Below are 51,970 nucleotides of genomic sequence, written 5' to 3'. Positions count from 1 at the left end.
CCTCAACCGAGCAGTACGCTACCAACCACTCAACACCAAACTGTCCGACAAGTCCTGAAACACATCTGTCCGTGAGGTCCTGAAACAGCACATCGTGTTCTAACCCGAATCGCCACTCACGACCCGCTGGCGCCTCAGTTCAGGTTCGAGGGGCGCGTGAACTCGCCGAGTTCCCCCGGCGGCATCGGGACCGCGCCCAGTGTGCTGAGGAAGCCGGCCTCCCGCGTCAGCAGACGGCACGCGATCCGCAGCCGCCGCAGCGGGTTCGTCTCCTCCAGCAGGCGCTGGCGGTCCTCCAGCGGGAGCAGGCAGTCCGCGGTGAGCCGGTACGCGAGCGCCGCGATGTCGCCGTCCTCGGGCGGGGTGGTCCAGTCCTCGTCGTTCCAGGCGGACTCGCAGTAGCGCCGGTGCGCGGCCTTCGCCACGTCGGCGAGCCTGGTCACGGTGTCGCCGTGCACCGTGGTGACCTTGTCGTCCGGCACCCATTCGACCGAGCCGATCAGGTACGGCGCGGAAACGCGGTCGACCTCCAGCAGCCGGAATCGGCGCCGCGCGGTGGTGACGACGTCGAATCTGCCGTCCGGCAGCCGTTTCGCCTCGCGCAGCACCGTGCTGCAGCCGAATTCGTGGACGTGTTCGGGCCCGCTGACCTCCCTGACCATCGCCGAACGCAGCGCGACGACCCCGAACTCGCGGTCCGGGACGACTTCGGCGACGAGGTCGGCCATCAGTTGCCGGTACCGCGGTTCGAAGATGTGCAACGGAAGGTGTGTTCCGGGCAGAAGCACGGTCTGTAGCGGGAACAGCGGCAAGATCGCCTTCCCGGTGGACTCCTCGCTCGGCTCGGTCACCCGTTCAAGGTACGGGGACCGCGAGGACTTCGCAGGACGGTCACTTCGCGCTGGGCGGACGGAACACCGCGAACGGGTCGGTGATCTGCATCCCCTTGCCCGCGAAGGAGAACAGTGCCGCCGGACGTCCGCCGCTGCGCCCGGGCGGAGCGGTGTGGCCGGTGGGGAGGAGCAGTCCGCGCCGGGACAGCACACGCTGCAGGTTCGTCGCGGACACGCGGTAACCCAGCGCAGCGGAATACAGCCCTCGCAACGCCGAAACGGTGAACTCTTCCGGGGCCAGCGCGAACCCGAGGTTCGTGTAGCAGAGCTTCGAGCGGAGCCGGTCCCGCGCGCGCAGGACGATGGACTCGTGGTCGAACGCCGTCCGGGGGAGCTCGGAAACGTCGTGCCACTCGGTGTCTTCGGGGATCTCGGGGTCCACATCGGACGGTACGAGGCCGAGGAACGCCGTCGCGACGACGCGAGGGCCCGGCACCCGGTCCGGCGCGCTGAAGACCGCAAGTTGCTCCACATGCTTCAACTGGCGTACGTCGACCTTCTCCGCGAGCTGCCGCCGGATGGACGCCTCGACGTCTTCATCCGGGCGAAGCCTGCCGCCGGGAAGGGACCAGCGACCCAGATGCGGATCGAGCGCGCGGCGCCACAGCAAGACCCTGAGTGTGTCCGAGCGCACTTGAAGGACCGCTCCCAAAACCTCGTGGGCGAGGGGGGTCTGGGTGTTAAGATGACTTCGCACGGTTTTCGATTATAAGGCGAAAACCGGAGACAGGTCCAGGAGGGCCAGAACAATGACGAGCACCCTGCAGAACGACTTGACTCCCTACGGTGGCGTGGTCGCCGACGCGGCTTGGGCGGAGGAGGTGCGGAGCCTCGCTCGCAAACGCGACGCCGTCCTGCTCGCGCACAACTACCAGGTCCCCGAGATCCAGGACATCGCCGATTTCACCGGTGACTCCCTCGCGCTCAGCCGTATCGCGGCGAGCAGTGACGCGTCCACGATCGTCTTCTGTGGCGTGCACTTCATGGCCGAGACGGCGAAGATCCTGGCGCCGGAGAAGACCGTCCTGATCCCGGACGCGCGGGCCGGCTGCTCGCTCGCGGACTCGATCACCGGCGAGCAGTTGCGTGCCTGGAAGGCCGAGCACCCCGGCGCGGTCGTCGTGTCGTACGTGAACACCACGGCCGAGGTGAAGGCGGAGACCGACATCTGCTGCACGTCGTCGAACGCCGTCGACGTGGTCGCCTCCATCCCGGCTGACCAGGAGGTTCTCTTCCTGCCCGACCAGTTCCTCGGCGCGCACGTCAAACGCGTGACCGGCCGGGAGAACATGCACATCTGGGCCGGGGAGTGCCACGTGCACGCCGGGATCAACGGCGCCGAGCTGGCCGAGCGGGCTTCGGAGAACCCGGACGCCGACCTGTTCATCCACCCGGAATGCGGCTGCGCGACGTCGGCGCTGTACCTGGCGGGCGAGGGCGCGGTCGCCCCCGAGCGGGTCAAGATCCTCTCGACCGGCGACATGGTCCACGCCGCCCGCGACACCAAGGCGAAGTCGGTGCTCGTGGCCACCGAGATCGGGATGATCCACCAGCTGCGCAAGGCCGCGCCGGAGATCGACTTCCGCGCGGTGAACGACCGGGCGTCCTGCCGGTACATGAAGATGATCACGCCGGCCGCCCTCCTGCGGTCGCTGCGCGAGGGGGCCGACGAGGTCCACGTCGACGCCGAGACCGCCGCCCGTGCCCGCGCTTCCGTGCAGCGCATGATCGAGATCGGGCAGCCTGGCGGCGGAGAATGACCGGCCCGGTTACCGCTCTCCAGGCGAAAACCCACCCGGTCTGGGAGGCCGCCGCCGATCTCGTGGTGATCGGCAGCGGGGTGGCCGGGCTCACCGCCGCGCTACGGGCGCAGGAGCTCGGCCTGCACGTCCTGGTGGTCACGAAGGCGGCCGTTTCCGACGGGAACACCCGGTGGGCCCAGGGCGGGATCGCGGTCGTGCTGGAGACCGAGCACGAGCGAGGCGACTCGGTCGGCAAGCACGCCGCGGACACGCTCATCGCCGGTGCCGGGCTCTGTGAAGAGGACGCCGTCCGGTCGATCATCGACGGCGGCCCGGCCGCGGTGGCCCGGCTGCGCGCCGAGGGCGCCCGCTTCGACCCGGCGATCGACGGGCGTCCCGAACTCGCCCGGACGAGGGAAGGCGGGCACAGTGCGTTCCGCGTCATTCACGCCGGTGGTGACGCCACCGGGGCGGAGGTCGAGCGGACGCTGGTCGCGACGGCCGGTGACCGCCGGATCCCGGTGCTGGAGCACCACATCGCCGTCGACGCGATCCGCACGCCCGCGGGCGAGGTCGCCGGGGTGACCGTTCTGGACCACAACGGGGTGGCCGGCGCCGTCCGGGCGCCGGCGGTGCTGCTGGCCAGCGGCGGACTGGGGCAGCTGTACCAGGCGACGTCGAATCCGGAGCTCGCCACGGGGGACGGGCTGGCGCTGGCGTTGCGCGCGGGCGCGCAGGTCGCGGACGTCGAGTTCGTCCAGTTCCACCCGACGGTCCTGTTCACGCCCGGGGCGCGCGGCCGCCTTCCGCTGGTCACCGAGGCGGTGCGCGGCGAGGGCGCGACGTTGCACGACGCGACGGGTGCTTCGGTGATGCGGGGAGTCCACCCGCTCGGCGATCTCGCGCCCCGGGACGTCGTTTCGGCGGCGATCACGCGCCGGATGACGCAGGCGCCCGGCGGTATCGACGACCACGTCTTCCTCGACGCCACCGGGATTTCCGGCTTCGCCAAACGGTTCCCGACCGTGCACGCGGCGTGCGCGGCGATCGGGCTGGACCCGGCGAAGGAGCCGATCCCGGTCACGCCGGCGGCGCATTTCGCCTGCGGTGGCGTGGTGACCACTGTGGACGGACGGTCCGGTGTTCGCGGTCTCTACGCCGCGGGCGAGGTCGCGAGGACGGGCCTGCACGGCGCGAACCGCTTGGCGTCCAACAGTTTGCTCGAAGGTCTGGTCGTCGGTCAGCGGGTGGCGGAAGCGGTCGCCATCGATCTCGCCGCCGGCTTGCTGGCCGACCCGCGCCGCGGTGTGCTCCTGCCTCCGGCGAAGGTCGCGGTGGCCGATCGCGACGCGCTGCAGCGGGCGATGAGCCGGTACGCCGCCATCGGCCGCGACGCGGAAGGTCTTTCGGTCGTGGGTTCGGTGCTGGATCTTTCCGTGACCGAGAGTCCTTTGTGGACTCCTCGGGTCGTGGAGGACGCGGCGCTCACCTTGGTGGCCGAGGCCTTGGTCGCGGCGGCGGCGCGCCGGACGGAGTCCCGCGGCTGCCACGTGCGGACCGATTTCCCCGAACGCGACGACGATGTCTGGCAACGCGGTCAGCTCATCCGGCTCAGCCCGTCGGGGCAGCCGGTACTGGCCGATCCGATCGCTTTGGAGGGTGTGGCATGAGCGAATTCTCCCCGTGGGTCGTCAAGGCGCTGGCCGATCACGGTCTCGACGTCGCCGACGCGCACCGGGTCGTCACGACGGCGCTGGCCGAGGATCTGCGCTATGGGCCCGACGCGACGACGAACGCCACCGTGCCGGAATCCGCCCGCGCGCTGGCCGAGCTCACCCCGAGGACGGCCGGTGTGGTCGCCGGGATCCCGCTTGCGCTGGCGGTGTTCGATCTCGTGCTGGGTAAGGAGCTGGAGATCCTGGCCGCCCGCGACGACGGCGACCGGCTGACCGCCGGTGAGCCCGCGCTCGTCCTGCGCGGTCCGGTGCGCGGCCTGCTCACCGCCGAACGCACCGCGCTGAACCTGCTGTGTCACCTGTCCGGCATCGCCAGCGCGACCGCCGCCTGGGTGGCCGCGCTGGAGGGGACCGGTTGCCGGGTCAGGGATTCCCGCAAGACCCTGCCCGGGCTGCGGTTGCTGGAGAAGTACGCGGTGCGTGCCGGCGGCGGGGTGAACCACCGGCTCGGGCTCGGCGACGCGGTGCTGATCAAGGACAACCACGTGGTCGCCGCCGGTTCGGTGACCGCGGCGCTCGCGGCCGCGCGCGAGCACGCGCCCGAACTGCACTGCGAGGTCGAGGTCGACGACCTGGCCCAGCTGGAGGAGGCGCTCGCCGCGGGCGCCGACGAGGTGCTGCTCGACAACTTCACGCCCGACGAATGCGCGAAAGCGGTCGACCGGCGTGACGAGGTTTCCCCGAAGACCCGCCTGGAATCCTCGGGCGGTCTGCGGCTGGACGTCGCGCGGGCGTACGCGGAGTCCGGTGTGGACTTCCTAGCAGTCGGGGCGCTTACACATTCCTCGCCCGCGCTCGATCTCGGGATGGACCTTCGCTGACCTCCAGCACTAGAATTCCCTTGTGTGACAAGGGAATTCTGGAGGAATGGTGGGCTTTGCCGGTAAAAGTGCCGTCGCGGGGTGCGTGGCTTTCATGGCACTGCTCGGCACCCCCGTCCCGTCGACGGCGGTCGCCGAGCAGTGCGCGAACCCGACGGGCACCTACACCGCCGCCGTTCCTTGGGGACAACGGCTGATCGATCCCGTGCGGCTCTGGCCGCTGTCCCGCGGCACCGGCCAGCTGGTCGCGGTGATCGGCACCGGCGTCGACGGCGGCAACGGCCAGTTCGCGCCCGGCCAGCTCGTCGGCGGCCAGGGCACCACGGCCGACGACTGCGACGGCCGGGGCACGATCGCCGCCGGGATCGTCGGCGCGCAACCGGATCCGTCCACGACGTTCACCGGTATCGCGCCGGGCGCCAAGATCCTGCCGATCCGCTACACCCAGGTGAACGGCGGCGGCGATCCCGGGCAGCTCGCGTCCGCCATCGAAACCGCGCTGAACCGCGGCGCCGGGATCCTCCTGATCGCCGTCCCGGCCGCCTCCGACAGCCCCGCGCTGACCGGTGCCGTTTCGCGCGCCAAGGAGAAGGGCGCGCTGATCATCTCGCCCGCCGCGGGGACCCAGCAGGGCCAGACGTCGTACCCGACCGCGACACCAGGGGTGCTCGCCGTGGGGTCGACCAACCAGGCCGGCGAGGCGGTGCAGACGGAATCCGGTTCCTACGTGGGGATTTCCGCGCCCGGCGCCGAACTGGTCAGCACCTCCGCCGGCGCGGGCGGGACGGTGGCGCACCGGTGGCCGGTGAGCGACCCGAGCCTGGCCGCCGCGCACGTCGCGGGTGTCGCCGCGCTCGTGCGCGCGTATCACCCCGAGCTGTCGCCGGAGCAGATCGTCGCGCGGCTGACGCTGACCGCGCACCGCGGCCCGAGCGGTGGGCACGATCCCCGGCGGGGCTGGGGCGCGATCGACGCCTACGCCGCCGTTTCCGCCTCGATCCCGGCCGGTACGCCCGGCCCGGGAGGACCGCCGAGCGTCGGTCCGGACACCTTCGTCGCCCCCGCCGCGGCTCCGGCCCCCACCCGGGCCGACAAGGTTTCCGGTGTGCTCGCCATCGCCGGGGTGGCGCTCGCCATCGCGGCGGGTGTGGTGGTGGCCGCCGTCCGGCGGGGCAAGCGCCGGGGCTGGAAACCTTCGCGATTCCGCGCCTCGTGAGCGGCAGCGGTGTACTGGGGGACACCGCCGCCGCTCACGAGGTCTTTCGCGACCCCTTGGAGTTTTAGGGGACGGATACGCAGGCCGTCGAGCCCACGATGGCCACGCCGTCGCCGGCGCGGGAGACGTGCACGTTGAAGTCGGCGCCGTCGCGGCTGAACTGCGCGATCAGCTCACGCGGGTTGCTGCGGTCGCGCCACCGCCAGCCCTGGCCTTCCAGTAGCGGCAGGACGACGTCGACGAGTTTGCGGATCGCGTCGGTCGCGTCGTCCACGCGGAGGCCGTACTGCCAGCAGAGCGACCGGCCCGGCTGCGCCGGATCGCAGTCCAGTTCGCCTTCCACGGTGCGTTCCGCGGTGGTGCCGAAGGTGCCCGCGACGCCGTCGATGACCGCTGTGAGGTCCTCGGCCAGCGGGTCGAGCTCGGTGTTCCTGGTGATCATGACCAGCCCCTCACAAGCCTCGTCCGACGCCTTCGATGACCATCTCGCGCAGCGAGCCGCCGGTGAAGCCCTCGTGCGTGACCGCGCCGCCCGTGATCACACCGTAGATGTTGTTCCAGGAATCGGAACCCGGCTTGAGCACACCGCTGTGGGAATCGAAACCCCACTGCAGATCGCCGTTCGCGTCGCGGCCGGTTTCCAGTTCGACGACGCCGGGGAAGCGGTCGGGGTCCGCTCCGTGCCCGGCGCCGAGCCATTCGACGAGGCCCGCGTTTCCCTGCGCGACCACGATCGGGTCGAAGGGGGCCGTCATGGAGTAGCGCTGCACACCGGCCTGGCTGGCCGGGAGGTCGCTCGGGCTCCAGATCCCGTGTCCCATACCCGCGGATTCGACGTGCAGCACCTGATCGGCCCTGAGTCCGAGCTGCTCGGCGAGCCCCACGGTCGCGCCGCCGTAGCTGTGCCCGACGGCGGTGACCACGACGCCCGGCCCGGCGTGGCTGTCGATCTGGCCGCGCAGTTCGTCGCCGAACGCCTTGAGGTCGGGCGCCATCGTTTGCGCGTAGTGCGCGGCCGGGCCCTCGGTGATGACGTTCTGGGGGAAGACCCCGTCGGCCCAGACCACCATCGCGGTCCGGCCGGTGGCGTCCGCGGCGACCAGGCTCTTGCCGAGGTCGGCGTAGCTCTGGAAGTTGTCGAACGAGGTGTTGACGCCGGGGACGAACAACCCGACGTTGCGTGTGCCCGGCTCGATGCGGCCGACCAGCTCGGCGATGCGCCCGTTACCGGACGGGTCGAACCGCAGGATCTGCCGGTCGTTGGCGAGGATGTCCTCGTACAGCGCGATCCGGGTGCGCGCGCTCGCGATGTCGTCGGCTTTCCCGCCGTGTGCCAGGAGATTCGCGAGCCGTTCGCGTTCCGACGTCAGCGCGTCGGAGACCTTCGTGCGGTTTTCGGCGATCGCGGTCGCCCAGGATCCGGTGTCGGCCGCGCCGCCGACGCCTGCCGGATTCCCGGCCTTGGGCAACAGGTTCTCCGGCAGCAGCGACCGGTACGAGGCGGCGACCTGGACGTCGGCGCGCCGGTAGCCACCGCCCGCGGCCGTCAGGCCCTGGTGGATCACCGTCGCCTTGGTGATCTGGCCATCGAGTTTGCTCGCGACGTCTTTGATCGTCTTGGTGTACGTGGCCGAAGCCGCGCCGGAAGCCGAAACCTGGCCGAACGCGGCGGCGGGGACGTTCTCACCCGACAGCGCGGTCTGCGCGGTCTTGAGCACGCCGGCGCGCTGTTCGAGTTCGGCCGCCGCCGCTTCGAGCCTGGCGGGGGCGACTCGGTAACCGCCCGCACTGGATGCCATCACCGAGCCGCCTCTCCTGGTCGGAAAAATCAGTACTGTTCGGGTTCTTCGCCGAGCACGGCGGGAGCGACCGGGGACGACTGGCCCCAGACGTTCTCGGTCTCCACGAGCCACGGCGGGATCCGCCGTCCGGAGCCGAGGTCGCCGCCCGCGCCCATGCCCATCGGCATCATGGGCATCATCGGCATCGCGCCCTTGGCCGCCGCCGCGCCCGCGGCACCGGCCGCTCCGCCGGCCAGGCCGCTCATCGCGCTGCCCGAGCCGCCGTCGCCCGCCAGACCGGAGAACGCGGCCGGTGCTTCACCGGGGCCGGAGAACCCTCCACCGCCGGCGCCGATCGCGCCACCGTCCAGCGACGGCGCGCCGCCACCACCGATCGGGAGGCCGCCGCCTGCGCCACCCGCGGTCGCGCCCGCACCGGCACCGCCGCCCGCGGGCTCGCCGTTCTTGTCCTTGCCGTCGTTCTTGCCGTTCGCCCACGCGGGCACCCGCGGCATGATCGAGCCGAACCGGCCGAAGGCGGCGGCCGAGGCCGCGGCGAGACCGGCGGTGAACATGTCGCCGAACAACGGGTTCGACTTGGGGACCTGGCCCGGCTGCCCGGTGGTGGGCGGCGTGGAGCCGTCCGAAGGCAGCGGATGCGTGTTGTCGCCCGGCAGGACACCCACGCCGGGCGTTCCGCCGATGTCGTTGCCGATCGAGCCGCCGGGAGCGGTGCCGCCACCGGTGACCGGCGGCGGGGTGACGGCGTTCGGCGAGGCCGGAATGGACTCTTCCGCCGTGGAGTACTCGCCCGCGAGCTGGGTCATCACCACGATCGCCTTGCTGTGCGCCGCGCTGGCCGCGCCCGCGGCCTGCTGCTGCGCTTCGACGTTCGCGATGGCCTGCTGCCGTTGCTGCGCGGCGTTGATGATCGTCGCCTGCGACGAATCCGCGGGCAGGAGCGGCGGATTGACGGCCAGCGCGAGATCGGCGGGGGAGACGTCCGGCACCGCGACCGGCGGCGGCATCTCCTTCTTGGCCTTCACCAGCGCGTCCGCCGCGTCCTCGAGGAGGTGGTTCATGGCGTTCGCGGTCTGGGCGACCTTGCGGATTCCGCCGACGAGGTCGGTGATCATCGTGTGGTACTTGTCGGCCGCTCCGCCGGTCCAGCTGCCGGAGAAGTCCTTCAGCTCGCCGGTCAGGTTCTCGGCCTGTTCGTACAGCCCGGCGCCGGTGGACTGCCATTTGTGGGCCGCGTGGCGCGCCGTGTTGGGGTCGCCCGCCTGCAGCATCGCGTAGAGCTGCTGGTGCGAGTACGCGGCGAAGTTCGTGTGCGCGGTGTCGGTCATCCCTTGTTCCCCCCGCCGTTCGAGCCGCTGTTACCGCCCAGCACGCCCCCGAGGACGTTGAGCAGCGGATCGAGCAAGCCGGTCTGCTGGCTCGAGTGGTTCATGTCGCCCGCCACCGAGTCGTCGGCCGCCGCGTAGCCGTCGGCGACGGTCGTCGTGACGTCCTGTGCGAACGCGATCGCGCCCTTGACCTGATCCAGCAGGCCCTGCATCTCGGCGACGGCCGCCTGATGCGCCTTGCCGAGTGAACCCGCCTCCCCGAACTCGCCGAACAGCAGCGGCTGTTCGCTCAGGGTCAGCAGGAAGTCGTTCGGCTTGGACATCGCGTGGATCTGGGTCTCCAGTTCCCGCACGAAGTCCTTCAGTGATTCCAGATGGACGTAGTACGACTGGTCTTGCATTGATCCCGGCTCTCTCGTGAACGGCCACGCCGACAAGGGGGACGACTACGCGCAAAGCCGGCCGGCCGGTGCCGAGGGGGGTGAAAGCACCGGCCGGCCGACGGATGGGGATCAGCCCGCGAACAGACCCTGGTTACGGTTCTCCAGGCTGTGCTGGAGATCGTGGGCGTCGCCGACCTTGCCACCGAACTGCGCGATGATCGCCACGATGTCCGCGGTGGCCTGGCGCAGGCGGGTTTCAGACGCACGGGCGGCCTCACCGGCGGAGCTGCCGGAGGCGTACCAGGTCTGGGTGATCGGCTGCAGGTTGGTGTGCAGCTGTTCGAGCTGTGAGGTGAGCGCCTTGGCCTTGGCGGCCAGCGAGGCCGAGCTGTGCTGCAGCGCGGCGAAGTTGATTTCGACGACGTCAGCCATGATTGGTGGTCCTCTCGCGGATCAGGGGTTCAGCCGGTGGATCACGGTCTGGTCGACGGTTCCGCTGACCCCGGTGAGGCTTTCCCGGACCTGCTCGTCACCCGAGTTGTAGTTCCGGTTGCTCTCGTGAACGAGGCGCGACATCGTGTTGAGCTCGTTCACGGCGATGGTCATCTTCTCCTGCAGGCGGCGCTGCAGGTCCCAGAACGCGACCGCCTGGTCACCCTTGTAGTTGTGCAGGGTCTGGGTCAGCTCGCTCTCCAGGCTGGCCATCGTGGTCTTGGCGTTCGACGCGGTCTCCTCGAACCCCTGGACGGCGCGCGCCATCGCAGCTGCGTCTGCCTGATATCCCGTACCGGTCATTGATGGGCCACCTCCTCTCATCTCGCTGGAAATCCCGGTGAGCACCAGGGGACGCCCTGTCTGCTCTTGTGAAGGACACGCTAGAAAAGAGGTGAGTGTGGTCAAACGGCACAACTGCCGGTCGCGGTGACGGCACTATTACCCACAGGTCGGCGGTAGGGCTTTCCCCACCTTCGATCAGGGGGAGTACTCCAGTGTCCGGATCGGAGCTTCCCGGCACCCTCGAACCCATGGTGGACAAGGGATCCAGGACAGTACCGCATCGCCCGTTGATGATCTTGGCGGCGGCGATGGCGGTGCTCGGCGTGATCGCGCTCGGCGGCCTGGTATTCGACGATCGCAGCCTCGTCAACGCGCCCATTTGGCTCAAGCCGCTCAAGTTCACGATTTCCGTGGGGCTCTACGCGGTGACGCTGGCCTGGCTGATCGGACAGCTGACCCGGGGCAAGCGGCTCGGCTGGTGGCTCGGGACGGTGTTCGCGGTCGGCCTCGGCATGGACATGGCGCTGCTGTTCTGGCAGATCATCGTCCGCGGACGGACACTCCACTTCAACCAGGCGACGCCGGCCGATCAGTGGATCAACAACATGGTCGCGAACGGCGCCTTCACCGGGTGGGGAGCGACGGCGGCCATCGCGGTTCTCCTGCTGTTCCAACGTCTTCCCGACCGGGCGATGAATTCCGCGTTGCGCGCCGGTGCCGCGCTGTCGGTCGCCGGCATCGGGATCGCGCTGCTGATGTTCGGGCCGAACGAACAGCAGAGTGCCCAGTTCCGTTCCGGCGAACGCCCGTCGATCGTCGGCGCCCACGCGGTGGGTGTGCCCGACGGCGGACCGGGACTGCCGGTGCTGGGGTGGAGCACCGTGGGCGGGGACATGCGGATCCCGCACTTCTTCGGGATCCACGCGATCCAGGTGCTGCCGCTGGTCGCCTTCGGGCTGCTCAAGCTCGCCCGGCGGTATCCGGTGCTCGAATCGGAACTCGTACGGCGGAATTTGGTGCGGACCGCTTCGGTCGGCTTCGCGGGAGTGCTCGTGCTGCTCACCTGGCAGGCGCAGCGGGGACAGTCCATCGTGCACCCGGATTTCTGGACGCTGGTCGCCGGTGCGGGGATCATCGCCGTCGTGGCCGCCGGTTCGGCGCTTTCGCTCCGGGCTTCGCGGCCGATGCACCAATTGACGTGAGCCTCCGCGAAATCACTTCGGGACTTCCCGCGGGATGGGCTAGTTTCCGGGTGATGAAGGGGGTATGCGTGCACAAGACACGTACATTTCGGCGGTTTTCGGGCGTGGCGATCACCGCTGCCGTGGTGCTGATCGGCGGGACGGCTTGTTCGTCGGCTTCACCGGGCGCGGATGCGCCGGCGGCACCGGAGTCCTTCGGCCCGGCTGGGTATCGCGGGCTGGCGTTGGGGATGGCCAAGGACGCCGCGCTGGCGGGCGGGAAACTCGCCACGGCGCCGACGTCCACTTTGGATGGTTGTGCGGATTTCCCTTACACGGGCGGCCCGGCACCCGACCCGGCGCGCATGAAGGCGGAAGCCGATGCGGAAGTCAAGGCCAAGGAACTGAACAAGAAGGCCGACGAACTCGAGGCCGATCCGGAGCCGAAGCCGGGCGCCTCCGCGGAGGAGAGCGCCAAGGCGGCGGAAAAGTCCGCCAAGGACACCCGGCTGTTCGCCGACGCGGCTCAGGCGTCCGCTGATCTGGCGGGCAAGCGGGAGGAACGGGACAAGGCCTTCGCGGCCGCCGGTGGTGCCTCGTTCGGCAAGAACGGGCTACGGGAACTCGCCGCCCCTTCGGACGCGAAGACGGCGGAAGGGATCGGAGCCGGTTCGTCGCTGGGAGAACTCAAGGCGGCCTACGACGCCAAAGGTTTGAAGGTCGGCGACAACGGCCGCTTCCAGGTTCCTGTCGACGGGAAGCCGGACTGGGTCTACGAGTTCACCGTCAACGGGGAGAAGGTCGGCTCGGTGTCGATGATCGACTCGAAGTCGAAGTGCGCCTGAGGGTTCGAGGGGTCATGGTCGTTCATCCGGCGGCTTGACGGGTAGCGGAAAGGGCCGTTCGTTTCCGAACGGCCCTTTCTGTTCGCCTCAGACTCCCGCGGTGGTGCGGATCCAGCTGCGGCTCGCCGCGACGCTGGCGTAGTTCTGGGTGCCCTGCGGGTTCGTGCCGGAGTTGCTGCCCGTCGAGCAGACGCCGACCTGGACACCGTTCGAGAGCTGCGGGCCGCCCGAGTCGCCGTGCCAGGCGGAACCGTTGATGCCGACGCTGGCGATGGCCTGGCCGCCGTACGCGTCACTGCTGGTGCCGGTGATGCGGACGTTGGCCGTCTTCAGGACGCTCGAAGGCGGGTTGTTGCCCTGGGTGCGGCCCCAGCCGTAGATCTGGTTCGTGGTGCCGTTGGCCGGGTTCGCGGTGCCGAGCTTCATGTACGTCGTGCTGACCGCGGTCGTGAGGTGCAGCAGGGCGATGTCGCCACTCGGGGCGGCCTTCTGCTGGTCGACGTCGGCCTCGGTGCCCTGGTTCAGGTTGACGTTGCCGACCTTGACGTGCATTCCGGGCTTGTTGAGGCAGTGCTTCGCGGTGAGGACCCACTGCGGCGCGATGATCGTGCCGGAGCAGTTGAAACCGCCGAACGCGGTGGCGTCGTCCCAGTAGATCTGGGCGCCCCACGGTGCGGAGCTCACGGTGCCACCGCCGATGATGTCCTGGCCCGCGTTCGCGGCGGGGGTGGCGGCGAGGGTCAGCGCCGCGGCGGCGCCCGCCACCGTTGCGACGATCTTGGACATACGCATGAATACGCCCTTCGGCCTGCGTCGGGGAGCCCGTTCCGAGTCGAAACGGTTTCACCAAGTTAGGCGGCGGTAAGGGTTTTTGTAACCTACCGAAGTCGGTAAACATCACGAGGAGGTATTGGGAGTCCGTTGTATCCGTTTTGCTGGAAAAGCGTTCATTCGATCTGGCGGCGCCTTGCCTGCCGCGGTCGACGAGGGGATCGACTTCGCCGGGGATGGCGGGGGTGAGTGTCGGATCCGGTTTCCGGCGGGGCTCGAGGACGCGTGGATGGCCGGCGTCGCGGCAGCGGTGGCGCGACGCGTTGGACGGGCTTGGGGTGCTGTGCCTTGCGGATCGCCGCGCTGACCGTCACTGCTGAAAAGTGAGCGGCACCTTGACCAGTTCGCCGCCGGTGGAGAAATCGGTGCCGACGACCGAGCATCCCCCGCTCAACGTCTTGCAATCATAGGTGCGGTCGTCGAAGGACATATGCCGATAGACCGTCGCGGTGGTGGAAACGTCGCCGTTGGCGTCCGCTGTCGGATATCCGATGATGTAACAACTGCCGTCCGCGGTGGGGCATTCGAGGAGCAGGATCTGGCGGTTGGCGTCGAGGCCACTGGCGGTGACGGTCACGGTCTGCTCGGCGGCGAGATCGGTCGACGGTGAAACCGACATCGTCCAGGCCTGCGTCTGGGCCGCCGCCGGGCCGCCAAGGCCGACGACGGCGATCGCGGCGGCAATCGTACTCGTAACCACATATTTCGAAAACTTCATCATTTCCCCCTCTTGTCTGATTCGCGTTCTCAGCCTGCCGTCGTCAGGAGAGGCGCGTCAACCTTCGGCGCCATCATGTGCCTCGTTATCACGCGGGTCACAATCGAGTGCGTGGGATTTCTGAGGCGGATGACAAGCGTGCGGGTATGGATTGCCTTGTGCTGACGGCGCCGAGTACGGTTCGGTTCGCTACCTCGATTCCGTTGGCTGTGAAGGATTTGAGCCCTATGACTCTGGCGAATCGACGCGCCTTCCGGCTGCTGACGGCCGGCGTGGTGCTCTCGCTGGGAGCCTTTTCGCTGAGCTCGGCTTCCGCCGCCCAAGGCGAGGTCAACGCTCCGCGTGCGGACGCGCCCGCCATGGCCGCGGGTTTGAAGGCGTCGTATTTCGTGCGGAATACCGTTTCGCGTATTGCGAAGCTGGGCTCTCAACTGGCCACCGGTGAAGGACGTTTCGACGGAACTGTCGACTCGGTGAAAGAAACCCTGACGGGGTCGATCACCCTTCCGCCTACTGTGAACGCTTATTTCGTGGCTTTTCGCTTCATGCCGGTGACGAGCACTGTCAGCCTGGTCTCCGAGGGTGAACAACACGGGGTGTTGGTGAAGAACCCCGGCGACGCGGGTGTGGTGGCTCCCAGGCTTTTCCCGGACGGCAAGAAGTATCTGTCGGTGATCATCGACCTGACGCTCAGTCTCGGCCTTCGCCTGAGCGACACCAAGGTCGATGGCAAGGTGCTCGATCTGGGGCCCAACTGCAAAACGGCGGGCCCGCTGACGATCAAGGTCAAAGGACTGACCGGGCTGCAGGACACGGCGCCGCCGACAGTGCTCACGAGCAGCTTCGAGATCCCGCCGTTCTCGGGATGCGGGGTGCGGGAGGATCTGGACAAGCTGCTGACCGGCATGATCTCCGGGCCTGGCAACGAGATGAGCACCACCATCGCTGTGCGGTGTATCAGTACTTGCCCTGAGGGGTAGCCGATTCCGCGATCGTTGCTGTGCAACGGTGAACGGAACGCCGGTCGTTTGGGCGCCTGAGTGAGGGAAACTGGGCGGCCGGGATCAAGGAGCCGTCCGACGTCCCCTGGGGCGCGCGTCATTCTGGGGCCATCTCAGAGCGCGTGCGAGTGCCGCCGCCCGTCACGCGTCCGGGTAGTCGCAGGCAGGTCCGTGCCTTTCAGAAGGGTGGGGTGTCGTCGTCCTTTGGTTCGGGGCGTGGGTCGTGGAGTGGTTCGGGGGTGGTGGTGTAGGTGCGTCCGGTGGGGGTGGTGATGGTGGTGCCGCCGTTGCCGGTGGGTTCCGCTGTCCAGCCGGGTTCTTCTTTGAGCATGTTGTGGGTTTTGCAGGCGGCGTGGCAGTTGTGGTGGTCGGTGTCGCCGTGGCGGGCCCAGGTGGTGATGTGGTCGATTTCGGAGAATTCGGCGGGGCGGTGGCAGCCGGGGTGGGTGCATTCCCGATCACGGGCTTTGATCAACCTGGCGAGGGAGGCTGGGGGCCGGTAGGTGCCGGGGCCGGCTTCGAGGAGTTGCCCGGTGGTGGGGTCGGTGATCAGCCGGGACCAGGTCGAGCCGGGGTCGGCGGCGATCTCCCGGGCGAGCCAGCCGGGGATGGGTCCGTAACCGGCCAGGGTCGCGGGGTCTTCCCGGGCCCCGGTCAGGGTCAACAGGTCGACATAGACGTGGACATGCGCGCGGGGTGTGCCGTGACCGTCCTCGGCCAGGAGCCGTTCGGCGAAGATATCGGCCCGGTGCTGATCCAGCGTCCGGGATGTGTCGCTCCTGCGACGCACCGTGGCCGCGCGGCTCAGCGACGCGTAGATCGAACTGGCGACCTCGGCGGGAAGCCAGCCCGACAGTTTCGACATGGTCTCGTCCTCGTGGTCCAGCGAGACATGCCGTAACGCGCGTTTGGCCGTGGCCCGTTCCTCATAGCCGGCACGGTCGAACTTCTGCACCGCGCGATCCACCGATTTCCGGATCGCCCCGGGATCACGGCCGGCGAGACGCTTGGCCATCCACGCGTCCACCAGCGCGGCGACCTCATCGGACACCTCACGCGTCAACTGGGCCACCTTCGACGCCTTGAACAGATCGATATCACCTCTTTCCAGCGCCGCCAACGTGTTCGGCAACCGCGAGACCAGCGCACACGAGGTCTCCACCAACAGGAACGCATGATTACGGGAGACCGAGAAGGCCAACGCGACCTCCTCGGTCACCGATCTTCGCGAACCACCCACCACGGCGAACCCCGCTATCGAACGCACCTGCCGCCCCTGCGCACGACGAAGCACCAACTCCTCGTCACACGCGGCATCCAGAAAACGAGCAGCTTTCGGATTAAAAGCAAGAGACTGGGTCATGACCAAGATCATACTCGAACACGAGTTCGATCACCACTAAAAGGCAACTGCTCTGTACATTTCAATATTCCTTGGCAGCAAACGGTTTCCGATGATGGCGCGGATCCGGAGTTTGGTTTAGCTGGCGACCACGTGAAAGTCGCGGCCAAGGAAGGCGAGCAGGTGTCGATGGGCGGCCGCGTCGGCCGGGGCGGGGCGTTCGGGGCCGAACATCCCGGGCCGGCGGAAAGCCTGAAAGTCCATGCCCCGCATGGTGTCCAGGAGTTCGCCGCACTGCCGCTGGTCGATGTGATCTTCCTGGCCGGTGACGACGGCGAGGTCTGCGCCGTGGACGAGGAGTTCGGTGCGATGGATGAGCGCCGCCAAGTGTCCGGGTACGCGGCCGAAGCCCAATTGGACGGTGGTATCCAATGCGTCCGGCCGGCGCCAGGCGGCACGGTCGAGGTCGGCGGCGGTCTGGAAGGCCGCGCGATGGTCGGTGCCGAGCCAGTCGTCGTGGTGGTCCTTGTCGACGGGGGTTCCGGACAGCTCCCCGGCGAAGATCCGCATTCCGCCCACGAGGTGGTTGAGCTCGAAGCGGATGTCCCAGTCTGGGCACAGTGAAAGCTCCTGCAGCCGGTTCGCGTGGATGCCTTCGACGATGACGGCGGTCATGTCGATGGCGCTGTCGATGTGGTTGATCAAGGTAGGACTCCAGGACTTCCAGTCTTCTAAAGCAGCTTCGTGCTGCGTTAGCGACGATAGAGTGCCGTCGCGACTAAACGCAACCGTGGGCTGCGTTAGGCTGAGAAGATGGCGGAACCGACACGAAGGCCCGGAGGTCGCAGCGCGCGGGTGCGCGCGGCGGTGCACCAGGCGGTCATGGACCTGGTGGTCGAACGCGGCTACGGCATGTTCACCGTCGGGGACGTGGCCGCGCGAGCCGGGGTGGCGGACACGAGCATCTACCGCCGCTGGGGCACCCTCGAAGACCTGACCGCCGACGTGGCCTTGACCTGGCTCACCACGAACTCACCGATCCCGGACACCGGCAGTTTGGACGGCGACTTGCGCGCCTACGCGTCCGGCGTGGCGCGCGACATCGGCGGACCTGCGGGGCTGGCGATCCTTCGCCTGGTCATCGCTCTGCCCAACGAAGGCGAGGCCCGCGACCGGTTCCTCGCCGAACGCGGCAGGCAACTCCAGACGATGCTCGACCGCGCCGAGGCCAGGGGCGAACACCCGCCCGACGCCCTCGACGTGCTCGATCACATCCTGGCGCCCCTCTATATCCGCACTCTTTTCGGCACAGGCCCGCTCACCCCGGACTACGTCGACGCACTGGTCGACCGGCTATGAGCCGTCGTTCAGTCCTCCACCGGCTTCGTCCACGCCACCTGCACGAGCCCCGTCCCATGCCGCCGCGAGACCAGCACACCCCGCCCCGCGGGCTGCGGCCCCGGCTTCACATCGCCGAGCAACGCGCCCTCGTCCCGCGAGCCGGACATCACGAGACCAGGGGAGCCCAGCTCGCGGATCCGTTGCAGCACCGGCTCGAACAGGGAACGTCCGGCACCACCGCTGCCGCGCGCGATGACGAGGTGGAGCCCGATGTCCCGTGCCTGCGGCAGGAATTCCAGCAGCGGCTGCAACGGGTTCCGGCCCACGGTCGCGACCATCTCGTAGTCGTCGACGAGCACGAACAGCTCCGGCCCCCGCCACCACGACCGGTTCCGTAGCTGCTCCGGCGTGACGTCCGCGCCGGGCAGCCGGTTCCGCATGGCCTGCTGGCATTGGTCGATCAGCCCGGTCAGCACGGTTTCGGAGCCCGCGTAGCCGAGCAGATGCGAATCCAGCACCGCACCCAGCATGCCTCGCCGGTAATCGGCGACGACGATCGCGGCCTCTTCCGACGAGTACTTCGACACGATGCCCTGCGCGATCGCGCGCAGGAGCGAGCTCTTGCCGGATTCCACATCGCCGAAGGCCAGGAAATGCGGTTCGGTGGCGAAGTCGAGATGCACCGGCCGCAGGTTCGATTCCGCGATGCCGAGCGTGACCTGCTTGCGGGGCCCGGCTTCCAGCGAGTCCAGCGGGACCTCGGGAGGCAGCAGCCGGACCTGCGGCGCCGCCGCACGATTCCAGGCCGCTGAGATCCGGCGGTTCAGATCCAGGCCGCCGGCGCCGACGGTGTCCGGCCGCTGGTCCGAATCGATCCGCGGGAGTGCCGCGAGGAAGTGCAGTTTGTCCGCGGTCAGCCCTCGGCCCGGCCGGTCCGCGGGGACGTTCTGTGCGATCTTGCGGTCGATCAGCGAGTCCGCCGGTTCACCGAGCCGCAGTTCGAATTTGGTGCCGATGGCGTCACGCAACGGCGCCCGCATGCCCATCCACTGGTTGATCGAGACGACGACGTGGATGCCGAAGCCGAGCCCGCGCGAGGCCAGGCTGGTGATCTGCTCCTCCAGCTGCTCGTATTCCTGGCGGATCGTGGTCCAGTTGTCCACGAACAGGAAGACGTCGCCGAATTCGCGGCCCTCCGTGCTTTCCGTGAACTCCGAACGCCGCTGGCGGAACGTCGTGATCGACTCGATCCCGTTGGCGGAGAAGAACTCCTCACGTTGTTCGAGCAGCGTCGTCAGCTCAGCCACCACCCGGCGGCAACGCTGGGCGTCGCGCCGGGTCGCGTAGCCGGACACGTGGGGCAGCCCGGCGATCGGCGCCAGCGCGCCACCACCCATGTCCAGCACGAACAGCTGGACCTCTTCCGGCGTGTGGGTCAGCGCGAGCATCGCGGCGATGTCGCGCATCAGGGTGCTCTTGCCGCTCTGCGGCGCGCCGACGATCAGCGCGTGCCCGGCGGCACCGGAGAAATCGGCCCACAGCATGTCACGCCGCTGCTCGAAGGGCTTGTCCACCAAGGCGACCGGGATCATCAGCTTGCCGTTGCCGCCCCAGCCCAGCGGGCACAAGCCGCGTGCGGGATCTTCGCCGAGCGGCGGCAGCAGCTGGTCCAAAGTGGGCGGTTCGGCCAGCGGCGGAAGCCAGATCTGGTGCGCCTCCGGGCCTTTGCCCTCGATCCGCGAGATCATCGCGCCGATGATCGTCTCGCCGGTGCCCTTCTCGACCGGCTCCTCGGCTTCGACGGTCACCGGGATCTCGACCGGCGCCAGTGTGAACGGCATCAGGCCGAGACTTTGGCCGTCCTTGCGCACGATCTTGCTGCGCGGCGGCAGTTCCCCCGAGACATACGCGGCCTTGAGCCGGATGAGGGTGTCGTTGTCGGACTTCAGATACGCCGAACCCGGCACGGGCGGCAGCTGGTAGGCGTCCGCGACACCGAGCACCGCGCGGCTCTCCGAAGCGGAGAACGTCCGCAGGCCGATCCGGTACGACAGGTGCGAATCCAGCCCGCGAAGCCGACCTTCCTCCAGCCGCTGCGAAGCCAGCAGCAGATGGATCCCGAGACTCCGCCCCAGCCGCCCGATCGCGACGAACAGGTCGATGAACTCCGGCCGTGAGGACAGCAGCTCGCTGAATTCGTCGATGATCACCAGCAGCGACGGCAACGGCCGCAGGTTCGCGCCCGATTCCCTGGCCTTTTCGTAGTCCCGCACCGACGCGTAGTTCCCGGCCGCGTGCAGGAGTTCCTGACGCCGCAACAGTTCGCCGTTCAGCGCGTCCGCCATGCGGTCGACCAGCGCGAGATCGTCGGACAGGTTGGTGATCACGGCGCAGGTGTGCGGCAGCCCGGTCATCCCCGCGAATGTCGCGCCACCCTTGAAGTCGATCAGCGCGAGGTTCAGCTTCTCCGACGAATGCGTGACGGCGAGCGCGGTGACCAGCGTCCGCAGCAGCTCGCTCTTGCCGGACCCGGTCGCGCCGATGACGAGCCCGTGCGGGCCCATCCCGCCTTCCGCCGATTCCTTGAGGTCGAGGTCGACGGGCCTGCCCTCGGGATTGATGCCCAGCGGGATCCGCAGCCGGTCCCGCGCCGATCGCGGTGCCCAGGTGACCGCGGTGTCGGTGTCGCGCGGATCGCCGATACCGAGCAACCCCGCCAGCCCGAACGTCGCGGACATCGGCGCCTCGCTGACCACCGCCGCCCCCTGGAACAGCGGCGTCAGCATCCGGGACAGCGCCTCGGCGGCGCCGCGGTCCAAGGTGTCCGGCTTGCCGAGGAAACCGAGCCGCTGCTCCGTCCCGTCGCCGACGACCATCCCGAGCTGCTCGGGACCCATGTGCAGGCTCAGCAGCCGGTCCGACGAGACCGACCGCGGCTGCTCGGTGCCGATCTCCACCACGGTGACGCCGAGCCTGCCCTCCTCTGCGACGAGCCGCGTGTCGCCCAGCGTGTGCCCGCCGTCGACGATCACGACGATCTGGGGAAGGTCCAGCCGCGCGTCCGGCCGCCGGGTGAACGCGGGCCGGTCACCGAGGTCGGGGCCGAGGAGGTCGGCGAGCTTCCCGGAGTCGGCGTCGACGAGCCGTCGCGGACCGGCGGCGTCGGCGGCGGTCGACGCCACGTGCGGCAGCCACTTCGCCCATTCCCAGTCGTGCAGCCGGTCGTTCTTGACGCACAACGCGATCCGCAGGTCGCCGGGCGAGTGGAAGGTCGCGAGCTGGGTCAGCAGCGCCCGCGCCGTCCCGAGCGTGTCCGGGCGGCGGCCGGACAGGCTGACCTGCGCGAACGACCGCAGCGAGATCGCGACCGGGAGCCCGTCCACCGTCGAGTAGGTCCGGATGAAGTGCTTGAGGTTCGTCGAGCACACCGGATCGAGGTCTTCCAGCGGCACGGTCTGCGGCGCCTTCAACGGTGTCGCCAGCCGCTGCGGCCCGGTCCCGACGCGCACCTGCCCGAACTGCGGGTCGGACCGCCGGCGATCCCACAGCTTCCCCGTCTCGATGTACGCCCACAGATCCGCCGGGTCGGGCTGCAACGCCGCCATCGCCGCGCGCTGGCTGTCCGCGATCTCGCGGACCTGGCCGCGCAAGCCGGTCAGATAGCGCTGGTAGTCCCGGCGTTCCTCGTTGATCTGCGCCTTCTTCGCCGCGCCGCCGCGTCCCAGCGACATCACGACCATGCCCACCATCGCGGTGAGGAACAACGCGCCGAAGATGTACGTCATCACCCCGCCGTCGCGTCCGATGTAGACGAACGACATGGCGCCCATGCCCAGCATCATCGGCATGAACATCAGCAGCTGCATGGCTCCGCCGGAGGAGCCCTTCGGCAGCATCGGCGGGGACTGCAGGACGATTTCACCGGGCTGCTCGCCCAGGGCCGGCAGGCGGTCGCGAGTGGCGCTCATCAGGGTCTTTCTGGCCGCTTGTGGGTAATCCTGCCGATCATTCTGGCCACTCGTGCCGCCCTTGCGGTGGGTACTTTTGCCGTCCGCTCACGTCTGGTGGCGAACTTACGCTGCTGGTCACGCAGACGTGGGGGAACGAGAGAAGGAGAGCCATGGTCGGCACGGGCGAGTACCGGGCGGAGCCCGAGGCCATGCGCTCGGCGGTCGGGAACCTGGGCGGCATCATCATGCAGGGCATCAATGTCGTCGCCGACCTCGAACGCACCGTCCTCCAGCCGATGTCGTTCGCCACGTTCGGCAGCGCGGTGGCGGCGGCCAACACGGCCATGCAGAGCCAGCAGGTGGTCGCGGTCCGCACTCTCCTGCAACTGCTGCAGCAGATCAACGGCTTCATCAAGAGCAGCGCCGACGCCTACCAGGCCGCGGACGAGGCGGTCGCGGGCGGATACGGCGGCCGCTCCGGCGGCGGCGCGGGCTCGCCGTCGTCGTCGATCTGGGGGAACTCGCACGCTTCCGAGCTCGCGACACTGGCCATCAACGACAGCGCCGGTGGCCAGGGCGAGCCGTCTTCGGTCGGCAACGTGCTGCGCTACCTGGCGGACGCGCGGCTGGGGCAGCTCGGCGATCACCCGATCACCGACACGCGGTTCCACGGTGTCTCGGACTTCAACGACTGGCTGGCGGGCGACGCCGACAACCAGGCGCGGGCCGGGGTCATCGAGGTCTACGCCGGCACGGCCCGCAACTTCGGCGACGTGCCGGGCGGCGTGCACAGCGGCGACGTCGTCGTGGTCGAACCGCTCCTGTTCTCCGACAGCAAGCCGATCATCGCCATCGCCGGAGAGGGCGGGCTGCTCTACAACCACGGAATCGTCGACGCGGACATCAACGGCCTGGCGAAGGTCAGTGTCTACCGCCCGGCTTCCGTCTGACTTCCGGCCTGAGGAGCGACCATGCTGACTTACCCCAATTCCAGCGCGATGGACGCCACGGCGTCCTCGGGCGGGCCGATCACCATCCTGCCGCAGATCCTCACCGGCCAGCCGGAGCAGATCGCGAAGCACGTGCTCGAGGTGCTCAAGAAGGCCAACGAATTCCTCACCATGTACAACGAGGTGACGAAGGCCGCCGAGCAGCTGGGCAAGATCTGGTCCGGCGGCGCGTCGGACTCCGCGCTGAAGAAGATCACCGACTCCCTGAACTCGCTGACCAAGATCATCCAGGTCGTGCAGAAGGGCGCCGAGCTGCTCGGCATCGCGGGAACGCTGATCAAGACCGCGCAGACCGCGTACAAAGCGGTGGTCTCGGCGGTGAACCCGACGGTCGCGGGCCTGATGTCGAATCCGTGGACCTACGGTGCCGCCGTCGCGCTTTCCACCGCCACCAGTGCTTCGCTGCGCGCCTTCATCACCGCGATCGGCGCGCTGCTGAAGGCACTCGGCGTGGTCGACCTCGCCAACCAGATCACCCAGATCGCCAGCATCATCGGCGAGGTCCAGAAACTGTTCGGGCACAACGACGCCGGTGACAACGGCGCGGCGGGCAACTCCGCGGTCTCGGGCACCCCGATCACCAACCCGCAGGCGCCGGGTTCGGTCGCCAGCGGTTCGGGACAGGCCGCGATCGGCGGCTCGGGTGGCGGCTCCGGTGGCGGCGCGGGCGGTGGTTCGACGCCGGGCGAGACGCCGCCGTTCACCCAGTACCGGCCGCCGGCACTGGGCGGCAACGGATCCCAGGGCAACTGGCCGGGCGGCGCCGACGCCTGGATCCCGGTGGACAGACCCTCGGGCGGCGGCTCGGGTTCTGGCTCCAATGGCGGAGCGCTGCCGAGCGCGGGCAACGGGAACACGGTCACCATCACCACCGACCTGAGCACCGGCAAGTCCACCGTGCAGGCGCCCGGCGGGCAGGACATCGATATCGACATCGACATGGACTACGGCGGCAAGCACTTCGAGCAGCACATCGATATCGATGCGGGAGCTGACTCACCGGCGAAGGGCAGGTAGCCGTGTGGGGGAGCGGTGTGGTCGACGCGTCGGGGGTCGTCAGCTCGATCCTGTCGAATTACCGGCGGCTCGTGGTCGAGTACCAGCGGCGGGTCACCGGTGATCCTTCGGCGCTGACCTCGGCCGGTCAGCGGTGCGGCGATCGGGCGACGACGGTTTCGGGCCGGGCGGACGAGATCGGCAAGGCGGCGAAGGCGCTCAACGCGTCTTGGGAGGGCGACGCCTACACGGCGTTCTCCACCTCCGCCACGAAACTGAGCCAGGAACTCGGCGAGCTCGGCGCGAAACTGAGCGACCAGTCGAACCGGCTGCGGGCGGGGGCACAGGCGCTGCAGGGCGCGAAGTCCTGTGTGGACTCGATCCTCGCCCAGTTCGACCAGTACGCCGCGCAGCTCACCAGCCAGGCACGGACGGCGAACGCGAACGCGGTCAACGCGTTCATCTCCGCCGCCCGGCGGCTCGGTGAACAGGCCGCGCAGGCGGCACAGGAGATCGCTGACGAGCTGAGCGAAGAACTCGCGCGGCTCTTTCCGCCGGAGGGCACCGGCCGGATCGAGCACGAACTCGGCAAATGGGGCCGCGGCCCGTTGTACTGGCTCAACGGCGAAGCGCTCGACGGCCGCAAGCGTCCGCGTTCGCATCCCTCCTGGTTCGGCAATTCCGGCTGGAAGAAGCTCACCTGGGACGGTCTCGAAGGCACGCGCGCCCCGCGTGCGGGCGACACCCCGTTCGGCAGGCCGAAGCCGGAAGGTCTGCGCGACAAGGCCTGGAACAGCACCGAGATCACGTATGCCAAGTGGAAGCAGGAGCAGGACGGCTTCACCCCGGGGTGGGACGCCAAGGTCTCCTCGCAGGGCTGGGATCTCAAGGCGTCCGGCCACGCCGAATTGGCCGCCTTCAAGGAAGAACTCGAAGGCAAGAAGGAATGGGGCGTCGCGTCGGGCAGCGCCAAGGGGACCGCGTTCGTCGGCGGTGAGGTGAACGGATCGCTGCAGGCGGGCGCGCACGGTGTCGGCGTGCACGCCAACGCCTTCGTCGGCGGCAAGATCGAAGGCGAACTCGCGGCGGACGTGGCGGGCGTCGGCGTCGGCGCGAGCGGGACCCTCCAATATGGACTCGGCGCGCAGCTCGACGGCCAGGCCGTCTACGACGCCGGGCATATCAAGGTCAACTTCAAGGCGGGTGTCGCGCTCGGTCTCGGTGCCGGTCTCGGCGCGAAGATCGACATCGACCTGCCGAAGATCGCGGACACCGTCGGCGAATACGGCGGCGCGGCCGTCGACGCGGTGAGCGGCGCGGCGGGCCAGGCGGCCGACGCCGTCGGCGAGGCGTGGGACGACGCGATCACCTACGTGGGCACGTGGTGAGCGGGATGACCACGCCGGAACGAGTCTCCCTCCCGCTGGGATTCGACATCCCCGACGGCTGGGTGCCGGTCGAGCCGTCGTCCGTCGGCGCCGAGGGCGCGGTGTTCGTCGCGGTGCACCGCGGGACCGAGGCGGAGTTCACCCCGAACATCACCCTGAGCGTCGGGCAACGGCCGGACCAGGCACAGATCACCGACATCGCCGACGAGGCCGTCGAACGCCTCGGCCGGTCCATGGCCGCGCTCGAAGTGGTGCGGCGCAAGGTGATCGGCACCGGAATCGCGCCGGGGATGACGCAGGTGCTGCGTATCCGCACCGGTGAAGGGCAGGATCTCGTACAGACACAGGTATTGCTGACCGTGCCGGGGTCGATCCCGGCCGAGCGGCTGATCCTGGAGATCGCCTGCACCGCGACACCCGAGGCGGCCCGCGGCCTCGGCGACGACTTCCGGCGGTTCGTGGGCAGCGTCCACGTCCGGCGGGATACCACCGCAGATGAAGGAGAAGACTCGTGACCACCGACCCCTACGCCATGCCGGACATGGACGAGCTGCTGGACCAGGTCCGCAAGCAGACCGAAGAGGTGCAGCGCATCCAGCGTTCGGTCGAGGCGATGGAGGTCAAGGCGCACTCGCGGCAGAACGAGGTCACCGTCGTGCTGCGCGGAGACGGCCGGTTCACCTCGATCGACATCGACCCGCGCGCGATGCGCCAGTACGACGCGCGCAACCTCTCGGAGATCGTGCTGGAGGCGGTCAACAACGGGCTGCAGAAACTGGCCGAGGCCAGCAGCGCCAAATTCGCCCCGGTCATCGAGTCCGCCAAGTCGATCGAAGCATGACGGCCGCGATCGCGGGCTCCACCCGGCGCGTCACGGTGGTGACACCGCGGGCGCGCGTCGATGTGGCGTTGCCGCAGCAGAGCACGTTCGCCGAACTCGTCCCGCAGCTCGTGCGGCTCGCGGGGGCGTCGGGGCAGGCGTCGGCCGAGCATCCCGGCTGGGTGCTGTCCCGGCTCGGCGGCGCTCCGCTCGCGCTCGGGCTCACGGTCGCCGCCGCGCAAGTGCGCGACGGCGAAGTCCTCCATCTGACCCCGCGGGAACGCCCGCGGGGTCCGCTGCTGTTCGACGACGTCGTCGACTCGATCGCCAGCGTCGCCGAGGCGGGCACCGGCCGGTGGGGGCCGTCGGTGGCGCGCAAGGCGGGCATCGTCGCGTCCGTGGTGCTGCTGCTCGCCGGTGGGCTGCTGGTGCAGGCGGCGGCGTCCGGGAGCGTGCTCGCGCCGATCGGGACCGGGCTGCTCGCGCTGGTACTGGTGCTGGGTGGCGGCGCGCTGAGCCGCGCGTACGGCGACGCGGAGGCCGGTGCCGCAGGCGCCCTCGCCGGGGTCGGCGCGGCACTGCTTGCCGGGATGTCGATCCTGTCGCCGCATCCGCTGTTCTCTCTTTCGGCGGGCCCGTTGGCCGCCGGGCTCGCTGTGGTGACCGTGTACGGCGTGATCGCGGCCGTTTCGGTGGCGGACCGGCTGCCGTGGTTCGTCGCGGTGACGGTTTCGGCAGGGCTCGGCGCGATCACCACCGCCGTCGTCCTGCTGGCCGACGTCCGCCCGGTTTCGGCGGCCGCCGTGGTCGCCGTCGTGGCGACGGCACTGGCCGCGGTCGCGCCGATGATGGCGCTGCGGCTCGGCAGGCTCCCGCTGCCCCGGGTGCCCGACGACATGGACGCGTTCCGCGCCGACGAGAACCCTTCGCTCGGTGAGGACATGGTCGGCGGCACGACGTACGCTCAGGCGTTGCTGACCGGGCTGCTCGTCGCGCTCGGGCTCGTCGTGGTCTCGGCGTCGGTGGTCCTGTCGTCTTCCGGAGGGGCTTGGGAAGCGGGTCTGTGCGCGCTGCTGGGGCTGGCGCTGATGCTGCGCTCGCGCGCGTTCGCCGGCCGTTCGCAGCGGCTCGTGCTCATCGGTTTCGGTGCGGCGGCCCTGGCGGCGGCCGGTTCCTGGCTCGCCGCGGGCGGTCCGCGCTCGTTCGTCTTCGCCGCCGGTTGTGCCGTCGTGGTCGCCGCGGGCGTCTGTCTCACCTACGCGACGCGGGTCGCGAAGGGACGCCGTTCTCCTTACTGGGCAAGGACTCTCGATATCGTCGAGTTCCTGGTGCTGCTCTCGCTGATCCCGTTCGTCGGCATGATCGCCGGGGTTTACGAGGCCGTGCGAGGCTGACCCTCTCTTTACGCGTTTAGTCCTCTGAATGCTGCGTGATGGGGTCTCTCGCGGTACCGCTGGGACCTCTCTCTGTGCACGCCTCCACGCATTTAGAGGACGAACCGCGTCACGCGCCTTTCGGTTCACACGGCGCCGATCGAGCCGGTCCGAGGCGGCGGCGATGTCGCGAAAGCCACTTTCGCGACGTCTGGTGTCCCGAAAGTGGCTTTCGCGACGTCCAGGCGCAGTCCGAGACCGTGCATTCAGAGGACTAAACGCGTTACGTCCGTGGAGGATTCCTTCCCTACCCTCAGAGAAGAAAGGAATCCTCCACGGACCGTCCCCTCAGTTCTCCAGCGCCAGCGGCAGGGTCCGCCGGACCGCCGCCGCGTGCCGTCCGTGCAGCGGGGTCACCGCGATCCCGCTCGGCCGCGGCGTTTCCGCTCCCGGCCGTCCGCCGACCCGGATGGTCACCTCGGACTTCTCGCGCCCGCCGGGAGAGCGGTACAGCGTGTACGAAGTCGCGGTGAACGCCGAGCCGGGGACGTGAAGATCCAGTGTCCGCGCGAGATCCCGCTCCGACCGGGGCCGGTAGCAGACCTGCGACGCGCCGCCCCAGTCCCAAGAACGCCAGCCGTTCACCGGCGCGTCCTGACCGCTGCCGAGCGCGACACGCAGGTTCTCCGCCACCTCACCGGCTTCGAGCACGGTGCTTTCGAAGCCGGCTTCGGCCAGCGCGCCCATGAGTGACAGCGCCGCGCAGGCGGTGCTCCGCAGCGCGCCCAGCTCCCCGCCGCCCCTGGCGAGCGCCGCGATCGGCGCGTCCTCGGGCCGGTATCGGACGGTGAGCCAGCGGACCCGCAACACCGACTGTCCATTGGGGACCGTCCAGGTCAGCAGTTGCGCGCTGGACAAAGGGATCCCGGTACTCCTGTACGCGTCGCGCAGGATGCCGACGAGGGTGTCCGGCCCGGGCGCCATGGCACCGGGGGTGAGCCGGACGATGGCGCTCCAGCCGTCGCTCACCTCGGCGACGCCGAACCGGTTGCCCGCGCGATCGACGTGCTGACGTACCCGGACGGGGCCGGCGAGCCGGTGCAGCGGATCGGGGACTTCGTGTTTTTCCCGGCGCTTCAGCCGGTAGCCGGCCCAAGTGAGCACCCAGCCCGCGGCGTGGCGTCCGGCGAAGCGGACCGAGGTCGTCAGCACGAGGACGCCGGCGACGGCGGCGATACTGATCCGCGCGGCCTGGGGGACCCCGTCGACGGTGAAGGCCAGCAGGATCGCGATCCCGGCGATCTCCCAGAGCGCCGCCTGCAGCGGGCGGACCGGCAGCAGCCAGGGCAGTGGCGACGCGCCCGCGGCACCGCGCGCGGGTGCCTGTTCCTGGACCGGGCGGGCCGGGGCATCAACCGACAAGGAATTCCCCTCCTCCGTGCACGCGCCCGACGGTAGCCCCGCCCCTCGCGGGGGAGGGGCGTAAAAAATACCCTCACCGCGAACGGGGCCGGAACCTAACGTGAGCACCCTCGAAACGGGTGGGCACGAACGGCGGGGGACGGGAGCGTGTGGACGCAGCGGGACCAGATCCAGGCCTACCAATTCCTGCGCAGGAGACTGGTTTCGGCACTGGTCTCGGCTGACGCCAACCATCCGGTCGCCCCGAGCCGCAGGCTCGTCATCGGCACCTTGTGCGGCCTCGGCGTGGCGTTGCTCGTCACCGCCGTGTTCGGCGTGATCGGCCTGCTTAACCCTTCCGGCGGCAAGGACTGGCTGGCGGGCGGCAAGGTGATCGTCGAAGAGGGCACCGGCGCGCGCTACATCCTCGGCCAGGACGGCGCTCTGCATCCGGTGCTGAACTACGCCTCCGCGCGGTTGATGGCGGGCGGCAACGGCGAGGCGACCGTGACCGTCCCTTCGGACAAGCTCGCGAAGGCGCCGAGGGGTTCGCAGATCGGCATTCCCGGCGCCCCCGATTCGCTGCCCGCGGCGGCAGCGCTGGTGAACACCGCGTGGACGAGCTGCTCGCGGACGACCCAGGACGCGCCCGCGTCGGCCGAACCGGAGACGACGGTGCTCCTCGGCGCGCCCGCCGCCGGGATCGACCTGCCGAGGGATCAGGCCGTCGTGGTCCGCGTTCCCGAGGGGGACCGCTACCTCGTGACGGCCGGGCGCCGCTACAAGCTCACTTCGGAAGCCGCCACGGCGTTGCAGTTCGACACCTACCCGGCGATCGCGGTGTCCTCCCGCTGGATCGGCACCGTCGCCGCCGGACGCGATCTGGCCTACCGCGCGGTCGACGACGCCGGGCGGCCCGGCCCGAAGGTCGGCGGCGCCGCGACGAAGGTCGGTTCGGTGCTCGGCGTCGTCGACGCGATGGCGTCGCCCAACGACGCGACGTCGTATTACCTCGTCCGTGCCGAAGGCCTCGAACCGATCGGCCAGACCGAGGCGAGCCTGCTGATCAACACCCCGCAGAACGCCGACGCCTACACCGGTGTCCCGGCGCCCGTCGCGGTGCGCGCGGCCGACGTCGCCGCGGTGCCGAAGGTCGGCGCGGCGCGGGCGGGCGGCGCCGATCCCGCGGAGTATCCGGACCGGATCCCGCGAAAAGCGCCCGTTACCGGACAGTCCGTGACGTTATGCGCACAGGGTTCTCGAATCGTTACCTCCGCACAGGTCCCGTTGCCGCAAGGTGCGAAGGCGATCCCGGTGACGGCGCGGACGGACGCGTTGGTCGCCGACGCCGTCTTCGTGCCCCCGTCGGGAGGTGCGGTGGTGGCGGAATCCGGTTCCGGCACGGTCTACGTCGTCACCGACACGGGCCAGAAGTACCCGGTGGCGAGCACTGAGGCACTCGCTTCCCTGGGCTACGGCCAAGCCGAACGGCAACCGGTTCCGAATGGATTGCTGGCACTGGTTCCGCGCGGACCGGCGCTGGATCCGGCGCAAGCGGGCCGTGCGGTGTCCGCGGCGGGTGGGACGGGGTGATCGGGAACGTGCAGATGACTGAAGACAGACCGGAGACCGACCGGGTCGACGTCGCGGTGATCGAAGACCATCCGTTGTACCGGCACGCCGTGGTCCGGGTGCTCACCGAGGCCGAAGGGATCGAGCTGGGCGCGGTGGTCGATTCGGTCGCCCGGTTCCATGTGCACCCGCAGCCGCCAGGCAGTGTGGTGCTGCTCGACCTCGGCCTGCCGGGGATCGCCGGGGCGGCGGCCGTGCTCCAGGTGTGCGAACTGGGACATCACGTGCTCGTGGTGTCCGCGCAGGCCGAACCCGAGCAGGTGCTCGGCGCGATCGCGGCCGGTGCCAAGGGTTTCCTGTCGAAGGACGTCGACGTCGACGAACTGCTGACCGCGATCAGGACGGTCGCGCAAGGCCGGGCCTACGTTTCCGCGGTGGTGGCCGGAATGATCATCAAGGACAACGCCGACCGCCCCGTGGCCGCGCCGGACGTCGCGCTCTCCGCGCGGGAGAAGCAGGTCCTGCGGCTGGTCGCGGCGGGCGAACGCGACGTCGACATCGCCCGCATCCTGGGCATCGGAGTTCGGACGGTTCGCGGTTATCTGGACCGGATCCGTGACAAACTCGGGGAAAGAAGGCGGGCCGGTCTGGTCCGCAAGGCCATCCAGCTCGGGCTCGCGGCGCCGCCGGAGGTGCCCGGCCCGTCTCGGCCGGTCGTACCCCGCGCCGACGCGGGCGGATTCGAAGGACGCCGGTGAACGCAGACGAGCAGCAGCCGAAACGCAGCACGCCGATCAACGTCGGGGTGATCGAAGACCATCCGCTGTACCGGGACGCCGTCGCGCGTGTCCTCACCGAAGCGCCCGACATCGAGCTGGGCGCCGTCGCCGACTCCGTCGCGCGGTTCGCCGTCCAGGAACAGCCCCCGGGCAGCGTCGTCGTCCTCGATCTCAAGCTGCGCGGTGTCCAGGACGCCGCAGCGGTGCTCGAGGTGGGGCAGATGGGGCACAAGGTGCTCGTGGTGTCGGCGCACGCCGAGCAGCCCGAGGTCCTGGGCGCCATGCAGGCCGGGGCGAAGGGCTTCCTGTCCAAGGACGTCGACGGCGACGAACTCCTGCGCGCCATCCGCACCATCGCCGACGACAACGCGTACGTGTCGCCGACGCTGGCGGGGATGATCATCCAGGACAGCGAGGACCGCCACGCCGGCCCCAAGATCGTCCTGTCCGAACGGGAAAAGCAGGTCCTGCGGCTGGTCGCGGCCGGTGAACGGGACGTCGACGTGGCGGAGATCCTGAACATCAGCGTGCGGACGGTGCGGTCCTATCTCGACCGGATCCGGGACAAGACCGGGGAACGACGCCGGGCCGGATTCGTGCGGGTGGCGATCCGGGAAGGCCTTTTGCGCTAGAACCGCGGACCCGAGAAGTTCACCCGCAGCGTGTAGACCGAACTGGACGCGGTGATGAACAGGTCGTTCCGCCGTGGCCCGCCGAAGGTCAGGTTCGAGCAGACCTCCGGCACGCGCAGCTTCCCGATCCGCGTGCCGTCGGGCGCGAAGCAGTGCAGGCCGTCGTGCGCGGCCGCCCAGACCCGCCCGGCGGCGTCCACGCGTACCCCGTCGAAACCGCCGGCGTCACTCGTCGCGAAGATCTCCCCGCCTGACAACACGGACCCGTCCACCGAGAAGACCCTGATGTGGCTGGGGTTCTGGCGCGTGTCCGCGATGTAGAGCAGGGACTCGTCCAAAGAGAACGCGAGCCCGTTCGGGCGCGTGAAATCGTCCGCGACGATCCGCACCGAACCGTCCACCGGATCGACCCGGTAGACGTGGCACGCGCCGATCTCGCTTTCCGCCTGGTGACCTTCGTAGTCGCTGTCGATCCCGTAACTGGGGTCGGTGAACCAGAGCGCGCCGTCCGAGGACTCGACGACGTCGTTGGGGCTGTTGAACCTCTTGCCCTGATAGGTCTCCGCGAGAACGGTGGTGGAGCCGTCGTGCTCGGTGCGCGTCACCCGGCGGCCGCCCTGTTCGCAGCTGACGAGCCTGCCGCGGCGGTCGACGGTGTGCCCGTTGTGGAACCCGGCGGGCTCGCGGAACACGCCGACCGCGCCCGTGGTCTCGTCCCAGCGCAGGATCCGGTCGTTCGGGATGTCGCTGAACACCAGGTATCGCCCGGCGGGGAAGTAGGCGGGCCCTTCGGTCCACCGGCAGCCGGTGTGCAGGCGCCGCATCCACTCGTCCCCGTTGACCCGGGCGAATCGTTCGTCGAGCACCTCGAAGTGTGCCTTGACCATGTCCATGAGAACCCCAGTACTCAGAATGAGATATTGCGATCATCATGAACCGCCGAACTTGATATGGTCAACCCATGGATGACGTGGATCGCATACTGCTCACCGCGTTGCAGCAGGACGCGACTCAGGCTTACGCCGCGCTCGGCAAGGCGGTCGGGCTGTCCGCGGGCGCCGCGCACGAGCGGGTCCGCAAACTGCGCGAACAGGGCGTCATCCGGCGCACGACCGTCGACGTCGATCCGGCGGCCGTCGGCCGGGGGGTGATGGCGTTCGTGCTGGTCGAGGCGGGCTCGTGGATGGGCGATCCGCCGACCAAGGCCGCGCTGGAGGCGCTGCCAGAGGTCGTCGAGGCGCACATCATCGCGGGCCCGGCCTCGCTGCTGGTGAAGGTGCGCACGCCGACCACCGAGGAGCTGCAGGCGTCCTTGCGCAGGCTGTACGCGATCGAAGGCGTCACCGGGACGCAGACGATCGTGGTGCTCGAATCCTTCTTCGAGCGGTCTGTGGACGCTACAGGCGCTACAGCCGACGGTTCGCCAGAACGCCCGTCGCCGCCCGCGACTTCCCGCTGACCGCGGGATCGATGTCGACGATCACCAGTTCGGGCCCGGCGCCCAGCTGGGTGTGGACGCGGCCGAAACCGTCGGACACCGTGGAGTAGCCGATCCCGGTCGGCGCCTTCGGGTTCACCGGCGTCGAGGTCGTGGCCGGATCGGCCTGTCCGCAGCCGAGCACCCAGCAGCCGGAGTCGAGCGCGCGGGCGCGCACCAGCACCTCCCATTGCTCGCGTTTGCCGTCGCCCGCGCCCCAGGACGTCGGCACGAGGACGATGTCGGCGCCGTCGTCGGCCAGCTTCCGGAACAGTTCGGGAAAGCGGATGTCGTAGCAGGTCGCGACGCCGAAGGTGACCCCGTCGACCTCGAAGGTGGCAGGCGCGGTGCCCGGGGCGACCGTGTCGGACTCGGCGAACCCGAACGCGTCGTACAGATGGATCTTGTCGTAGCCGAAGTGGTGGCCGGCGCCGGTGACGAGCAGCGTGTTGCTCACGCGCCCGTCGGGCGACGGCGTGAACATGCCCGCGACGACCACGACGCCGTGCTCGTCGGCGAGCGCCGCCACAGTGGACGCCCACGGGCCGTCCAAGGGTTGCGCGACGGGCGCGAGCGGGATGCCGAAGCGCGCCATCGCCGCCTCGGGGAACACCACGATCCGCGCGCCGTCGGCCGCCGCGGCCGTCACGCCTTCGCGAATCAGCTTCAGGTTCGTTTCGGGATCCTCGGCGGCCGTGAGCTGGCACAACCCGATTCGCGGCACGGAGGCCTCCCTCATCGTGGGATCGCTGGTCACCACCCCAGTGTGCCTGCTCGGGGCGATCGGGCCACCTCGTACCCTTGACCCATGCTGAACCGTACCGACCTGCGTGGACAGGTCCCGTCCGTTGCCGAACTCAGGAGCACGCTCCCGCGTGCCGAGTACGACGTGGACGCGGCGCTGCATCACGTCCGGCCGGTGGTCGAGGCGGTCCGCGATCGCGGCGTCGAGGCGGTCCTCGAGTACACCGAGAAGTTCGACAAGGTCCGCCCCGGAGGTGTCCGCGTGGCCGCCTCGGAGCTCACCGGCGCGCTCGCGAACCTGGACCCGGCCGTCCGCGAGGCGCTGGAGGAGTCCATCGTCCGCGCCCGCAAGGTCCACGGCGACCAGCGCCGTCAGGACGTCACGACCGAGGTCGTCGACGGCGGCACGGTCACCGAGCGCTGGATCCCGGTCGAGCGTGTCGGGCTGTACGCGCCGGGCGGGCTCGCGGTGTACCCCTCGACCGTGGTGATGAACGTCGTCCCGGCGCAGATCGCCGGCGTCGGCACGCTCGTGCTGTGCTCGCCGCCGCAGGCCGCGTTCGGCGGGCTCCCGCACCCGACGATCCTGGCCGCCGCCGAACTGCTCGGTGTCGACGAGGTCTGGGCCGTCGGCGGCGCGCAGGCCGTCGCGCTGCTCGCGTACGGCGGCACGGACACCGATGGCACGACGCTGGAACCTGTCGACATAGTGACCGGGCCGGGCAACATCTACCTCACCGCGGCGAAGCGCATGCTGCGCGGCATCATCGGCATCGACTCCGAGGCGGGCCCGACCGAGATCGCGATCCTCGCCGACGAGACCGCCGACCCGGTGCACGTCGCCGCCGACCTGATCAGCCAGGCCGAGCACGACCCGCTCGCCGCGAGCGTGCTGGTGACCACGTCCGAGCAGCTCGCGGACGCCGTCGACAAGGAACTCGCCGGCCGCGTGGCCGCGACCAAGCACTCCGAGCGCGTGACGGAAGCCTTGGGCGGCAAGCAGTCCGGCATCATTCTCGTGTCCACTGTGGACGACGGGATCCGCGTCGTCGACGCGTACGCCGCGGAACACCTGGAGATCCAGACCGCGGACGCGCGTGCGGTGGCGGCCCGCGTGCGCAACGCCGGCGCTATCTTCGTCGGGGCGTACGCGCCCGTCTCGCTCGGCGACTACTGCGCCGGGTCCAACCACGTCCTGCCCACCGGCGGATTCGCGCGGCACTCGTCCGGGCTTTCGGTGCAGAGCTTCCTCAAGGGCGTGCACGTCGTCGACTACAGCCAGGACGCGTTGCGCGAGATCGCCGGCCGCGTCGTCGCGCTGGCGAACGCCGAGGACCTGCCCGCGCACGGCGAGGCCATCACGGCGCGGTTCGAAGGGGAGCGGGCATGAGCATCGGCGAGGAGATCACGCTCGGCGCGCTCCCGTTGCGGGAGGACCTGCGGGGCAAGACCCCGTACGGCGCACCGCAGCTCGACGTGCCGATCCGGCTCAACACCAACGAAAACCCGTACCCGCCGCCGGACGCGCTGGTGGCCGACGTCGCCGAGGCCGTCCGCGCCGAGGCCGCTTCGCTGCACCGCTACCCGGATCGCGACGCCGTCGCGTTGCGCCAGGACCTCGCCGACTACCTCGCGGTGTCCACCGGCGTGCTGGTATCGGAGTCGAACGTGTGGGCCGCCAACGGGTCCAACGAGATCCTGCAGCAGATCCTGCAGGCCTTCGGCGGCCCCGGCCGGTCGGCGCTGGGCTTCGAGCCGTCGTACTCGATGCACCCGATCATCTCGGCGGGCACCCGCACCGACTGGCTTCCCGTGCCGCGCCGCGACGATTTCACGCTCGACACCGAGAAGGCGGCCGCGCTGGTGCGCGAACGCCGTCCGGACATCGTGTTCGTGACCAGCCCGAACAATCCGACCGGCGGGTCGATCCCGTTCGGCGAACTGCGCGGGCTGCTCGAAGCGGCGCCGGGCATCGTGGTGGTCGACGAGGCGTACGCGGAGTTCTCGTCGCAGCCGAGCGCCATCGAGCTTCTCGAGGAGTACCCGGCGAAGCTGATCGTGTCGCGCACGATGAGCAAGGCGTTCGCCTTCGCGGGCGGACGGCTCGGCTATCTGGCGGCCGCGCCCGCGATCGTCGACGCGCTGCAGCTGGTGCGCCTGCCGTACCACCTCTCGAAGCTCACGCAGGCCGCCGCGCGGGCCGCGCTGCGGCACGCGGACGCCACCCTCGCCTCGGTCGCCAAACTCGCGGCCGAACGCGATCGCGTGGTGGAAGCGTTGCTGGGCTTGGGATTCACGCCGGTCCCGAGCGACGCGAACTTCGTCCTCTTCGGACGGTTCGCGGACGCGCCCGCGACCTGGAAGTCCTATTTGGACAACGGCGTGCTGATCAGGGACGTCGGCATCGAAGGGCACCTGCGGGTGACCATCGGGACGCCGGAAGAGAACGACGCCTTTCTCGAGGCCAGCAAGGAGGTGCCGCGATGAGTCGCGTCGGCAAGGTGGATCGCACCACCAAGGAATCGTCCATTTCGGTCCAGCTCGATCTGGACGGCACGGGTCAGGTCGAGATCGACACCGGTGTACCGTTCTACGACCACATGCTCACCGCGTTCGGCGTGCACGGCTCGCTCGACCTCAAGGTGCAGGCGACCGGTGACGTGCACATCGACGCGCACCACACCGTCGAGGACACCGCGATCGTGCTCGGCCAGGCGCTGCGGCAGGCGCTCGGCGACAAGAGCGGTATCCGCCGGTTCGGCGACGCGTGGATCCCGATGGACGAGACCCTCGCGCACGCCGCGATCGACGTCTCCGGGCGCCCGTACTGCGTGCACCTGGGCGAGCCGGAGCAGTTCAACAGCTTCACCATCGGCGGGAACTACCCGTTCGTGCTGACGCGGCACGTGTTCGACTCGCTGTCGTTCCACGCGCAGATCGCGCTGCACGTGCGGGTCCTGCACGGCCGCGACCCGCACCACATCGCGGAGGCCGAGTACAAGGCCGTCGCGCGGGCGCTGCGTGCCGCCACCGAGCCGGACCCGCGAGCGGGCGGCATCCCGTCCACCAAGGGCGTTCTCTAACCCCCGCGTTTCGTCCTCTGGATGCGTTCCTTGCGTGTGCAACTACCGCATCCAGAGGACTAAACGCGTCCAGCCGGCGTGTAAGTATTGAGCTGGACACCGGACGGGGTCGCGGTGGTGCCGGTGAACTCCAAGGACTGGGCAGGCGTTCCTTCGGCGAAGAAACGCTTGCCCGTGCCCAAAAGGAGCGGATAGACGGCCAGCACGACCTCGTCCGCGAGCCCGTTTTCGAGCAGCGTCGACGTCAGCGTGGAGCTGCCCGAGAGGATGAGGTCGGGGCCGTCCTGTGCCTTGACGCGGCGAACGGCTTCGGCGATATCCGGGCCGAGGCCCTCGAACGGGCCCCATTTCAGGCTCTCCGGCCGATGGGTGACGACGAACTTCGTCGCCGCCTTGAGCCGGTCCGCGAGCGGATCGCTCGGCGCGTCCGGCCAGTATTCCGACCAGAGGTCGTAAGTGTGGCGGCCGAGCAGCAGGTCGAAGCTTTCGGTGTGCGCGGCCAGGATGGCCTCGCGGCCTTCGGCTGTCCGGTAGGGCATGTTCCAGCCGCTGTACGGGAAGCCGTTCTCGTCGGCGGAATGCTGGACCACGCCGTCGAGCGAGATGTGTTCGATGATCTTGAGCTTTCTCATCATGCCTCCAGTAACGCGTCGAGCTGGGGCATCGCGGCGCGGAACCCCTCTTCCATCCCGGGGATCGTCTTCTCCATGGCTTCGACGCTGGAAAACCGCGTCACATGGATCATCCGTGATCCCGTCGGTGTCGTCTCGAAGGTGAAAGTCATCGAGGTCGGCATGTTCTCGTCGGCGGCGTTGTCCTCACCGTCTTCCACTTCGAACGAGTCGATGGGGTTCACCGCGGTGAACTTCCAGGAATTGGCCCATTTCTCCCCGTTCGGCCCGGACAGGAAGTACTCGGCGCGGCCGCCTGCCCGGAAATCGTGATGGGTGAAGGTGGCGGGCGCGAACGGTGGCCCCCAAAAGCGCTCGAGCTGCCGTGGATCGGCCCAAGCCGCCCAAAGGCGTTCTCGCGGAACGGGAAAGTCCGCCACGACGGTGAGGCTGAGTTTCTCGGCCTCCTTGGTGACGGAGGTGATCGGCATCGTCAGTTTCCTTCCCGCAGGACGTCATCGAGCTGTGCCACCCGTTGGCGCCAAAGGACTTCGTAGGAGTCGAGCAGTTCGCCTGCCCGCTGGAGCCGCTCGCGATCGGTCGAGACCAGCTGCTCGCGGCCGTGGGCGCGTTTCCGGACGAGACCCGCGCGCTGGAGCACGGCGACGTGTTTCTGTACGGCGGCGAAGCTCATCTCGTAGCGCGCGGCGAGCTCGGACACCGACGGCGTTTCGGTGATCGCCCGCGCCAGGATGTCGCGGCGGGTGCCGTCGGCCAAGGCACGGAAGAGCTGGTTGAGCGACTCCTCGCTCTCCTCCCGAAGTACAACCATGTGGTTGTACGTTAGCCGCGTCCGGCCTCCGGCACAAGGCCGAGCCCGGCGCGGTCCCGGCCGCGGACGTGTGGCAGGGTGGCGGTCGTGAGTAACACGACCATCGCTGTGCTGCTGTTCGCGCTCGGCGGCTTCCTGATCGGCGGCGTCTACGCGACCTGGAAGAGCGTCAAGTTCATGGCCGTCGTGCTGGGGCTCGGCGCGCTGCTGGCCATCGGCGGCGCGATCGCCTGGCTGGCCTGATCGCCGCCCGGTAAATCGGCTGCGCGCCACGACCGACGGCGGGCATGCTGTCCGGCATGTCCGGAAACCCGCGCTCGGTCGCCGAAGTCGTCCGGCTCCAGCGATCGGGGAGCCGCGTCAAATTCCTGTTCTTCTGGGGCCATCAGCCCCGGCGTGACGGCACGATCGGGCCGGAATGCTTCAGCCAGTGGTGGCCCGCCCGGTTCACCGCCGACGGGGAAACCTTCTCGACGGCCGAGCACTACATGATGTGGCGCAAAGCCGTCCTGTTCGACGACGCCGAGAGCGCGGCGCGAATCCTCGGCGCCCGGCATCCGCGTGAGGCCAAGGCGCTGGGTCGCGAAGTGCGGGGATTCGAGCAGGCTCGCTGGGAGGACGAGCGCTACGGCGTCGTCCTCGACGGAACGATCGCGAAATTCGGGCAGCACCCGGAACTGCGCGGTTTCCTGCCCGACACCAAGAACCGGGTGCTGGTCGAGGCCAGTCCGCTGGACGCCGTCTGGGGGATCGGGCTAGCCGCCGACCACCCGCACGTCGAAAACGCGGAACGCTGGCGGGGCTTGAACTTGCTCGGCTTCGCTTTGGGAGAGGCCCGCGCGGCGCTCGCCTGAGCCAGACCTCGCCGGCAGGCCGGACATGAGTGGCTGAGTGTCCACAAGGGACATTCTTCGGTGTCGGAATGCCCGATATGTGCAGTTTGCGTGGCGTCGTGAGTGGTAATGATCGTTAGAACGCTCATTACCACTCACGACCCCCGCGAAAGTGCCCAAAACTGGACACCGTCGCCTGACGGACCGATGGCGGTGCCGGACTGGTCCCGATAGGACGCGGACCGGCACGGGACGCTTCCGTCATAGGAATGTTGCCCCTTCGGGCACCGGACACCGATCCAACGACATCAGGGCAATCCGACGGATATTCGGGCACTGTTCAGCTACGCGTCTTCGCGTGAAATACCGCTCCGGATGTCCCAGGGATCCGGAGAAACCTCGCCGAACGTGCAGGACTGCTGACCATTGTGGCCAATCCACGCCTTTCCCGACGCCGCCTACGACGAGTTCGGGTTATATATCATCGAACGCGTCGGCTCCTTGATGACCTGCACAGTTCACCGAAGCGGAGGAAACGTCGAAATCATGCACGACACCCGGTCGATTTCGCGACGGCGCGGGCTCGGCCGGGGCCGCGCGTGGAGCCTGTTCGAACGTGTGGCGCCGTTGGCCGCTGTTCTGCTCGTCTCCGCCTGTACCGCAGGCACCACCGCATCGGCCGCGAACGGATTCGTGCGGGTCGACCAGGTCGGCTACGGCACCACCGAGACGAAACACGCCTACCTGATGAACGCGGGCGGCGCGTCGCCGTTCCGGGTGGTCGACGAGTCCGGACGCACCGTCCTCGACGGCACCGCCGGCGCGTCGACCGGTGCCTGGAACAGCGGCTTCCCCAGCGTGCGCGTACTGGATATCTCAGCGGTACGCACGCCGGGCGGCTACCGGATCCTGGCCGAGGGCGCGGAACCGTCCCCGCTGTTCCGAATCGACTCGTCGGCCGCCCTTTTCGCGCCGCAGGTCGCGGCGAACATCCGCTTCTTCCAAGCCCAGCGCGACGGTTCCGAGGTTCTGGCATCCACCGTGGACCGCAAGCCCGCGCATTTGAACGACGCGCGGGCGACGGTGTACGAAGTCCCCCGCTACGACGAAGAGGGCACCGAGTTGCAGGACGAGCGGCTCGTCCGGGCAGGCGGACCGGTCGACGTCGCCGGTGGCTGGTTCGACGCGGGCGACTTCCTCAAGTTCACCCACACGACCGCCTACAGTCTCGGCTCCCTCCTCATGGCCCAACGGGATTCGCGCGCGGCCGGAGCCGAACTGGCGGCCGAGACCAGGCATGGGCTGGCCTGGCTGGACAAGATGTGGAACGCGGAGGCGGGCACCCTGCTCGCGCAGGTCGGGATCGGCGCCGGCAACGAGAACGTGCGCAGTGACCACGACGTGTGGCGACTACCCGAAGCCGACGAGGCACCGGGAGCGGATCCGGCGCTGGCGCGGCGTCCGGTGTTCCGTGCCGCCGGACCGGGCGCCTCGATCAGCCCCAACCTGGCCGGAAAGGTCGCGGCCGCCTTCGCCCTCGCCGCACAGACGAGCACCGGCGCGGATGCCCGTCACGCCTTGGACGAGGCCGCTCGCGTCTACGAGCTCGCGGACCGGGAACCCGGCACGCTGACCACCGCGTACCCGCCGTCCTTCTATCCGGAAGCGTCCTGGCAGGACGACATGGAGTTCGCCGCGACCGAGCTCGCCATGGCGGGCAAGGCACTCGGTGATCCGCGGGCCGGGCGGTGGGCGCGGGACGCCGGCCGGTGGGCCGCGGCCTACCTGACCTCCGACGCCCTCGGCACCCTGGGTGTCGGCGACGTCAGCGCGCTCGCGCACGCGGACCTGGTCGGGCTCATCGACGCCGGGAGCCTCGTGGGCGACGTCACCCGCGATCGGCTGACCGGCGACCTCGCGCGCCAGCTCGAAGACGGACTGGCGCGGGCGGCCAAGGATCCGTTCGGCGCGGGCGCCGACCAGCTCGAATTCGATTCCGTGCCGCACACTTTCGGCCTCGCGACGACCGCGCTGCTGCACCGCCGGACGACCGGCCAGGACACCTACACCGCCTTCGGCACCCGCCAACGGAACTGGGCGCTCGGCGCCAACGCCTGGGGCATGTCGTTCGTGATCGGATCCGGCGCCGTGTCCCCGCGGTGCCCGGAGCACCAGGCCGCGAACCTCACCGGCAAGGAACTCACCGGCGCCGTGGTCAACGGCCCGAACAAGGCCGAAGCGTTCGCGGAGCTCAACCGGTTCCCGACCATGCGCCCCTGTCTCGTCGGCGGTTTCGAGCGCTTCGACGGCCGAGGAGCGCGGTTCGTCGACGACGTCGGAGCCTGGCAGAGCGTCGAACCGGCCATCGACTTCACCGCCACCGCCCTGCTCACCTTCGCCCTCGCGTGCCGCTGTTGAGGGCCGCGGACCCGACTGTTTCAGCAGCTCAGGGCACATCCCGGAGATGGCGGGCGAGCATGATGTTCAGCAGCGCGGCGACGATCATGAGCGCGCAGGTGGCGAGAACTATGTCCCGCGAGGAAAGCCGCAGCGTCACGAGCGCGCCGCCGTAGACCGGGCCGATGATGCCGCCGATGCGGCCGAGCGCGATGACCCATCCGACTCCGGTGGTCCGGAGCGGGCCGGGGTACCTCGACATGGCCACTGCCACGAGGCCGTTGACCGTGGCGATCAAACACATCCCGATACCGGCCAAGGCGATCAGCAGACCGAGGTGACTCAAGGGCGCTCGCGCGGCGACGAGCAGGAGAACCGCGCCCAGCCCAGCGGTCGCTACGACCACGGTGGCCGCCGGGAATCGGGTCGTCAGCAGGACCAGGACCGAGCCACCTGTCATACCGCCGAGACCGAACGCGGCGATCGCCAGCGGAGCGTCGGTAGGACTCAACCCGTAGTCGGTCACGAGCACCGGAGCCCAGGTGGTGACGACGCTGATCGTGGTGACGACCAGCAGGGAGATCGCCCACAGCAGCAGAGTCACCGAACGACGGCCCACGACGAACAGATGACGAACCGCCGCTTGCCCCTTTTCGGGCCGCTGTCGCGCGCTGTCGGCGGACTCGTGCATACCACACCACAGGAACGGCATCAGCAGCACCGGAAGCACCGCTCCGGCCCACAGAACCGACTCCCAGCCATAAGCGCCTATCAGCTTGCCTGCCGTGAGCCCCGCGATGGTCGGTCCGACGGCAAGACCGAGGGTGACCAGCACCGTGATCGTCTCCCGACGAAGGGAGGGACCGTTGTCGGCCGCCAACGAGGTCACCGGAGGCACGATGATCCCGAGACCCACCCCGGTCACCAGCCGCGCCATCGACAGCGGCGGCAACGTCGTGCTGACGGCCGTCCATGCCGAACCGACGGCGAACAGCGCCGTGCCGGAGAGAATCACCCGACGACGTCCGGCTCGAGCACTGGCCCACCCCGAACTCGAATACCCGATGACCAGTCCGATACTCCCGACGACCAGCGGAAGGGTGAAGGCGGCCGCGTCGATCCTCCACTCGTTCACGAGGGTGGGGATCACCAGACCGAGCGTGACGCCGTCGAACCCGTCGAGGACGACGACCAAGAACCCGAGTATCACCACACGCCATCGAACGACTCCATCGCCCTGGGGCGCCGTGTCACCCGAATCCCGCCTGGACGCGTCCCCGCTCATGGCACCAGCGTGACCGTGGACGCCGTCCACAACGAACTCCGCTGCATCCCGAACCTCTCGAAGTCCATGGCGAAGTAGCAACAGGCAACCACTCGACTCGCTGCCCGACGATCCGTGGGACGCAGCACCTTACTCTGGCAAGCCGCGCCACGCCTCTCGAAAATCCCGGACTACTGACGGGTAAGTCAAACGTGGCGTGGCGGGAGCATCCGCACCCAAAGGTGGCGTGTCCGGCTTGAGGCTGCCGGTGACAGGTGGCCCGGGTGATGTGGCACCGCACTCGCATGCTCAGAGCCGGGACACCCGAGTGCGGAATCCAGGCACGCGAGTCCCGTGTCTGAGCACGCGCGTTACGCCTTCGGCTCAATACTCGGCTTGCGCTTCCGGGATCCGCGCCGACGTGGTGGTACGAATTTCGGTAATGGCCATGGCGATGACCACCAGCGCCCCGCCGAGGACGATACGAACCGTTATTTCGTCTCCGTCGACCAGGACACCGAACACGCCGGCGAAGACCGGCTCCATGGTGAGGGCCAGAGCGGCGACGACCGCGGACAAACGGGCCTGCGCCCAGGTCTGGACGAGATAGGCTCCGGCGGTCGCGATCACCGCCAGTCCCGCGACGGGAATCCAGAAACTCCGATCGCCGGGAACGTCCAATCCGTTCGGGGCGCCCAGTATGAGACAAAGCACACCGACCACGCCCAACTGCACGATGGTCAAGGCATAGGCGTCGCCGGCCGTGGACCATTCACTGAGCGCGACGACGTGCAGTGCGAAGAAAAGCGCGCCAAGCAGAATGAGCCCCTCGCCGAGGCCGATCGTGAAGCCGCGCACAGTCATGATTCCCAGTCCGGCCGTCGCGATCGTCACCGCCGCCCAGGTCGACAGACCGATCCGGCGCCGAAGCAGCAATCCCGCGATCATGGGCGTGAACACCACTGCCATTCCCGTGATGAATCCCGACATGGACGCCGAAGTGTACTGCTGCCCGAAAGTCTGCCCCATGTAGGCGATGCCCAGCAGGAGCCCCATGACGACGCCGTTCGCCCACTGCCGCCGGCTCAAGGTCAGCAATCGGCCGGGACGCCACAACGCCAGTACGCCGGCCGCGAGAAGAAACCGCACCGCCAGGAAATCCATCGGCGGCGCCTGCTCTGTCACGTCTTTGACGACGACGAAGGTCGCTCCCCAGACAGCCGTGACCACGACCAGCGAAGGCAGTGCGAGCAGCCTTGTCATGCTCGTTGTGACATCGGCGTGAAATCGATCAACAGCACCGCGCGCTCGGCCGTCTCCGCCCCGTCGGCGACGGTGACCGGCGCGACGTAGTGGCTGACCAGGTCGTCTTTGACCCCGTAGGAGGCCAGTGGCTGGTGAAGCACAAACCGGTCCAGGATCCCTTCATCCGCGACGGCCTCCGGGAGGTTGCCGGCATACTCCGGCGTGGCGATCACGTTCTCCCCACCCTCCGCGTCACGCCGATAGATCAGGTGCGCGAACGTATAGGGTTCGCCGTCCTGGTGCAGCATGTCGGGAGAGGCGACCGCACGGCCGCCGGGTCTGTCCACCGACAACTTGAGCAAATGAACGCCCACATGGACCGGCCAGCAGAGTTCGGCCTCGTTCCAGGCCGTCTGCGCGAAGTCGAATTCGATCAGTTCCGCCAGGAGAGAATTCGATCTGATCCCCTCCGTGAGCCCCGGCATTTGCCGCACCAGGCCAGAGAACTCCGGATTGTGCCTTCCCTGCCGGTAGTCGTTGAAGCTGACCGTCGTACCGTCCGGCATGTTCGCGACGGCATCGGGCATCCAGCGGAACTCGGCGTTCCACGGCAGCAAAACCCCTCGGCCGAACCGGCGATAACGGCCGTCGTTTCGCGAGTAGGGATCCAGTGGCAGCCGTTCGAATTCCAGAGTCAAGCTTCGGAGCCGCTCGTCCACTGGTGATACGCCCAGTGTCGACGCCAGCTCATATCGCTCATAACCAAGCCGCTGAAGCTTCGAAGTGGTCAAAACAGTTGTCACTTTTCGTCCATTTCATGTCATTTCGCAACCGACAGGACAGAATGCGCGTCGACAGGCAAGAAGATCACCTATAGTGATAGGCCCTTCAACTACGCAAACACGGCAGCCATCTTTACAAGCATGTCGCATTCTTGGCAACAAAACCTGCCCATACGATTTGGGCAAGTGCCCCAATATCCCGCGCGATCCTCTCCCGAATCTCGGGAATAAATGACACACGTCCGCGACTTCTTCTTGGTTGAGCAGCAATGATAGAGCCGAGTATTCCACGGGCCCAACAGAGTCCGAGGGCGATCACGGACCGTTTCCGGCACCGCGACCGCCCTCCGGCCACTTACCCCACCGGGCCGCACTCGCTCCACTCGGTACTGTCGTTCATGTCGGGGGCATGGCGATTCCGGGAACCGTCCTGCTACTTCCGAAACTCCTTGGTGAGGTTGTCGTTCCATCCGTCGCCGTCATCCGGCGTACCGTTTCCGGAGTAGTTCCTCTGCTCATTTTCGGTCTTCTGATCGAAGGTCGTGATCTTGCCGGAAATCTCCGCCTCGAGCCCGGCGAGGAGACTCTTGATCGCCGCGGCGTTGTCGCCGTCGGTCTTCTCGAACTTGTCCGCGATGGCTTTCAGCTTCGCGCTCATGGCCTCGAAGGTGAGCGTGAGGTGGTCAGCATGCGCGACGACGGCGTTTCGCCGGTCGTCGACAACCCTCTCGATCCATTCGGCGAGAGAAAATTTCCCCGCATTCGGCCAATGGTGTTTCAGCGCCTCGAAGGCCGCCTTGTGCTCGGTCATGATCTTGCTGATGTTGTCGGCCACCCCTCGGATGGCATCGGCGTCGATTTTCGTCGCCACAGGAACTCCTTAACTGCTGAATCGCTGTGAAAGCCTGGTGGATCTTCCGGCCAGGTGCGGCACGCGAAAACCTCGCCGGGTGGTCATGAGCAAGCTGCCCCTTCCGGTCGGCACCCGCGGTCGTGGTTGCCGTCGACGGTAACGCGGTGTGCGTGCCCATCGGCGGAACTGCCACTCCCCCGGTAAGACCGAGGACTTTCCTTCACCAATCGTGAGCTGCGGGCTTTCATCGCCCGGAGGCCTTCACCGGTCATAATTCGTTCTTCCGGCTCGGCGAGTCCGCGATTCCGGGGATCCGGCCCGGCCGCGCGCTCCTGGCGCCGGACGGCCGCCGCGACTTCGCACCGCCTGAGCGGCCCGCGAACCGCCTCAACGACGACCGGATGAGGTCGTCCCGGGCCGTGGAGCCGGCGCTGCCGCCGTCCGCACCGACTTCCGATGCCACCAGTTCACGCATCAGGATGCGACCTCGCTCCTTGCCCCGGGGTTCGACGACATCGAGCACCTTGAAGCCCGTCCCTGGTAGGAAGACCACCCGATTCAGCAGGCCTTCGTCCTTCGACTCGATCAACGCCGTGAGCCGCCCGGTCACCGACCAGACGACCAGATCCGTGGAGCCTTGCTCCGCCTCGCCCAGTACGGTCGAGAGGTTGAGGAAGCCCCATTCCCGCAGCGTGGCGTGGCCACGGAGCAACTCCCACAACTCCGGCGCCGGGGTCACCACCGTCGCCGCGACGTTGCGGTGCGCCGGCAGCTTCTGCAGACCCGCTGCCACACACCGGCCGAACTCCACGTGCGGTCCCCGCGTGCCCGCCCGCAGGCCCGCGTCGACGTCGGGATCGTCACCGGCCAGGTAAAGCCCGGCAGCCACGGCTTCGGTCAGCCCGTTGTCCGACATCGGACGATTCGGCGAGAAACGACGCCACGTCTCCGCGATCTGCGCCGACAACGCATCGAAAGCATCCTCCCTGCCCGCGCGGATGTGCCCTCGATCGGCGGCGAAACCGGGGTTCAGAGGCCAGGCACGCAGTTCCGGGCTCGGCGTGGACTGCACGGCCAGCGGCTCCGGCTCGGGCTCCGGTTCCGGCTCGGGCTCTGCTTGCGATTGAGGCGCGGGTTGTGGCTGGGGTTCCGGGTCCGGCTGAGCTCCGGCCTTCGGCTCGGGCTCGGGTTGCCGCTCCGGCCGCGGTGCCGAAAGGGGCTCTGCTTCCGATGGTGCGGATTCCGCTTCCTGGCCGCCACCGAGTTCCACCGGAAGATAGGGGATCTCCGGAGCCGTGGCCACTGCGGCTTCCGGGGACTCGGTCTCATCCAGATGCCGTCGCAGGAGCCGGGAAAGCCGGGGCAACGGCGTCAACGGCGCGGTGAGGTCGGCCGCGAACGGAAGGTCGGTCTGCCGCGGTTCCGGTGCCGACGGGACGGGGAACGGCTTCGCGCCGACGCGAATCGAGCCGTCCAGCCGGTCGAGCAACTTCGCGACGAGCGCGTCGTGCCCGTCCACAGCGGGGTCATGAAAGACCAGAAAGGCTTTGGGGTCGTACGGCATCGTCCTCACCTCGGCCGCACGCGCCGGCTCACGAGCGGTGCGGAGCCACAAGCCCGCCTGAACGACCTCGACGACCGAATCCGCTTCGAACTGGTAAACCCCGGGCCCGACCTCGATCAGTCCTTGGAAGGGCAACCGGCCTCGGCGGATCTGCGGAGCGGCGGCCTTGGCCGCGCCCCGCCGCGGGGAGAAGGTGATCTCCTCGGCGAAGGTCCGGAAGCTGTGCGAGCCGTCCTGGCGCAGCGTGAAGAATTCGGGCGTCGCGGGCGCTCCCACCGGGAGACCGCCGTACAGCACGATCTCCTCGCCGATGGCGTCCGCCAGTGCCTGTCCGAGTGTGGTGTGCGACGGGACCGGAACGTCTCCGAAGCTCAGAAACCGGCTCCTCGATCGGGATTCCGGCGGCAACACGGCCCACCATTTGACGACGTCGTCCAGCGAGAGCGGCGGTATGCCGTGTCCGCCGAGCACCACCGTCAGCTCGCGGGGACGCACACTGAGCCATCGGGACAGCCGCGCACGGTCGGCCTCCAGCCACCGTTGCGGACCGTCCGGCCGTAGCCAGACGCCGGCGGGCAGCGGTTCGACCACAGTGGACTGCCCTGCCCGCTGCGGGTCGGTGGTGGCAGGTCCTTCCCACTCCGGTGCAGGGTACCTTCGGCCCAGCCGGACCGGTTGACTGCCAGGGCCGCAGCCGATCCAGCCGTTGGCTTCGAAAGGAGGAAGAAAGCACAGGCCGGACGCGCTCGCGAGCACCACTCCGTCGGGGTAGATCACCGTCCGGCCGATCCGATCGGCGAGTTTCTGCGCGGTGGCCAGGGTGATGACCCCGGCTTCGGCGGAAGGGATCAACCGAAGGGGACGGATTTCCTCGCCGAGAACCGTCCGGACGCCGTCCGCGATCGAGGAAGCACCGGCGTCGGGCTGGTCCACGACGACGAGGACGTGCTCCGGATCGGCGGGAACCGAGGAGGCCAGTTCCCGGGCCTGCGCAGTGATTCCCCCCGGACCGTGCACGACGAGCGAGGCACCGATGCGCACGCAGGCCAGTTGCGACCTGCGTCGGCCGAGGCGTGGCATTTTGAGGACCGGCATCGGGTTCACCTTTCGAGGTCAAGACTCGGGGAGGTCATCACGGTCTTCGGTGAAGATTCGGGTGATCGACGCGTCGATCTGCATCAACTCCGCTTCCTGACCGAGGGGCACCAAGTGGGTCGTGCAGTCGAGGAACGAGATCAGTTGACGACGGCAGCCGGTCAGTGCCACGCGACCTGGAGGCACTTCCAGGTGGAACCACACGAGGCCGGGGTCGTCCTCGCCAGGGTGGATCCGGACGTCTCCGTCACCGACCAAGAGAGCCATCCCACCGACCAGGAGATCACGCCCGAGCACCCACTCGACCGGTTCGACCCCGTCTCGCAGGAAGGACAGGGTCACGGCAAGCGGATCCTTGGTGTCGTAACACAGATTCGCCTCGATCGTCACCGTGTCGCCCCACTGCGGCCGCAGTGTGAAGTCAAGCCGGTGGACATGGACGGAATGGCCGTGCGGCAACTCGCCTTCGGTCCCCTTGGCGGGAAACCGGTTCCGGTCGCAACCGGACCGCTCAGGCTCCGATGGCATCTGATCCCCGTCCCAGATCCGAGGTCGCCAAGCCATACCTGGTGCGGCAACCCGCTTTGGCGAACAGCCTCGTCAGGTGTTTCTCGACCGTTTTCTCGCTGATCCGGACAGCGCGGGCGATCTGCCGGTTGGTCCGTCCGGTGCGCACCAAGTCGAGAATCCCGATCTCGGTCTCCGACAGCGGTTCGCGACCACCCGCCCTGCCCGCCGTCGCACCACTGCCGTTCTCCGATCGGAGATCTGCGGGGAACCGGCCGATTTCGACCAGAACCCGTTCCGTGGACGCGGTGTTCGTATCGTCGCCGTTCACCTGGGCGCGTACCAGGGTGAGCAGTGCGGAGGAACGCGGCGATCCCTTGCGGGCGAACCACTCTTCCGCGGCCGCCACGACCTCGTCGTGGCGGGACGCAGCGCCGTCGCGGCGGGCGAACCGGGCGAGCCGGAGGAACAGCCGCGCGGCGCCGATCTCGTCGTCGGAATCGAAGTGGGTCCGGAGAGCGTGCCAACCGGACTCGAACGCCAGGTGGTCGGCTCCGGCTTCCTGGTGGGCGCCGGCTTCCACCCACGCCCGCAACAGGGGAAGGCGGCCGTTCCCCGGCACCTTGGCCAGCCAGCCTGCCGAGCGGCGGGCTTCACCGAGCCGCCCGCACGCCTCCGCCGCGAGCAATCGGGCGTGCTCACGGACCAGCTCGTCCACCGAAACGTGTGTTTCGAGTTCGTTCACCGCGTCCAGCACTTCCGCCCACAGCCCTTCCGCGTGGGCGGCCCGCGCACGGTGGTGCGCGGCCACCGGACCGGACACCGGGGTCCGGTAGTCCCGGCCCAGCACCGACCGGAACACGGGCACGAGATCGCGGACGGCACAGGCTTCGACGAGTTCGTCATCAGGCAGGTTGCCGCGACGGCCCGGTGACGGCGCCGCGAAGCTGACCTGACGCCAGATCGGCAGCAGGGACAACTCCACCTCCTCCGGCACGATCTGCCGTCCGGCGAACCAGCGGTCGGCGAACTCCACCGTCGCTTCGTCCCCCACCAGCATGTCTCGCAGGTGTTCGGGCACCGGGCGGCCGAGGTGCACGGCGGACAGGACCGCGGCCACCGCGAGTTCGGCGCGCTCGTCCGCTCCCGGCGCGTCGGCCAGCGCCTCGTGGGTGAACGCGTCCAGCGTCGTGTAGTCGGCGGTGCGGACCAGGTGACGGAAGAGTTCGGTCTGGCGGCCGGGCCGGTCGGCCGTCCGGCCGGTGTGCCGCCAGATCGCATGGAGGTGCGCGGTGCGCTCGGCGGAGTCTGCGGCGAGCGCGTACTCGGAGGACCGCAGCGCGCCGACGTAGTCCGCGTTGGACGGCATTTCGCTTCCCGCCGCGGCGATGTGCCTGGCGATCGGTTCCTCGTGCGGCCCGGACACCCTGCCACTGTCGAGTATGCCTTCGGCGACAGTGGCATGCAGCCGTCGCATATCTTGTCCACTGCGGACCAACGCGGCTCCGATCCCGGGCACCCGGCACCGGATCCGACCGTCCGGATCGTGGTCCAGCAGCCCGGCCCGGAGCAACGCGTCGACCGCCCGGCCCGCGGTCGTGCCCGCCTGGCCGTCGTCTTCGAGATACCGGATCTCCTCGAGGAGGAAACCGGGAGGGCTCGCCGCGAGCAGCACCACGCGTTTGCCGATCTCGCCGAAGCTTTCGATCACCTCGGAGAAGGGGTGCCCGTCCGGCGTCGCGATGGGGGTGTCATCCGAACACAAGCGGACGAGACCGTCGACGACCTCGAGCCTTTCGCCGCGACGCAGTTCGTTCACCGTCGAAAGCACCGCCGCCGGATGACCCCACAGCGGTCCGAGTGCCCACTGGACCGCCTGCTCGACGGCCGGCGCGACCCGCGTACCCGTCGCGCGCCGGAGCAGGGTCGCGGCTTCGTCCGGCGAGAGCGGTCCCAGTTCGATCGTCCGGCCCTGCGTCCCGCGGAACGGATCCGGCGTGCGGCACGACGCGATGACCGTATGCCCCGCGCGGTGCATCGGCGCCACCGCGAGCACGGGATCCGGAAGGTGGTCGGCCCCGTCGACCACGACCGTCACCGGCGCGGTCGTTTCGAGACGGGTGAACAGGGTGCACATCGCGTGCAGCAGGCAGAAGCGCGACCACGGATCGGCGTAGGCCTCCTCTGTGCACGCGCCACTCACGCGTTCCAGGGACTCCGGCAGCCGGGGGTCGCTTTCGAACCGCTCATACTGCTCACGGATCGCCGCGAGCACCGGACGGAAGCCGAACAGGTCCCACTCTGGCCGCCCGGCGGGCAACGACACGGTGAGGACGGGGGCCCCGCTCTCGGCCAGTGTCCGGCTTACCTCTTCCAGCAACGCCGACTTGCCGATGCCCGGCAGACCGGACACCACGGTCGGGCCGGCGGCACGACGGTCGTCGCAGATGGCCGCGAGTTCCGTCTTCCGTCCCACCAGTCCGCCACGTCGTCGTGCCATTTCGCAGTCCCTCCGACCTCGGCTTTCCTGGAATATCAGCGATCTCACCAAGGGCGACTCAATGAATTCTTTATCCGCGCCGCGCCCAGGTATCTTCGGGCAAAGGCGATGGACAAGCGTGTCGGCCACGAAGGCGTCGGGACCCGCGAGTGGTATGGAGACGGCGCATACGTGTCCGCTCACCCTCCGCGCTTGGCACGGTGCTACTATTTGATCCGTAAGGCAAATGTGGCAGGCTAGTCTGCGGCGTAGCGGACTTCTTCCTTGCCGAAAAAGGCTTTCACGCGGTCTGGCTGGTTCTGGCG

General features: G+C 68.8%; 50 protein-coding genes. 24 read left to right on the top strand and 26 right to left on the bottom strand.

What is annotated here, in order from left to right; translation table 11 throughout:
- Positions 1-134: 134 nt before the first annotated feature.
- Positions 135-851 carry an LON peptidase substrate-binding domain-containing protein gene (locus tag ACIRGA_RS32935; protein WP_400948552.1) on the bottom strand — a complete coding sequence of 239 codons (717 nt, stop codon included), beginning with the start codon at positions 849-851 and terminating at the stop codon, positions 135-137.
- A 40-nt stretch (positions 852-891) separates the two neighbouring features.
- Positions 892-1,527, bottom strand: coding sequence for an NUDIX domain-containing protein (locus ACIRGA_RS32930; RefSeq protein ID WP_400948549.1), 636 nt, complete (start codon positions 1,525-1,527; stop codon positions 892-894).
- Between the two features lie 115 nt (positions 1,528-1,642).
- Between ACIRGA_RS32930 and nadA the strand changes: the two genes are divergently transcribed.
- Genes nadA through ACIRGA_RS32910 form a run of 4 tightly spaced genes read left to right on the top strand, consistent with a single transcriptional unit; the run spans position 1,643 to position 6,408 of the window.
- The gene (gene nadA / locus ACIRGA_RS32925; protein ID WP_400948546.1) at positions 1,643-2,653 is read left to right on the top strand and encodes a quinolinate synthase NadA; all 1,011 of its coding nucleotides are present in this window, start codon (positions 1,643-1,645) and stop codon (positions 2,651-2,653) included.
- Positions 2,650-4,305, top strand: a complete 1,656-nt coding sequence (locus ACIRGA_RS32920; protein ID WP_400948544.1) for an L-aspartate oxidase — start codon at positions 2,650-2,652, stop codon at positions 4,303-4,305. The genes nadA and ACIRGA_RS32920 overlap by 4 nt, the downstream gene beginning before the upstream one ends.
- A complete protein-coding gene (gene nadC / locus ACIRGA_RS32915) occupies positions 4,302-5,192 on the top strand; it encodes a carboxylating nicotinate-nucleotide diphosphorylase (protein ID WP_400948541.1) in 891 nt (296 codons plus the stop codon). Before ACIRGA_RS32920 ends, nadC begins: the two co-directional genes overlap by 4 nt.
- Before the next feature lie 46 nt (positions 5,193-5,238).
- Positions 5,239-6,408: a S8 family serine peptidase gene (locus ACIRGA_RS32910; protein ID WP_400948539.1), complete on the top strand. Its 1,170-nt coding sequence runs from the start codon at positions 5,239-5,241 to the stop codon at positions 6,406-6,408.
- Between the two features lie 64 nt (positions 6,409-6,472).
- On the opposite strand, the gene ACIRGA_RS32905 is transcribed toward ACIRGA_RS32910, so the two are convergent.
- The 6 genes from ACIRGA_RS32905 to ACIRGA_RS32880 all read right to left on the bottom strand — a co-directional run bounded on the left by ACIRGA_RS32905 (position 6,473) and on the right by ACIRGA_RS32880 (position 10,716).
- Positions 6,473-6,850, bottom strand: coding sequence for a hypothetical protein (locus tag ACIRGA_RS32905; RefSeq protein WP_400948536.1), 378 nt, complete (start codon positions 6,848-6,850; stop codon positions 6,473-6,475).
- A 10-nt stretch (positions 6,851-6,860) separates the two neighbouring features.
- Positions 6,861-8,207, bottom strand: a complete 1,347-nt coding sequence (locus ACIRGA_RS32900) for an alpha/beta hydrolase (RefSeq protein ID WP_400948533.1) — start codon at positions 8,205-8,207, stop codon at positions 6,861-6,863.
- Between the two features lie 29 nt (positions 8,208-8,236).
- A complete protein-coding gene (locus ACIRGA_RS32895; RefSeq protein WP_400948531.1) occupies positions 8,237-9,538 on the bottom strand; it encodes a WXG100 family type VII secretion target in 1,302 nt (433 codons plus the stop codon).
- Complete coding sequence (locus ACIRGA_RS32890; RefSeq protein ID WP_400948528.1) at positions 9,535-9,939, bottom strand: hypothetical protein; 405 nt, start codon at positions 9,937-9,939, stop codon at positions 9,535-9,537. The genes ACIRGA_RS32895 and ACIRGA_RS32890 overlap by 4 nt, the downstream gene beginning before the upstream one ends.
- 111 nt (positions 9,940-10,050) lie before the next feature.
- A complete protein-coding gene (locus ACIRGA_RS32885; RefSeq protein WP_005155348.1) occupies positions 10,051-10,353 on the bottom strand; it encodes a hypothetical protein in 303 nt (100 codons plus the stop codon).
- 21 nt (positions 10,354-10,374) lie between these two features.
- Entirely contained in the window at positions 10,375-10,716 is a 342-nt protein-coding gene (locus ACIRGA_RS32880; protein WP_073848466.1) for a WXG100 family type VII secretion target, read from the bottom strand.
- Between the two features lie 230 nt (positions 10,717-10,946).
- Here ACIRGA_RS32880 and ACIRGA_RS32875 point away from each other — a divergent pair, with 230 nt between their 5' ends.
- Together ACIRGA_RS32875 and ACIRGA_RS32870 are read left to right on the top strand one after the other, a co-directional pair.
- The gene (locus tag ACIRGA_RS32875; RefSeq protein WP_400948558.1) at positions 10,947-11,900 is read left to right on the top strand and encodes a hypothetical protein; all 954 of its coding nucleotides are present in this window, start codon (positions 10,947-10,949) and stop codon (positions 11,898-11,900) included.
- A gap of 104 nt (positions 11,901-12,004) precedes the next feature.
- Positions 12,005-12,724 (top strand): hypothetical protein, encoded by a 720-nt coding sequence (locus tag ACIRGA_RS32870; protein ID WP_400948524.1) that lies wholly within the window; start codon positions 12,005-12,007, stop codon positions 12,722-12,724.
- An 87-nt stretch (positions 12,725-12,811) separates the two neighbouring features.
- Here ACIRGA_RS32870 and ACIRGA_RS32865 read toward each other — a convergent pair whose 3' ends face one another.
- Both ACIRGA_RS32865 and ACIRGA_RS32860 read right to left on the bottom strand, forming a co-directional pair.
- Positions 12,812-13,516 carry a S1 family peptidase gene (locus ACIRGA_RS32865; protein ID WP_400948523.1) on the bottom strand — a complete coding sequence of 235 codons (705 nt, stop codon included), beginning with the start codon at positions 13,514-13,516 and terminating at the stop codon, positions 12,812-12,814.
- A 349-nt stretch (positions 13,517-13,865) separates the two neighbouring features.
- Positions 13,866-14,276, bottom strand: coding sequence for a neocarzinostatin apoprotein domain-containing protein (locus ACIRGA_RS32860; protein ID WP_400948521.1), 411 nt, complete (start codon positions 14,274-14,276; stop codon positions 13,866-13,868).
- 224 nt (positions 14,277-14,500) lie between these two features.
- On the opposite strand from ACIRGA_RS32860, the gene ACIRGA_RS32855 reads away from it, so the two are divergent.
- Positions 14,501-15,253: a hypothetical protein gene (locus tag ACIRGA_RS32855; RefSeq protein ID WP_400948519.1), complete on the top strand. Its 753-nt coding sequence runs from the start codon at positions 14,501-14,503 to the stop codon at positions 15,251-15,253.
- 199 nt (positions 15,254-15,452) lie between these two features.
- Here ACIRGA_RS32855 and ACIRGA_RS32850 read toward each other — a convergent pair whose 3' ends face one another.
- Together ACIRGA_RS32850 and ACIRGA_RS32845 are read right to left on the bottom strand one after the other, a co-directional pair.
- On the bottom strand, positions 15,453-16,493 hold the full coding sequence (locus tag ACIRGA_RS32850) for a DUF222 domain-containing protein (protein ID WP_400948556.1): 1,041 nt from the start codon (positions 16,491-16,493) through the stop codon (positions 15,453-15,455).
- Between the two features lie 261 nt (positions 16,494-16,754).
- Positions 16,755-17,321, bottom strand: coding sequence for a TIGR03086 family metal-binding protein (locus tag ACIRGA_RS32845; RefSeq protein ID WP_400948517.1), 567 nt, complete (start codon positions 17,319-17,321; stop codon positions 16,755-16,757).
- Between the two features lie 108 nt (positions 17,322-17,429).
- Between ACIRGA_RS32845 and ACIRGA_RS32840 the strand changes: the two genes are divergently transcribed.
- Positions 17,430-17,975 (top strand): TetR/AcrR family transcriptional regulator, encoded by a 546-nt coding sequence (locus ACIRGA_RS32840; protein WP_400948513.1) that lies wholly within the window; start codon positions 17,430-17,432, stop codon positions 17,973-17,975.
- 8 nt (positions 17,976-17,983) lie between these two features.
- Here ACIRGA_RS32840 and eccCa read toward each other — a convergent pair whose 3' ends face one another.
- Complete coding sequence (gene eccCa / locus ACIRGA_RS32835; protein ID WP_400948510.1) at positions 17,984-21,925, bottom strand: type VII secretion protein EccCa; 3,942 nt, start codon at positions 21,923-21,925, stop codon at positions 17,984-17,986.
- Between the two features lie 152 nt (positions 21,926-22,077).
- Between eccCa and ACIRGA_RS32830 the strand changes: the two genes are divergently transcribed.
- Genes ACIRGA_RS32830 through eccD form a run of 6 tightly spaced genes read left to right on the top strand, consistent with a single transcriptional unit; the run spans position 22,078 to position 27,515 of the window.
- Positions 22,078-22,857: a WXG100 family type VII secretion target gene (locus ACIRGA_RS32830; RefSeq protein ID WP_400948507.1), complete on the top strand. Its 780-nt coding sequence runs from the start codon at positions 22,078-22,080 to the stop codon at positions 22,855-22,857.
- Positions 22,858-22,878: 21 nt separating this feature from the next.
- On the top strand, positions 22,879-23,934 hold the full coding sequence (locus ACIRGA_RS32825; protein ID WP_400948504.1) for a hypothetical protein: 1,056 nt from the start codon (positions 22,879-22,881) through the stop codon (positions 23,932-23,934).
- 17 nt (positions 23,935-23,951) lie between these two features.
- Positions 23,952-25,301 carry a WXG100 family type VII secretion target gene (locus ACIRGA_RS32820; RefSeq protein WP_400948501.1) on the top strand — a complete coding sequence of 450 codons (1,350 nt, stop codon included), beginning with the start codon at positions 23,952-23,954 and terminating at the stop codon, positions 25,299-25,301.
- 5 nt (positions 25,302-25,306) lie between these two features.
- Positions 25,307-25,816, top strand: a complete 510-nt coding sequence (locus ACIRGA_RS32815; protein WP_400948497.1) for a hypothetical protein — start codon at positions 25,307-25,309, stop codon at positions 25,814-25,816.
- Positions 25,813-26,142, top strand: a complete 330-nt coding sequence (locus tag ACIRGA_RS32810) for a YbaB/EbfC family nucleoid-associated protein (protein WP_360971370.1) — start codon at positions 25,813-25,815, stop codon at positions 26,140-26,142. The genes ACIRGA_RS32815 and ACIRGA_RS32810 overlap by 4 nt, the downstream gene beginning before the upstream one ends.
- Entirely contained in the window at positions 26,139-27,515 is a 1,377-nt protein-coding gene (gene eccD, locus ACIRGA_RS32805) for a type VII secretion integral membrane protein EccD (protein ID WP_400948492.1), read from the top strand. The genes ACIRGA_RS32810 and eccD overlap by 4 nt, the downstream gene beginning before the upstream one ends.
- A 327-nt stretch (positions 27,516-27,842) precedes the next feature.
- Here the strand turns inward: eccD and ACIRGA_RS32800 are convergent, their stop codons facing one another.
- Complete coding sequence (locus ACIRGA_RS32800) at positions 27,843-28,916, bottom strand: type VII secretion protein EccE (protein ID WP_400948489.1); 1,074 nt, start codon at positions 28,914-28,916, stop codon at positions 27,843-27,845.
- A gap of 147 nt (positions 28,917-29,063) precedes the next feature.
- Between ACIRGA_RS32800 and eccB the strand changes: the two genes are divergently transcribed.
- The 3 genes from eccB to ACIRGA_RS32785 are packed head-to-tail and all read left to right on the top strand — an operon-like array spanning position 29,064 to position 31,878.
- A complete protein-coding gene (gene eccB, locus ACIRGA_RS32795; protein WP_400948485.1) occupies positions 29,064-30,488 on the top strand; it encodes a type VII secretion protein EccB in 1,425 nt (474 codons plus the stop codon).
- Positions 30,489-30,502: 14 nt separating this feature from the next.
- On the top strand, positions 30,503-31,225 hold the full coding sequence (locus tag ACIRGA_RS32790; RefSeq protein WP_400948482.1) for a response regulator: 723 nt from the start codon (positions 30,503-30,505) through the stop codon (positions 31,223-31,225).
- A complete protein-coding gene (locus tag ACIRGA_RS32785; protein ID WP_037344813.1) occupies positions 31,222-31,878 on the top strand; it encodes a response regulator transcription factor in 657 nt (218 codons plus the stop codon). The genes ACIRGA_RS32790 and ACIRGA_RS32785 overlap by 4 nt, the downstream gene beginning before the upstream one ends.
- On the opposite strand, the gene ACIRGA_RS32780 is transcribed toward ACIRGA_RS32785, so the two are convergent.
- Positions 31,875-32,771, bottom strand: coding sequence for an SMP-30/gluconolactonase/LRE family protein (locus ACIRGA_RS32780; RefSeq protein WP_400948479.1), 897 nt, complete (start codon positions 32,769-32,771; stop codon positions 31,875-31,877). The two genes, ACIRGA_RS32785 and ACIRGA_RS32780, sit on opposite strands and share 4 nt — an antisense overlap.
- 68 nt (positions 32,772-32,839) lie before the next feature.
- Between ACIRGA_RS32780 and ACIRGA_RS32775 the strand changes: the two genes are divergently transcribed.
- The gene (locus ACIRGA_RS32775; RefSeq protein WP_400948476.1) at positions 32,840-33,337 is read left to right on the top strand and encodes an Lrp/AsnC family transcriptional regulator; all 498 of its coding nucleotides are present in this window, start codon (positions 32,840-32,842) and stop codon (positions 33,335-33,337) included.
- Here ACIRGA_RS32775 and ACIRGA_RS32770 read toward each other — a convergent pair.
- Positions 33,285-34,079, bottom strand: a complete 795-nt coding sequence (locus tag ACIRGA_RS32770; protein WP_400948554.1) for a carbon-nitrogen hydrolase family protein — start codon at positions 34,077-34,079, stop codon at positions 33,285-33,287. The two genes, ACIRGA_RS32775 and ACIRGA_RS32770, sit on opposite strands and share 53 nt — an antisense overlap.
- Before the next feature lie 84 nt (positions 34,080-34,163).
- Between ACIRGA_RS32770 and hisD the strand changes: the two genes are divergently transcribed.
- Genes hisD through hisB form a run of 3 tightly spaced genes read left to right on the top strand, consistent with a single transcriptional unit; the run spans position 34,164 to position 37,182 of the window.
- The gene (gene hisD, locus ACIRGA_RS32765) at positions 34,164-35,489 is read left to right on the top strand and encodes a histidinol dehydrogenase (RefSeq protein ID WP_400948473.1); all 1,326 of its coding nucleotides are present in this window, start codon (positions 34,164-34,166) and stop codon (positions 35,487-35,489) included.
- On the top strand, positions 35,486-36,586 hold the full coding sequence (locus ACIRGA_RS32760) for a histidinol-phosphate transaminase (protein WP_400948470.1): 1,101 nt from the start codon (positions 35,486-35,488) through the stop codon (positions 36,584-36,586). The genes hisD and ACIRGA_RS32760 overlap by 4 nt, the downstream gene beginning before the upstream one ends.
- Positions 36,583-37,182 (top strand): imidazoleglycerol-phosphate dehydratase HisB, encoded by a 600-nt coding sequence (gene hisB, locus ACIRGA_RS32755; RefSeq protein ID WP_007029930.1) that lies wholly within the window; start codon positions 36,583-36,585, stop codon positions 37,180-37,182. The genes ACIRGA_RS32760 and hisB overlap by 4 nt, the downstream gene beginning before the upstream one ends.
- Positions 37,183-37,241: 59 nt before the next feature.
- Here the strand turns inward: hisB and ACIRGA_RS32750 are convergent, their stop codons facing one another.
- From ACIRGA_RS32750 to ACIRGA_RS32740, 3 genes are read right to left on the bottom strand one after another with little or no spacing between them, the layout of a single operon-like run.
- Entirely contained in the window at positions 37,242-37,814 is a 573-nt protein-coding gene (locus ACIRGA_RS32750) for a dihydrofolate reductase family protein (RefSeq protein ID WP_400948467.1), read from the bottom strand.
- Complete coding sequence (locus ACIRGA_RS32745; RefSeq protein ID WP_400948464.1) at positions 37,814-38,284, bottom strand: SRPBCC domain-containing protein; 471 nt, start codon at positions 38,282-38,284, stop codon at positions 37,814-37,816. The genes ACIRGA_RS32750 and ACIRGA_RS32745 overlap by 1 nt, the downstream gene beginning before the upstream one ends.
- A gap of 2 nt (positions 38,285-38,286) precedes the next feature.
- Positions 38,287-38,625, bottom strand: coding sequence for an ArsR/SmtB family transcription factor (locus ACIRGA_RS32740; protein ID WP_400948461.1), 339 nt, complete (start codon positions 38,623-38,625; stop codon positions 38,287-38,289).
- A gap of 87 nt (positions 38,626-38,712) precedes the next feature.
- Here ACIRGA_RS32740 and ACIRGA_RS32735 point away from each other — a divergent pair, with 87 nt between their 5' ends.
- From ACIRGA_RS32735 to ACIRGA_RS32725, 3 genes are all read left to right on the top strand, one after another.
- Complete coding sequence (locus tag ACIRGA_RS32735) at positions 38,713-38,868, top strand: hypothetical protein (protein ID WP_400948459.1); 156 nt, start codon at positions 38,713-38,715, stop codon at positions 38,866-38,868.
- A 56-nt stretch (positions 38,869-38,924) separates the two neighbouring features.
- Positions 38,925-39,479: an NADAR family protein gene (locus tag ACIRGA_RS32730; RefSeq protein WP_400948456.1), complete on the top strand. Its 555-nt coding sequence runs from the start codon at positions 38,925-38,927 to the stop codon at positions 39,477-39,479.
- A gap of 525 nt (positions 39,480-40,004) precedes the next feature.
- Positions 40,005-41,876: a glycoside hydrolase family 9 protein gene (locus ACIRGA_RS32725; protein WP_400948453.1), complete on the top strand. Its 1,872-nt coding sequence runs from the start codon at positions 40,005-40,007 to the stop codon at positions 41,874-41,876.
- Between the two features lie 28 nt (positions 41,877-41,904).
- Here the strand turns inward: ACIRGA_RS32725 and ACIRGA_RS32720 are convergent, their stop codons facing one another.
- The 7 genes from ACIRGA_RS32720 to ACIRGA_RS32690 all read right to left on the bottom strand — a co-directional run bounded on the left by ACIRGA_RS32720 (position 41,905) and on the right by ACIRGA_RS32690 (position 51,665).
- Positions 41,905-43,050 (bottom strand): MFS transporter, encoded by a 1,146-nt coding sequence (locus tag ACIRGA_RS32720; protein ID WP_400948450.1) that lies wholly within the window; start codon positions 43,048-43,050, stop codon positions 41,905-41,907.
- A 453-nt stretch (positions 43,051-43,503) separates the two neighbouring features.
- A complete protein-coding gene (locus ACIRGA_RS32715) occupies positions 43,504-44,382 on the bottom strand; it encodes a DMT family transporter (RefSeq protein ID WP_400948446.1) in 879 nt (292 codons plus the stop codon).
- Positions 44,379-45,167 carry a 2OG-Fe dioxygenase family protein gene (locus tag ACIRGA_RS32710; RefSeq protein WP_400948442.1) on the bottom strand — a complete coding sequence of 263 codons (789 nt, stop codon included), beginning with the start codon at positions 45,165-45,167 and terminating at the stop codon, positions 44,379-44,381. The genes ACIRGA_RS32715 and ACIRGA_RS32710 overlap by 4 nt, the downstream gene beginning before the upstream one ends.
- Before the next feature lie 412 nt (positions 45,168-45,579).
- The gene (locus ACIRGA_RS32705) at positions 45,580-46,017 is read right to left on the bottom strand and encodes a hypothetical protein (protein ID WP_007032961.1); all 438 of its coding nucleotides are present in this window, start codon (positions 46,015-46,017) and stop codon (positions 45,580-45,582) included.
- Positions 46,018-46,267: 250 nt separating this feature from the next.
- Positions 46,268-48,658 (bottom strand): hypothetical protein, encoded by a 2,391-nt coding sequence (locus ACIRGA_RS32700; protein ID WP_400948438.1) that lies wholly within the window; start codon positions 48,656-48,658, stop codon positions 46,268-46,270.
- A gap of 18 nt (positions 48,659-48,676) precedes the next feature.
- Positions 48,677-49,186, bottom strand: coding sequence for an SsgA family sporulation/cell division regulator (locus ACIRGA_RS32695; RefSeq protein ID WP_007032963.1), 510 nt, complete (start codon positions 49,184-49,186; stop codon positions 48,677-48,679).
- Positions 49,170-51,665 carry a LuxR C-terminal-related transcriptional regulator gene (locus ACIRGA_RS32690; protein WP_400948435.1) on the bottom strand — a complete coding sequence of 832 codons (2,496 nt, stop codon included), beginning with the start codon at positions 51,663-51,665 and terminating at the stop codon, positions 49,170-49,172. Before ACIRGA_RS32690 ends, ACIRGA_RS32695 begins: the two co-directional genes overlap by 17 nt.
- Positions 51,666-51,970: the final 305 nt, after the last annotated feature.

It is taken from the genome of Amycolatopsis sp. NPDC102389, assembly GCF_044765885.1.
Classification (GTDB): domain Bacteria; phylum Actinomycetota; class Actinomycetes; order Mycobacteriales; family Pseudonocardiaceae; genus Amycolatopsis.
Note: the sequence above shows the minus strand (reverse complement) of the source record. Positions and strands in the feature narration are given on the sequence as shown.

Excerpts from the sequence above, each read along its gene's own strand:
- nadA (WP_400948546.1), top strand. The coding sequence starts at position 1,643 with ATGACGAGCACCCTGCAGAACGACTTGACTCCCTACGGTGGCGTGGTC.
- ACIRGA_RS32920 (WP_400948544.1), top strand. The coding sequence starts at position 2,650 with ATGACCGGCCCGGTTACCGCTCTCCAGGCGAAAACCCACCCGGTCTGG.
- nadC (WP_400948541.1), top strand. The coding sequence starts at position 4,302 with ATGAGCGAATTCTCCCCGTGGGTCGTCAAGGCGCTGGCCGATCACGGT.
- ACIRGA_RS32910 (WP_400948539.1), top strand. The coding sequence starts at position 5,239 with ATGGTGGGCTTTGCCGGTAAAAGTGCCGTCGCGGGGTGCGTGGCTTTC.
- ACIRGA_RS32905 (WP_400948536.1), bottom strand. The coding sequence starts at position 6,850 with ATGATCACCAGGAACACCGAGCTCGACCCGCTGGCCGAGGACCTCACA.
- ACIRGA_RS32900 (WP_400948533.1), bottom strand. The coding sequence starts at position 8,207 with ATGGCATCCAGTGCGGGCGGTTACCGAGTCGCCCCCGCCAGGCTCGAA.
- ACIRGA_RS32895 (WP_400948531.1), bottom strand. The coding sequence starts at position 9,538 with ATGACCGACACCGCGCACACGAACTTCGCCGCGTACTCGCACCAGCAG.
- ACIRGA_RS32890 (WP_400948528.1), bottom strand. The coding sequence starts at position 9,939 with ATGCAAGACCAGTCGTACTACGTCCATCTGGAATCACTGAAGGACTTC.
- ACIRGA_RS32885 (WP_005155348.1), bottom strand. The coding sequence starts at position 10,353 with ATGGCTGACGTCGTCGAAATCAACTTCGCCGCGCTGCAGCACAGCTCG.
- ACIRGA_RS32880 (WP_073848466.1), bottom strand. The coding sequence starts at position 10,716 with ATGACCGGTACGGGATATCAGGCAGACGCAGCTGCGATGGCGCGCGCC.
- ACIRGA_RS32875 (WP_400948558.1), top strand. The coding sequence starts at position 10,947 with ATGGTGGACAAGGGATCCAGGACAGTACCGCATCGCCCGTTGATGATC.
- ACIRGA_RS32865 (WP_400948523.1), bottom strand. The coding sequence starts at position 13,516 with ATGCGTATGTCCAAGATCGTCGCAACGGTGGCGGGCGCCGCCGCGGCG.
- ACIRGA_RS32860 (WP_400948521.1), bottom strand. The coding sequence starts at position 14,276 with ATGATGAAGTTTTCGAAATATGTGGTTACGAGTACGATTGCCGCCGCG.
- ACIRGA_RS32855 (WP_400948519.1), top strand. The coding sequence starts at position 14,501 with ATGACTCTGGCGAATCGACGCGCCTTCCGGCTGCTGACGGCCGGCGTG.
- ACIRGA_RS32840 (WP_400948513.1), top strand. The coding sequence starts at position 17,430 with ATGGCGGAACCGACACGAAGGCCCGGAGGTCGCAGCGCGCGGGTGCGC.
- eccCa (WP_400948510.1), bottom strand. The coding sequence starts at position 21,925 with ATGAGCGCCACTCGCGACCGCCTGCCGGCCCTGGGCGAGCAGCCCGGT.
- ACIRGA_RS32830 (WP_400948507.1), top strand. The coding sequence starts at position 22,078 with ATGGTCGGCACGGGCGAGTACCGGGCGGAGCCCGAGGCCATGCGCTCG.
- ACIRGA_RS32825 (WP_400948504.1), top strand. The coding sequence starts at position 22,879 with ATGCTGACTTACCCCAATTCCAGCGCGATGGACGCCACGGCGTCCTCG.
- ACIRGA_RS32815 (WP_400948497.1), top strand. The coding sequence starts at position 25,307 with ATGACCACGCCGGAACGAGTCTCCCTCCCGCTGGGATTCGACATCCCC.
- eccD (WP_400948492.1), top strand. The coding sequence starts at position 26,139 with ATGACGGCCGCGATCGCGGGCTCCACCCGGCGCGTCACGGTGGTGACA.
- ACIRGA_RS32790 (WP_400948482.1), top strand. The coding sequence starts at position 30,503 with ATGACTGAAGACAGACCGGAGACCGACCGGGTCGACGTCGCGGTGATC.
- ACIRGA_RS32780 (WP_400948479.1), bottom strand. The coding sequence starts at position 32,771 with ATGGACATGGTCAAGGCACACTTCGAGGTGCTCGACGAACGATTCGCC.
- ACIRGA_RS32775 (WP_400948476.1), top strand. The coding sequence starts at position 32,840 with ATGGATGACGTGGATCGCATACTGCTCACCGCGTTGCAGCAGGACGCG.
- hisD (WP_400948473.1), top strand. The coding sequence starts at position 34,164 with ATGCTGAACCGTACCGACCTGCGTGGACAGGTCCCGTCCGTTGCCGAA.
- ACIRGA_RS32760 (WP_400948470.1), top strand. The coding sequence starts at position 35,486 with ATGAGCATCGGCGAGGAGATCACGCTCGGCGCGCTCCCGTTGCGGGAG.
- hisB (WP_007029930.1), top strand. The coding sequence starts at position 36,583 with ATGAGTCGCGTCGGCAAGGTGGATCGCACCACCAAGGAATCGTCCATT.
- ACIRGA_RS32750 (WP_400948467.1), bottom strand. The coding sequence starts at position 37,814 with ATGAGAAAGCTCAAGATCATCGAACACATCTCGCTCGACGGCGTGGTC.
- ACIRGA_RS32745 (WP_400948464.1), bottom strand. The coding sequence starts at position 38,284 with ATGCCGATCACCTCCGTCACCAAGGAGGCCGAGAAACTCAGCCTCACC.
- ACIRGA_RS32740 (WP_400948461.1), bottom strand. The coding sequence starts at position 38,625 with ATGGTTGTACTTCGGGAGGAGAGCGAGGAGTCGCTCAACCAGCTCTTC.
- ACIRGA_RS32730 (WP_400948456.1), top strand. The coding sequence starts at position 38,925 with ATGTCCGGAAACCCGCGCTCGGTCGCCGAAGTCGTCCGGCTCCAGCGA.
- ACIRGA_RS32725 (WP_400948453.1), top strand. The coding sequence starts at position 40,005 with ATGCACGACACCCGGTCGATTTCGCGACGGCGCGGGCTCGGCCGGGGC.
- ACIRGA_RS32715 (WP_400948446.1), bottom strand. The coding sequence starts at position 44,382 with ATGACAAGGCTGCTCGCACTGCCTTCGCTGGTCGTGGTCACGGCTGTC.
- ACIRGA_RS32700 (WP_400948438.1), bottom strand. The coding sequence starts at position 48,658 with ATGCCGGTCCTCAAAATGCCACGCCTCGGCCGACGCAGGTCGCAACTG.
- ACIRGA_RS32695 (WP_007032963.1), bottom strand. The coding sequence starts at position 49,186 with ATGCCATCGGAGCCTGAGCGGTCCGGTTGCGACCGGAACCGGTTTCCC.
- ACIRGA_RS32690 (WP_400948435.1), bottom strand. The coding sequence starts at position 51,665 with ATGGCACGACGACGTGGCGGACTGGTGGGACGGAAGACGGAACTCGCG.